At 38.4% G+C, this 57,671-nt stretch carries 54 protein-coding genes; 35 read left to right on the top strand and 19 right to left on the bottom strand.

Annotated features, from left to right (window positions below; genetic code table 11):
* Nucleotides 1–366 precede the first annotated feature (366 nt).
* The 5 genes from AB669_RS00910 (at nt 367) to AB669_RS00890 (ending at nt 10,721) form a co-directional block, all read left to right on the top strand.
* Nucleotides 367–1,584: a Pycsar system effector family protein gene (locus AB669_RS00910; protein WP_047797397.1), complete on the top strand. Its 1,218-nt coding sequence runs from the start codon at nt 367–369 to the stop codon at nt 1,582–1,584.
* A gap of 7 nt (nt 1,585–1,591) precedes the next feature.
* Complete coding sequence (ppk1, locus tag AB669_RS00905) at nt 1,592–3,619, top strand: polyphosphate kinase 1 (protein WP_047797396.1); 2,028 nt, start codon at nt 1,592–1,594, stop codon at nt 3,617–3,619.
* An 8-nt stretch (nt 3,620–3,627) separates the two neighbouring features.
* On the top strand, nt 3,628–4,527 hold the full coding sequence (locus AB669_RS00900; protein ID WP_047797395.1) for an SdiA-regulated domain-containing protein: 900 nt from the start codon (nt 3,628–3,630) through the stop codon (nt 4,525–4,527).
* Nucleotides 4,528–4,565: 38 nt separating this feature from the next.
* Nucleotides 4,566–8,171, top strand: coding sequence for a BamA/TamA family outer membrane protein (locus tag AB669_RS00895; RefSeq protein WP_082120550.1), 3,606 nt, complete (start codon nt 4,566–4,568; stop codon nt 8,169–8,171).
* A 138-nt stretch (nt 8,172–8,309) separates the two neighbouring features.
* Nucleotides 8,310–10,721: a hypothetical protein gene (locus AB669_RS00890; protein WP_053058192.1), complete on the top strand. Its 2,412-nt coding sequence runs from the start codon at nt 8,310–8,312 to the stop codon at nt 10,719–10,721.
* Between the two features lie 92 nt (nt 10,722–10,813).
* Here the strand turns inward: AB669_RS00890 and AB669_RS00885 are convergent, their stop codons facing one another.
* Nucleotides 10,814–12,865, bottom strand: a complete 2,052-nt coding sequence (locus AB669_RS00885) for an LTA synthase family protein (RefSeq protein WP_231582608.1) — start codon at nt 12,863–12,865, stop codon at nt 10,814–10,816.
* A 76-nt stretch (nt 12,866–12,941) separates the two neighbouring features.
* Here AB669_RS00885 and AB669_RS00880 point away from each other — a divergent pair, with 76 nt between their 5' ends.
* A complete protein-coding gene (locus tag AB669_RS00880) occupies nt 12,942–13,298 on the top strand; it encodes a two-component system response regulator (protein WP_047797393.1) in 357 nt (118 codons plus the stop codon).
* Here the strand turns inward: AB669_RS00880 and AB669_RS00875 are convergent, their stop codons facing one another.
* Together AB669_RS00875 and AB669_RS00870 are read right to left on the bottom strand one after the other, a co-directional pair.
* Entirely contained in the window at nt 13,299–14,603 is a 1,305-nt protein-coding gene (locus tag AB669_RS00875) for an AarF/ABC1/UbiB kinase family protein (protein ID WP_047797392.1), read from the bottom strand.
* Between the two features lie 6 nt (nt 14,604–14,609).
* Nucleotides 14,610–15,263, bottom strand: coding sequence for a TetR family transcriptional regulator C-terminal domain-containing protein (locus AB669_RS00870; RefSeq protein WP_047797689.1), 654 nt, complete (start codon nt 15,261–15,263; stop codon nt 14,610–14,612).
* A 222-nt stretch (nt 15,264–15,485) separates the two neighbouring features.
* Here AB669_RS00870 and AB669_RS00865 point away from each other — a divergent pair, with 222 nt between their 5' ends.
* From AB669_RS00865 to AB669_RS00850, 5 genes are all read left to right on the top strand, one after another.
* Entirely contained in the window at nt 15,486–16,340 is an 855-nt protein-coding gene (locus tag AB669_RS00865) for an HD domain-containing protein (protein ID WP_053058191.1), read from the top strand.
* 115 nt (nt 16,341–16,455) lie between these two features.
* A complete protein-coding gene (gene tatA, locus AB669_RS21740; RefSeq protein WP_082120549.1) occupies nt 16,456–16,596 on the top strand; it encodes a twin-arginine translocase TatA/TatE family subunit in 141 nt (46 codons plus the stop codon).
* Between the two features lie 74 nt (nt 16,597–16,670).
* A complete protein-coding gene (locus AB669_RS00860) occupies nt 16,671–16,871 on the top strand; it encodes a hypothetical protein (RefSeq protein WP_047797391.1) in 201 nt (66 codons plus the stop codon).
* 254 nt (nt 16,872–17,125) lie between these two features.
* Complete coding sequence (locus tag AB669_RS00855; RefSeq protein WP_082120548.1) at nt 17,126–20,707, top strand: PKD domain-containing protein; 3,582 nt, start codon at nt 17,126–17,128, stop codon at nt 20,705–20,707.
* A 4-nt stretch (nt 20,708–20,711) separates the two neighbouring features.
* The gene (locus AB669_RS00850; protein WP_047797389.1) at nt 20,712–21,722 is read left to right on the top strand and encodes a type IX secretion system membrane protein PorP/SprF; all 1,011 of its coding nucleotides are present in this window, start codon (nt 20,712–20,714) and stop codon (nt 21,720–21,722) included.
* Between the two features lie 78 nt (nt 21,723–21,800).
* Here the strand turns inward: AB669_RS00850 and rpoN are convergent, their stop codons facing one another.
* Entirely contained in the window at nt 21,801–23,273 is a 1,473-nt protein-coding gene (rpoN, locus tag AB669_RS00845) for an RNA polymerase factor sigma-54 (RefSeq protein ID WP_047797388.1), read from the bottom strand.
* Nucleotides 23,274–23,432: 159 nt separating this feature from the next.
* On the opposite strand from rpoN, the gene mscL reads away from it, so the two are divergent.
* On the top strand, nt 23,433–23,879 hold the full coding sequence (gene mscL / locus AB669_RS00840) for a large conductance mechanosensitive channel protein MscL (protein ID WP_047797387.1): 447 nt from the start codon (nt 23,433–23,435) through the stop codon (nt 23,877–23,879).
* A 44-nt stretch (nt 23,880–23,923) separates the two neighbouring features.
* On the opposite strand, the gene AB669_RS00835 is transcribed toward mscL, so the two are convergent.
* On the bottom strand, nt 23,924–24,796 hold the full coding sequence (locus AB669_RS00835; protein ID WP_053058190.1) for a ChaN family lipoprotein: 873 nt from the start codon (nt 24,794–24,796) through the stop codon (nt 23,924–23,926).
* Between the two features lie 131 nt (nt 24,797–24,927).
* On the opposite strand from AB669_RS00835, the gene AB669_RS00830 reads away from it, so the two are divergent.
* From AB669_RS00830 to tsaB, 7 genes are all read left to right on the top strand, one after another.
* On the top strand, nt 24,928–25,707 hold the full coding sequence (locus tag AB669_RS00830; RefSeq protein WP_047797386.1) for a LiaF domain-containing protein: 780 nt from the start codon (nt 24,928–24,930) through the stop codon (nt 25,705–25,707).
* 75 nt (nt 25,708–25,782) lie between these two features.
* Nucleotides 25,783–26,844, top strand: coding sequence for a sensor histidine kinase (locus AB669_RS00825; RefSeq protein WP_231582607.1), 1,062 nt, complete (start codon nt 25,783–25,785; stop codon nt 26,842–26,844).
* Nucleotides 26,822–27,556, top strand: coding sequence for a LytTR family DNA-binding domain-containing protein (locus tag AB669_RS00820; protein ID WP_047797385.1), 735 nt, complete (start codon nt 26,822–26,824; stop codon nt 27,554–27,556). The genes AB669_RS00825 and AB669_RS00820 overlap by 23 nt, the downstream gene beginning before the upstream one ends.
* Nucleotides 27,557–27,760: 204 nt before the next feature.
* Nucleotides 27,761–27,919 carry a 50S ribosomal protein L34 gene (gene rpmH / locus AB669_RS21735; RefSeq protein ID WP_010601723.1) on the top strand — a complete coding sequence of 53 codons (159 nt, stop codon included), beginning with the start codon at nt 27,761–27,763 and terminating at the stop codon, nt 27,917–27,919.
* 66 nt (nt 27,920–27,985) lie between these two features.
* Nucleotides 27,986–28,384 carry a ribonuclease P protein component gene (locus AB669_RS00815; RefSeq protein WP_047797685.1) on the top strand — a complete coding sequence of 133 codons (399 nt, stop codon included), beginning with the start codon at nt 27,986–27,988 and terminating at the stop codon, nt 28,382–28,384.
* Nucleotides 28,368–28,598 (top strand): membrane protein insertion efficiency factor YidD, encoded by a 231-nt coding sequence (yidD, locus tag AB669_RS00810; RefSeq protein WP_047797384.1) that lies wholly within the window; start codon nt 28,368–28,370, stop codon nt 28,596–28,598. Before AB669_RS00815 ends, yidD begins: the two co-directional genes overlap by 17 nt.
* 73 nt (nt 28,599–28,671) lie before the next feature.
* Nucleotides 28,672–29,358 (top strand): tRNA (adenosine(37)-N6)-threonylcarbamoyltransferase complex dimerization subunit type 1 TsaB, encoded by a 687-nt coding sequence (gene tsaB / locus AB669_RS00805; RefSeq protein ID WP_047797383.1) that lies wholly within the window; start codon nt 28,672–28,674, stop codon nt 29,356–29,358.
* Here tsaB and AB669_RS00800 read toward each other — a convergent pair whose 3' ends face one another.
* A complete protein-coding gene (locus AB669_RS00800) occupies nt 29,359–30,762 on the bottom strand; it encodes a DUF5723 family protein (protein WP_047797382.1) in 1,404 nt (467 codons plus the stop codon).
* Between the two features lie 29 nt (nt 30,763–30,791).
* Nucleotides 30,792–32,360 (bottom strand): hypothetical protein, encoded by a 1,569-nt coding sequence (locus AB669_RS00795; protein ID WP_047797381.1) that lies wholly within the window; start codon nt 32,358–32,360, stop codon nt 30,792–30,794.
* Between the two features lie 92 nt (nt 32,361–32,452).
* Here AB669_RS00795 and AB669_RS00790 point away from each other — a divergent pair, with 92 nt between their 5' ends.
* The 3 genes from AB669_RS00790 (at nt 32,453) to AB669_RS00780 (ending at nt 36,111) form a co-directional block, all read left to right on the top strand.
* Nucleotides 32,453–32,839, top strand: a complete 387-nt coding sequence (locus AB669_RS00790) for a DUF423 domain-containing protein (protein ID WP_047797380.1) — start codon at nt 32,453–32,455, stop codon at nt 32,837–32,839.
* The gene (priA, locus tag AB669_RS00785; protein WP_047797379.1) at nt 32,839–35,319 is read left to right on the top strand and encodes a primosomal protein N'; all 2,481 of its coding nucleotides are present in this window, start codon (nt 32,839–32,841) and stop codon (nt 35,317–35,319) included. The genes AB669_RS00790 and priA overlap by 1 nt, the downstream gene beginning before the upstream one ends.
* Nucleotides 35,320–35,454: 135 nt before the next feature.
* Complete coding sequence (locus AB669_RS00780) at nt 35,455–36,111, top strand: protein-L-isoaspartate(D-aspartate) O-methyltransferase (RefSeq protein ID WP_047797378.1); 657 nt, start codon at nt 35,455–35,457, stop codon at nt 36,109–36,111.
* Between the two features lie 51 nt (nt 36,112–36,162).
* Here AB669_RS00780 and smpB read toward each other — a convergent pair whose 3' ends face one another.
* Entirely contained in the window at nt 36,163–36,612 is a 450-nt protein-coding gene (gene smpB / locus AB669_RS00775) for an SsrA-binding protein (protein WP_047797377.1), read from the bottom strand.
* Between the two features lie 197 nt (nt 36,613–36,809).
* Between smpB and AB669_RS00770 the strand changes: the two genes are divergently transcribed.
* The gene (locus AB669_RS00770) at nt 36,810–37,292 is read left to right on the top strand and encodes a redoxin domain-containing protein (RefSeq protein ID WP_047797376.1); all 483 of its coding nucleotides are present in this window, start codon (nt 36,810–36,812) and stop codon (nt 37,290–37,292) included.
* 1 nt (nt 37,293) lies between these two features.
* Here AB669_RS00770 and AB669_RS00765 read toward each other — a convergent pair whose 3' ends face one another.
* Complete coding sequence (locus AB669_RS00765; protein ID WP_047797375.1) at nt 37,294–39,156, bottom strand: Nramp family divalent metal transporter; 1,863 nt, start codon at nt 39,154–39,156, stop codon at nt 37,294–37,296.
* Complete coding sequence (locus tag AB669_RS00760) at nt 39,143–39,805, bottom strand: metal-dependent transcriptional regulator (RefSeq protein WP_047797374.1); 663 nt, start codon at nt 39,803–39,805, stop codon at nt 39,143–39,145. Before AB669_RS00760 ends, AB669_RS00765 begins: the two co-directional genes overlap by 14 nt.
* Before the next feature lie 126 nt (nt 39,806–39,931).
* Between AB669_RS00760 and AB669_RS00755 the strand changes: the two genes are divergently transcribed.
* Complete coding sequence (locus tag AB669_RS00755; protein WP_010602066.1) at nt 39,932–40,402, top strand: Lrp/AsnC family transcriptional regulator; 471 nt, start codon at nt 39,932–39,934, stop codon at nt 40,400–40,402.
* Between the two features lie 46 nt (nt 40,403–40,448).
* Here AB669_RS00755 and AB669_RS00750 read toward each other — a convergent pair whose 3' ends face one another.
* The 3 genes from AB669_RS00750 to AB669_RS00740 all read right to left on the bottom strand — a co-directional run bounded on the left by AB669_RS00750 (nt 40,449) and on the right by AB669_RS00740 (nt 42,210).
* Nucleotides 40,449–40,856: a GxxExxY protein gene (locus AB669_RS00750; RefSeq protein ID WP_047797373.1), complete on the bottom strand. Its 408-nt coding sequence runs from the start codon at nt 40,854–40,856 to the stop codon at nt 40,449–40,451.
* A gap of 87 nt (nt 40,857–40,943) precedes the next feature.
* Entirely contained in the window at nt 40,944–41,624 is a 681-nt protein-coding gene (ung, locus tag AB669_RS00745; RefSeq protein WP_047797372.1) for a uracil-DNA glycosylase, read from the bottom strand.
* 67 nt (nt 41,625–41,691) lie between these two features.
* On the bottom strand, nt 41,692–42,210 hold the full coding sequence (locus tag AB669_RS00740) for a thioredoxin family protein (protein ID WP_047797684.1): 519 nt from the start codon (nt 42,208–42,210) through the stop codon (nt 41,692–41,694).
* A gap of 115 nt (nt 42,211–42,325) precedes the next feature.
* On the opposite strand from AB669_RS00740, the gene AB669_RS00735 reads away from it, so the two are divergent.
* Together AB669_RS00735 and AB669_RS00730 are read left to right on the top strand one after the other, a co-directional pair.
* Complete coding sequence (locus tag AB669_RS00735) at nt 42,326–42,865, top strand: DUF2892 domain-containing protein (protein ID WP_047797371.1); 540 nt, start codon at nt 42,326–42,328, stop codon at nt 42,863–42,865.
* A gap of 147 nt (nt 42,866–43,012) precedes the next feature.
* Nucleotides 43,013–43,567 (top strand): pyridoxamine 5'-phosphate oxidase family protein, encoded by a 555-nt coding sequence (locus AB669_RS00730; RefSeq protein WP_047797370.1) that lies wholly within the window; start codon nt 43,013–43,015, stop codon nt 43,565–43,567.
* Nucleotides 43,568–43,635: 68 nt separating this feature from the next.
* Here the strand turns inward: AB669_RS00730 and AB669_RS00725 are convergent, their stop codons facing one another.
* The 6 genes from AB669_RS00725 to AB669_RS00700 all read right to left on the bottom strand — a co-directional run bounded on the left by AB669_RS00725 (nt 43,636) and on the right by AB669_RS00700 (nt 50,007).
* Nucleotides 43,636–43,848, bottom strand: a complete 213-nt coding sequence (locus tag AB669_RS00725) for a hypothetical protein (protein ID WP_047797369.1) — start codon at nt 43,846–43,848, stop codon at nt 43,636–43,638.
* 174 nt (nt 43,849–44,022) lie between these two features.
* On the bottom strand, nt 44,023–45,732 hold the full coding sequence (gene lysS, locus AB669_RS00720) for a lysine--tRNA ligase (RefSeq protein WP_047797368.1): 1,710 nt from the start codon (nt 45,730–45,732) through the stop codon (nt 44,023–44,025).
* 121 nt (nt 45,733–45,853) lie between these two features.
* Nucleotides 45,854–47,770 (bottom strand): long-chain fatty acid--CoA ligase, encoded by a 1,917-nt coding sequence (locus AB669_RS00715; protein WP_047797367.1) that lies wholly within the window; start codon nt 47,768–47,770, stop codon nt 45,854–45,856.
* A 108-nt stretch (nt 47,771–47,878) separates the two neighbouring features.
* Nucleotides 47,879–48,205: an iron-sulfur cluster assembly accessory protein gene (locus AB669_RS00710; RefSeq protein ID WP_047797366.1), complete on the bottom strand. Its 327-nt coding sequence runs from the start codon at nt 48,203–48,205 to the stop codon at nt 47,879–47,881.
* A 76-nt stretch (nt 48,206–48,281) separates the two neighbouring features.
* Nucleotides 48,282–48,695 carry a Fe-S cluster assembly scaffold IscU gene (gene iscU, locus AB669_RS00705; RefSeq protein ID WP_047797365.1) on the bottom strand — a complete coding sequence of 138 codons (414 nt, stop codon included), beginning with the start codon at nt 48,693–48,695 and terminating at the stop codon, nt 48,282–48,284.
* A gap of 100 nt (nt 48,696–48,795) precedes the next feature.
* Nucleotides 48,796–50,007, bottom strand: coding sequence for an IscS subfamily cysteine desulfurase (locus AB669_RS00700; protein WP_047797364.1), 1,212 nt, complete (start codon nt 50,005–50,007; stop codon nt 48,796–48,798).
* 120 nt (nt 50,008–50,127) lie between these two features.
* Here AB669_RS00700 and mce point away from each other — a divergent pair, with 120 nt between their 5' ends.
* From mce to AB669_RS00655, 9 genes are all read left to right on the top strand, one after another.
* Nucleotides 50,128–50,535 (top strand): methylmalonyl-CoA epimerase, encoded by a 408-nt coding sequence (gene mce, locus AB669_RS00695; protein WP_047797363.1) that lies wholly within the window; start codon nt 50,128–50,130, stop codon nt 50,533–50,535.
* Between the two features lie 209 nt (nt 50,536–50,744).
* Nucleotides 50,745–50,993 (top strand): type B 50S ribosomal protein L31, encoded by a 249-nt coding sequence (locus AB669_RS00690; RefSeq protein WP_010601831.1) that lies wholly within the window; start codon nt 50,745–50,747, stop codon nt 50,991–50,993.
* A gap of 72 nt (nt 50,994–51,065) precedes the next feature.
* A complete protein-coding gene (locus AB669_RS00685; protein WP_047797362.1) occupies nt 51,066–52,232 on the top strand; it encodes a putative sugar nucleotidyl transferase in 1,167 nt (388 codons plus the stop codon).
* Between the two features lie 40 nt (nt 52,233–52,272).
* On the top strand, nt 52,273–53,034 hold the full coding sequence (gene tpiA / locus AB669_RS00680; RefSeq protein WP_047797361.1) for a triose-phosphate isomerase: 762 nt from the start codon (nt 52,273–52,275) through the stop codon (nt 53,032–53,034).
* Nucleotides 53,035–53,883 (top strand): 50S ribosomal protein L11 methyltransferase, encoded by an 849-nt coding sequence (gene prmA, locus AB669_RS00675; protein WP_047797360.1) that lies wholly within the window; start codon nt 53,035–53,037, stop codon nt 53,881–53,883.
* Between the two features lie 20 nt (nt 53,884–53,903).
* Nucleotides 53,904–55,256 carry a UDP-N-acetylmuramate--L-alanine ligase gene (murC, locus tag AB669_RS00670; RefSeq protein WP_047797359.1) on the top strand — a complete coding sequence of 451 codons (1,353 nt, stop codon included), beginning with the start codon at nt 53,904–53,906 and terminating at the stop codon, nt 55,254–55,256.
* Between the two features lie 121 nt (nt 55,257–55,377).
* Entirely contained in the window at nt 55,378–55,698 is a 321-nt protein-coding gene (locus tag AB669_RS00665) for a helix-turn-helix domain-containing protein (RefSeq protein ID WP_047797358.1), read from the top strand.
* Between the two features lie 101 nt (nt 55,699–55,799).
* Complete coding sequence (locus tag AB669_RS00660) at nt 55,800–56,378, top strand: RNA polymerase sigma factor (RefSeq protein WP_047797357.1); 579 nt, start codon at nt 55,800–55,802, stop codon at nt 56,376–56,378.
* A 109-nt stretch (nt 56,379–56,487) separates the two neighbouring features.
* Entirely contained in the window at nt 56,488–57,636 is a 1,149-nt protein-coding gene (locus AB669_RS00655; protein ID WP_053058189.1) for a FecR family protein, read from the top strand.
* Nucleotides 57,637–57,671: the final 35 nt, after the last annotated feature.

Raw genomic sequence — 57,671 nt, 5'->3', positions numbered from 1 at the left:
TATTGCCTTTTATAAACATTAAACGTTATAAATGCTATCGCTGCTACAATAAGTTCTACGTAATGTAGTAAGCAACCTACTGCTTTACTATGTTTCTCGAAACAAATGCCACTTATAGCCCTTAATTTTAAATTAAGGGTTTTTTTATTGCCTTCGTTCTGCACAATCTGCAACTGAATGATTTGCTTTTCAATTAGTTAATATCTAAAAAATGGCCTGTGCTGATCATTTGACTAATTCATCAGGATTTACTAAAAATTAGCGTATTTTTAGAAACCATAAAAAAGGAAAACAATTTTAGCTAAAAGTTATTTTAAGGAATGTGTTTTCTCTAGTTTAGAACTTTAACACCATCAAAACGACCTTATGAACTATAAACAATTGCAGCAAGATGCGGAAAATTATGTAACTGACTATTTCCATACACACAATGATCCACGGCTGGTTTATCATAATTTGGAGCACACCAAAGAGGTTGTTGCAGCTGCTCAGCAAATTGCCAATCACTATCAGCTGAATGAAAGGGATTTTTTTACAGTAACAGTAGCGGCATATTTTCATGATACAGGTTATTTTGAAGATGCCATTAACCATGAGCAGAAAGGAGCTGAACTGGCACGGCAGTTTTTAGCGGTGCATCACCTTGATGAAGAAATAGGTGCTCAGGTTAAACAGGCTATTTTATCTACCAAAATTCCTCAGTCGCCAGAAACTCAAATTGATAAAATCCTTTGTGATGCGGATTTATTTCACCTTGGTTTAATCGATTTTAGAAAGAAAGGTAAGCTTATGCACAAAGAGGCGGAGTTGCTTTACAAAAAGGATATTTCGAAGCAAGAGTGGCGCAAGCGGGATATCCAGTTTATGGAAACCCACCGTTACCATACCGACTATGCTATTTTGTTGCTCAACGATCAGAAGCAGGACAACATCAGCAAGCTGAAAAGTAAGCTTAGCGTTCAGGAAGAAATTTCGGTTGAACAGGAAGAACCTAAAAACTTCGCTCCTGCAGTGGTACAGGGTAAAAAGAATAAAAAAGAGAAAAATGGCAGGCCAGATAAAGGAATTGAAACGATGTTCAGAATTACTTCGGCGAATAATCAGCGCCTGAGTGACATGGCCGACAACAAAGCACACATCCTGATTACAGTGAACTCCATTATGCTTTCGTTGATTGTGAGTTTATTGCTCCGCCGGCTTGAAGATCATGGTAACCTGATTATACCCACTTTTATTTTGCTCATCGTGAGCTTAACATGTGTGGTGGTATCGATACTATCTACGCGCCCTTCCATTCCAAAAGGGGAATTTACCAAAGAGGATATGGATAATAAAAAGGTTAACCTGCTGTTTTTTGGTAACTTTTACAAAATGAGTTTACCCAGTTACACCGAGGGTATGATTAAGGTAATGAATGATACAGATTTTCTATACGGAACGCTGATCACCGACGTATACTCGCAAGGGGTAGTATTGGGCCGCAAATACAAGCTTATTCGCCTGGCTTATAATATTTTTATGTGGGGCTTAATTGCTGCGGTTTTTGCCTTCGTGATTGCCTATGCTGCTTACGGAAAACTTTAAAAAATAAATGGCTGTAACTACATACTTCAACAGGGACTTAAGCTGGCTAAAGTTTAACGAAAGGATATTGATGGAGGCAGAGCGGAATACAGTACCGCTTTTAGAACGAATTAAGTTTCTTTCGATCTTTTCTTCCAACCTGGATGAGTTTTACCGGGTGAGAATGCCCGTCCTGCTGGCTTTCGAAAAGCTAAGTAATCGTGAGGACAATGATATCAAGATTCAGGATGACCTTTTAAAATCCGCCAATGATTTAATTGCAGATCAGCAACAGCGGTATGGCAAAGTATTACGACAGGATATTATCCCTCAGCTTAAGGAACATCACATTCACCTGATTTATGGTACTTCTTATCCCGAAGAGATTGGAAAAAACATTACGCAGTATTTCCTGAGTCAGGTAATGGCTTTTTTACAGCCGGTTTTTTTAACGGAACAGACCGATTTTTTTCCATCCAATAACAAGCTTTATTTCATTGTTTCGCTCCAGGTTCAAGGAGAATCCAAAACAGTTGTACTAAACATCCCATCGGATGAGCTGCCCAGATTCTACAAGGTTGATCGGGAAAAAGAGATATTTGTGGTTTTTCTCGATGATATAATACGGTACCATCTGGACAGGATTTTTCCGGATGCGGAGGTAAAGGGTTGTTACAGTTTTAAAATTACCCGCGATGCGGAAATTGATCTGAAAGATGAATATTCAGGTAATTTATCCGAACAGCTGGAAAAGCAGTTACTAAAACGGGATTTAGGTCTCGCTACACGCTTTTTGCATCAGCCAGACATTCCTGATGAGGTGATGACATTAGTGAAGAAGGTTTTTAATTTAAAGAAAGCCAACAGGATAGAAGGCGGAAAATACCATAACCTCAAAGATTTCATTGCGTTCCCGGTAAAATCAAATCACCTTTCCCAGCCCTCCTGGCCTAAGATCTGCAACACAAACATTATCGATGGCACGCTTGCCGAATCGATATACAAACAGGATATTATTGTTCATACGCCCTACCAAAGCTACGACAGCATCCTTCGTTTTTTTAACGAGGCGGCAATAGATGCTACTGTTGAAGAAATCTATGTAACCCTATATCGGGTAGCCAGCGATTCAAAAATTGTGAATGCCCTGATGAGCGCTGCAAAAAATGGAAAAAAGGTTACGGTGCTGATTGAGCTGAAAGCACGGTTTGATGAAGAAAACAACATCAAATGGGCTAAAAAGATGAAAGCTACCGGCGTAAATATCATTTATAGCGTTACCGCTTTAAAGGTGCATGCTAAAGTTGCCCTGGTAAAACGTAAAGTCGAGGGAAGGATGCATTATGCCGGGCTTTTGGCTACCGGCAACTTTAATGAAAGCACGGCAGCATTTTATACCGATCACATATTGATGACAGCCGATAAGGAGATGTTGAGGGAAGTGGAGTTGCTTTTCATTTTCCTGGCCAAGCGGGTTAAACCTGGTCCTGATCACTTTATTGAATTTAAACATCTCCTGGTAGCACAGTTTAATTTACAGGAGCGCTTTTTACAGTTAATTGACCGGGAAATTGAGCAGGCTAAACTGGGAAAAGATGCCGCTATTACCATTAAGATGAATAACCTTGAAGAGAAAGTTTTGATCAGTAAACTTTATGAAGCTTCGCAGGCCGGGGTGAAGATCGAGCTGATTGTAAGGAGTATTTGCAGGCTGATAGCTGGTGTAGCGGGCATGAGCGCAAATATTAAGATCATCAGAATTGTAGACCGGTACCTGGAACATGGTAGGGTTTTTGTGTTCCATAATCAGGGTAACCCTGACGTTTTTCTCGGTTCTGCAGATTGGATGAATAGAAATATCTATAGAAGAATAGAGGTTTGCTTCCCGATTAAAAACCATAAAATTAAGCAGGAGATTCTAGACATCATCACTATCCAGAAACAAGATAATGTGCAGGCTAATGTAATTGATGCAGAAATGAACAACGTCCCTGTAAACAATAATGAGAAAAGAGTGGCTTCACAGGAGGCCATTTACGAGTACTTAAAAGATTAATTAACCCTATGAAAAAAAATAAAAACGGAATAGCCATCGCATTGGCCTTATCGGCAGTGGTTTTTGTAGCAGCATCCTGCGTGAATGAAAAACATGATGAGCAGGCATCTTCAGAAAATACAGTTAGCGCTTCAGGTAAAACTGCATTTCCTTACGACCTGGAAAATCCTGTGAAGTATAACATGCCTCAAAATTTGTTTGAGATTTCAGGTATTGTTTTCCATAAAGGTAATGTAAAAGAGGTTTTTGCCATTCAGGATGAAGACGGTGATTTGTTCCATCTAGGACTAAGCGATAAGGAGTCGAAATTTACTAAATTTGGTGGAAAAGGTGATTATGAAGATGTAACCATTATTAATGACTATGTAATTGTTTTGAAAAGTAATGGTGAGCTGCATACCTTCCCACTATCGGGAATCAATGGTCCGGAAGCAAAGGGTGTTGTAAAAACAAAAGATCTGGTACCCAAAGCTGAGTATGAAGGGCTGGCCGCTGATGAGCAAGCAGGAAAGATTTTTGTGCTGACAAAGGAAGTGAAGAAAGGTAAAGCGAATCAGACTGATGTCTTTTCATTCAGATTTGATGCCGGTAAATTTACACCCGATAAAACCTACAGCCTTCCGTTTAAAGAAATAGCTGAAGTAGCAGGCGACAGTAAGGTTAAGTTCCGTCCTTCGGCTTTAGCTAAAAATCCTTCTACCGGAGAATGGTACATTTTATCGTCAATTAATAAATTACTGTTGGTAACAGATGCTGATTTTAAGGTTAGAACGGCTTATCCGCTTAAAGGCAGCTTTTTTAATCAGCCTGAGGGGATTGCTTTTGATAAAGAAAATAACCTTTATATCTCAAATGAAGGTGGAACGCTGTCTGCCGGGAATATCCTGTTATTTAAACTGAAAAAGTAATAGGTTAAAAATACTTATCTTTATATAAACGCCTGACTATGATTAAAAGATTTACCCTATTTATTATTTTGCTGTTAACACGGTTTATTGTTTTAGCACAGGATGATGTAAAATATCGTGTTATTCTTTTTGGAGACGCCGGAGAAATGAACCCTGCACAAATGCAGGACTTAAAAAATGCTGCCAAGCAGATTATCCCAAAAAAAACAACGGTTGTATATCTTGGCGACAATATATATCCAACAGGGATGGGCTTGCCTGGCAGCGTTGAAGAGGAGGAGACAAAAAAGATTTTAAGATCGCAGTTTGAACCGATGCGCAAAATGGGCGCACCGGTTTATTTTATTCCGGGTAACCACGACTGGGATAAATCGGGACCTAAAGGACTGGCGAAAATTAAAGCACAGGATGATTATTTAAAAGCACAAAATGATCCTTTACTCAAACTCATTCCTGATGATGGCTGTCCTGATCCTGTAGAGATTAAGCTGACCGATAAACTTACCATTATTGCTTATGACAGCGAGTGGTGGTTATTTCCATACAACAAAGCAAATCCGGCAGGAGAATGTGATTGCCGAACCAAAGATGAGGTTTTGGTACGTATGGAACAACTCCTGGAGCAGAATAAAGATAAGGTGATATTACTTGCTTCTCATCATCCTTTTCAGAGTTACGGGCCGCATGGTGGTTATTTTAACCTGAGAAACCACCTGTTTCCTTTAACCTCATTAAATAAAAACTTATATATACCATTACCGGTATTGGGCTCAGTTTATCCCATGCTGAGATCGACATTGTTGAGTCCCGAAGATTTGAATCACCCGGCTTATAAGGATATGATTAAATCGATAACAGGAGTTTTCGGCGATTACCCTAATGTAACTTACGTTGCAGGACATGAACATGGTTTACAACTGATAAAGGGTAAGCAACTGCAGATCATCAGTGGTTCTGGCTCGAAAGTATCACCCAATAAGGAAGGGAAAACTTCGTTATTCCATGAAATGCAACAGGGTTATGTGGTTGCTGATCAGTTGATGAATAACGACATGCGTTATGAGTATTATGTGTATTCGGATAGCAGTGTTAAAAAGGTTTACAGCTACATTAAGAAATTCGAGTCCATCCCCGCTAAAGTGAGGAACCGGGATAAACCAATCACTGCGGATAGTGTCATTGTGCGTGTAAAGCCCGAATACGATAGCGTAGGACGTTTTCACCGGTATGTTTTTGGAGAGAACTACCGCAAAGAATGGGCTGCCAAAACCAAAGTGCCTGTGTTGCGTATTTCAGAAATGATGGGCGGTTTAAAAGCTACACAGCGTGGGGGTGGAAATCAGTCACGCTCGTTGCGGTTGGAAGATAAAAACGGGAAGGAATATGTATTGCGGAGTATTGAAAAATATCCGGAAGTGTTGTTGCCGGAAGCTTTGAGAAATACGTTTGCCAAAGATATTATCAAAGACAACATGTCTGCACAGCATCCTTTTTCTGCTTTGGTTGTGCCTGAACTGGCTAGAGCAGCTAAGATTCCGCATACTAATCCGGTTATTGGCTGGGTATCGCCCGATGATGGCTTAGGTGAATTTGAACCGGCTTTTGCAAATACACTTTGCCTTTTCGAAGAACGTGAGCCCGTTGGTGAATCGGACAGCTCGCCAAAAATGGATAAAAAGCTGACGGATGATAACGATAATAAACTGGATGGCCCGGCCTGGGTACGTGCCAGGGCTTTAGATGTATTGCTCGGCGACTGGGACAGGCATGAAGATCAATGGCGTTGGAAAGAAACCAAAACTAAAGATGGTTCGAAGTATACACCGGTTCCCAGAGATAGAGACCAGGTATTTTACCGTTCGGATGGTTTTCTTCAGCGTTATACACAATCCTCATCACTATTGCCTATGATGCAGGGATATGAAAGACCCATAAAAAACATAAACTGGTTCTTATGGGAGGGAAGGGAGTTAAGCAGTCGCTGGACCGCCAATATTGATGAGGAGGAATTTGATCAGGTTGTAAAGGAGTTCTGTGCCAGTTACAATGATGAAGTTTTTGAAAAGGCATTGCGTAAACTTCCGGAGCCAGGTTATTCGATGCATCATGACGCTTTGTTGTCCACACTAAGGGAACGTATAGCTGATTTACCTAAGATGATGAATGATTATTATCATTTCTTTAACCGTATAGTTGATATTGAACTCACCAATAAAAATGAACTCATCAAAATTACTGACGCTAAGAATAATGGTTTGAGGGTGAAGATCAATAAGATTTCGAAGGAAGGCAATATTAAAGACGAGTTGTTCGACAGAAAATTTGATCCGAAGGTAACTAGTGAGCTTCGGATTTACATGCACAATGGTAACGATAGCCTGATATTGGATAACAAAAATTCTGGCATTAAAATTCGCATCATCGGAGGCAAAGGGGATAAATACTATGACTTTGCCAAAAGCAATGGTTTTGTAAGACTTTACGGCAGAACTACAAAAGCAACCTATCAGGGAGAAGATAAGGATAAAGTGAGAAAGGTAATTTCAAACGACACCTCCAATTTCAGTTATATTCCAAAAGATATGTACCGCAGAAATTCGTACCTGGTTAACGCTGGCTACAATAATGACGATGGTATATTACTCGGACTGATCTATAACCAAACCAATCCAGGATTCCGGAAGCAGCCTTGGGGGAATTCTCAAACGCTGTCTTTTCTACATTCCTTCTCTACCCGGGCATTTCGTTTCAACTATAAAGGTGAATGGTTGAAAGCATTGGGTAAGGGTGATATTGTAGTTAAAGGCGATGCCTATGCGCCTAACAATACACAAAACTTTTTTGGCCTTGGTAATGACACGCAGTTTGATGAGCATGGTGATGAAATCCGTTACTACCGTGCCCGCTTTAACCTTTACCAGATTGATGCAGCTGTTCGGTGGCGCAGGCCCAAATCTACCTTTTCGATCGGACCATCGTACCAGTACTATAAATTCAACCGTGAGGATAATGATGGACGCTTCATCTTAAATGCCGGTGCACTACATTCATCGGATAGCTCGACGGTACGAAACGAAAAGATGTTTGCCGGTGCAATTGTTAACTTTACCAACAACACCCGTGATAACGACTTGCTTCCTACACTTGGAAGCTACGTGGATTTCAAATTACTGGGCTATAAAGGGGTAAATAAATATTCCAACTCATTTGGTCAGTTTACAGCCAGTATTTCGTTATATAAAAATCTGGATGGAAGAAAGAACTTTATTCTGGCTGACCGTTTTGGTGGGGGGGTAACGGTGGGTAAGCCTGCTTTCTATCAGTCATTATTTTTAGGCGGGCAGGGTAACCTCCTCGGGTACCGCCAGTTCAGATTTGCAGGTGAGCATGTTTTTTATAACAATCTGGAGTTAAGGGCTAAGCTTGGCGACCTGGTGAGTTATGTATTACCAGGACAAGTTGGCTTAATGGGTTTTTATGATGTAGGTAGGGTTTGGAAAAGAGACGAAGCTTCGCAAACATGGCACCACGGGATTGGTGGAGGGGTTTATTTCGCTCCCGCATCACTCACAGTTGTTCGATTTGTGATGGGACACTCAACCGATGGGTGGTACCCGTATGTTTCTTTAAATTTTAGGTACTAAATTTGTGTAACATTATTATAGGTGGTTTATCCAAGTATTACGTTAGAAAGACCATTGTTGGTTTACTATCTGTTTATCTTTGTTGCAGATTAACAAATGATTAACCACTAAAATTTACACTATAGCAGAACATATACAATGAATACCGATGTAATAAAAATACATAAAAACGAGTGTATAGGTTGCCAGGTAGAATCTTCGCTGTCTTTTCGCCCCCTTGTGCAATACCTTAAAGACAGGTTAAAAACAGAAAAATCTGTAAAATCAGAATTTTACAGATTTTTGCTTCAAAAAATTGAAAAGGATGATGTGTTGTTGAACAGCATCAGTGCGGAAGAGTTATCAAAATACAAAGATACATTAGAACTTATTTTTACCATCCTCACCCCTTTGATGGATGATGAGGAAGATTTGTTCTGGGCATTAAGTACGCCCATTCCTGATCAGATTTTTTTCAGTACTAATGCCTTCTACCAGTTTTTTAAAGATCATGATCCGAAAAATAAAGTGGTGAAAGATAGTGAGCCTGTAGAAAAAAAGCAGCTTAAATTTATTTATAATATTATTCTCGACCGGTTTTATAATTTCACTTCTGTTTTAAGAAATGAGATTATTTATGGCCATGTTAATGAAAAAACCAAGTTAACCCAATACTATAACATTCAAACGGATACCAAGTTTGTTGATATCCAGCATAAGGGTGAATTGCCGGAGATTAATTTCGAAGAATTAAGTCAGTATTTTCAGGATAATAATGAATTGGAATACCTTATCACACACCTGCCTTTACAAAACTTTCATTTCGAAGGATTCAGCATTATTTCAATTACTGATGTTACCCTGCACCATGCCATTGATGGCATTCGGGATGCGCTGGTTAACCATAATTATCAAACTGAAGCCTATGCGCATGTGATTCAGGCGCTTAAAAGCCTTAGCGGTGATGGCAACCTTGAATTTGGCTTAATGCCATTTTTAACGGTGAATAAAAAACTTGTTTTTGATAATAAGGAGTTTTCTCAAAGTATGCTGATTAACTCGGCAAAAGCATCAAATCTTGAAGAAGAGGTTTTTTATTCTTTAGTTGATAAGTATAAAGAGAATCCCAGAGCCATCTTTGTCAGTTCTATTAATGATGATCAGATAGAGAAAGATCCTTTCTTAAGGGTCTTAAAAGCGGCTGGGGTTTGTTCATATTCAGTATTACCCGTATACTATAATACCCAGCTAGCGGGTGTTTTGGAGGTTTATTCTAATCAAGAGGTTTTGGTGGACGATAAATTGCTTTCGCGTTTAAGGCCTGCCATACCGCTGATTGGTCAGTTATTTCAGTATAGTATCGAAGAATTTGATGCTAAAATGGATGAGGTATTGATGGATAAGTTTACTGCGCTGCAACCTTCTGTTCAGTGGAAATTTAATGAAGCAGTGTGGCATTTCCTTCAGCAGCAAAATAGCAACAGCAAAGTAAAAGAAATTGAAACGGTTACATTTAAGCACATGTATCCTTTGTTTGGCGCTATTGATATCAGAAATTCGACCATTGAGCGAAACAGGGCTTTAAAAGATGATTTGAACGTGCTTTTGAATAGCCTGATGGCTGCTTTGAAAGCGATTCGAAAATCTGTGTCTCTGGAGTTGACTGATAAACTTTTATTTAACTGTAAAGACTGGATCAAACGGATTGGTAGCCTGGCTTCTTCTAATGAAGAAAGCCAGTTAAATGAATTTCTGGAAGTGGAAGTTTATCCTTTTCTTTCTATTATTAAAGGGAATGATCCTGAAACAGCCAAAATTGTAGAAGGATATTTCGAGGTTATTGTACCGGAAACCGGTGCGGCTTATGCCAACCGCAGACAGCTTGAGGTATCTATGCAGCTGATCAATACTGAAGTTAGTCAGTATCTTGAAAAATCACAAGCTAATTTACAGGCAAGTTACCCTTGTTATTTCGCCAAGTTCAGGACTGACGGTGTAGAGTATGATATTTACATCGGACAGGAAATTGCGCCACATAAACCTTTTGATTTGCTGTATTTAAAAAATATCAGGTTATGGCAGCTTACTTCAATGGTAGAAATTGCCCGTTTATCAAAAAGCTTAATTGGTGAGATGCCTCGTGCGCTGGAAACCACACAACTTATTTTCATACACTCTAACGCAATAGATATCAGCTTTAGAAACGATGAACGTCGGTTTGATGTGGAAGGTGCCTACAATATCCGTTATGAAGTGGTTAAAAAACGTATTGATAAAGTTTTAGTGAAAGGTAGTGATGAACGCCTCACGCAACCTCACAAAATTGCCATGGTGTATTTCAATCCTGATGAAGCGAAAGAATACATGGAATACATTAAATACATGCAGGTGCAGGGTTACCTAAATGATGACCTTGAGCAGTTGGAACTTGATGAACTTCAAGGTGTTTCAGGATTAAAGGCTTTGCGCGTTGGTGTTAAGTACCCCGAGAAAAATAAGGACATTACCAAAAAGCTGAAACCTAAGGAGCTGAAGTCGATAGAAAAAGAAATCGCAAAAATGCTGGGTTAACCTTTAATCATAATATTAACCCTGTTAAGTTTCGATTCAACAGGGTTTTTTTATTGCTTATTATCTGCCATAGAATTTCTCTATCGCTATATCTAGTGTTGATGATTTTTAATGCTCAGCTTTCCGTCTTTAAACAAGTCGAAAGCTGTTTGATAGTTGGCAATGCCCTCATTGATTATGTTGGCTGAAAGTTTCGCGGCTTTTTGTTCATTTGTAGATTTTTGATATAAATAAGTGTCTACTTTATGTTGGGGACTTAAAAGTACCAAACTATCTCTTTTCAAATAGCCGAGCCTTTGGTATGTACCGATAAAGGCCCTCGGCTGATATTGATCTGATAAAACATTCTGGCCGAAAAAGTCACTTGTATAACTCCAGCCCAGCAAGTGCCAAAGGGTAGGAAAAAGGTCGATTTGCGAAGTCATTTTATCTATATTCATTACCGGATGATTCTTTAGATTCAGGATTATGCATGGAATCTGGTATTTTGAGACGTCTATTTCGTTTTTTCCGGCACTGCTGGCACAATGATCGGCAACAACGATGATGACTGTATTTTTGAACCATGGCTTTTTACTCGCATGATCTAGGAAGTTGCCGATAGCATAATCTGTATACCGAACGGCTGCTTCGCGCGTTCCGGAAGGCAGGCTTATTTTGTGTGCAGGAAATGTATAAGGCCTGTGGTTGGAAGTTGTCATCACAAAATTATTAAATAAGATGTTGTGCCTGTATTTTTCATCCGCATCCTTGATCACCACGTTAAATATATCTTCATCACAAATTCCCCAGGCGTTTTCAAAGGTCACTTCTTTATCTGGTATGATTGTTCTTTTACCTTCGTAGGTCTCATCAAGCAATTTTCGTCCACGGTCTGCAATGTTGTAACCGTTGTTTCCGAAAAAGTGATTCATGTTATCGAAATAGCCATCGCCACCATAAAAAAATGTATTGGTATAGCCATGTTGATTGAAAACATGACCAACAGTATATAAATCTTCGTTATCCGTTCGTCTTACAATGCTACTGCCTGGGGTGGGTGGAATAGCAAGTGTAAGGGCTTCCATTCCCCGCACAGTTCTGGTGCCTGTAGCATACATATTGCTGAAAAATATACTTTGATTAGCCAGGCTGTCCAGGTTGGGTGTTAGATTATCTTTGTTACCATAATGAGATAAGAATTCTGCACTTAAGCTTTCTACGGTAATCATAATTACATTGGGTTTGTATGCCGAATCTGTTCCGGCTATTTTCCGCAGAATGGTATTCCCGCTTTTAAATGATGCATTTGACTGCCACAACTGATTGCGGACAATTGAAAGGGCCTGCTTCTTGTTAATCAACTTATAAAACTCATTGTAGTTTAATTCATTATTTTTAAAAGCAGCAAAGAATGAATAAATACCGGCTTTGCTTAGTTCGTTTGCATATCTGTTATTTCCACATTCAGCAGTACTATTTTTAATAAAAACCGAATAAAGTAGTAATAAAGAAAGGAGAACTGAGGAAATGTAAAAGCGTGTCTTCAGACTCGTATTGCTTTCGAAACTGTTTTTGAAAGCCTTCAAACGGAAAAACAAAAACATGACGCCAGTTGAAATTACTACAATAAGGCCGGTTAAAACTGGAAGTGGATAAGACTCATTAATATTATTGATGACTTCATAAGTATAGATTAAATAATCAACGGCAATAAAATTAAACCTGCTTTGAAATTCCTGCCAAAAAGTCAATTCAGCAAAAAAAGAGAAGAATGTTAACACGATGAACATGAATAGAACTATTTTGGTAATAATAATGTTCCATTTCTGTTTATAGATCTTTTCAGGTAAAATAAGCAGATAAAGTGTGTAAAGTGAACTGATCATGATTGCCGTTCCCAGATCGAAAAATAAGCCAACACCATAAAACCGCAGTATATTAGAAAAACTGAAATCTGCATGTTGTGCCGATTCGATAAAAAGTATGGTACGGACAATGAATGAAAATAAGAGGAAGTAAAGGATAAAGCCGGTTAGTAAAGCGTAGCGGCTTTTGAATATTTTGGTCATTACGATCAGTGATTGAGTTACAAAGTAACCAACCAATTCTGAAGAAATACTGAACTTTGGGTCGGTGCTGAGTATAGTGGGTACTCTGATCACACAAATGTTTTGTGAATAGGATATTTAACAAACATTCTTTTTACTATATTTAAAGAATATTATTCCTTAGTTTTTTATGAAGAAAAAGGTTGTGCTTGTTCAGGATAATAAAGATATCCTAGATATTATGGATCAAGTATTGGAAGAGGAAGGCTTTGTAGTGACGTCGTCGTTAACAACAGAACCCATCGAAAAAATTGACGAAATAAATCCTGACGTTGTGATTGTTGACGATCATATTAAAGGAAAGAAAAAGGGATCTGAAGTGATCAAAGAATTGAAGGCTGATCCTGAAACTGAAGATGTGTCAGCAGTTTTAACTTCCACATCAAACAATATTGCGCAACAAGCCGAAGATTGCAATGCCGATGACTTTATTGAGAAGCCATTCGACATTGAACACATGGTTGAAGTAGTTAAGAAAAATGCCTGATTAACGGTTAAGCGTGGGTTCGTAGGTATCAGTGTTCACCGTAGCCTGAAGTTCGTGTAAAATCTGGTACAAGCCGAAGTTTGTGCGGTTAACATAAATAAAATGCTTAACGCCACGTGCCTGTTTAAATTCCGGCATTTTAGAAATTTTCTCTCCATAAACATACAGCTGGTCGAAGAATTCCGGCTTGCTGAAGTCAAAAATCTTACTGATGTATGGTTTCGCAAAAAGGCTGATCATTTCCCTGTAAGATTTATAGTAGAATTCGACCTGTTCATCGGTATCATCTGAATGGATCATATCGAGCTTTCTGAAAGCATCGATGGTCTTCTGTTTATCGTTAATTACGTCGGTTGATATCAATGAGAAAAACGGATAATAAAAGTCATTTGGCATTTCTTTAATACAACCAAAATCGATTACGCCAAGGTTCTGATCGGGTGTGATCATAAAATTGCCCGGGTGTGGATCTGCGTGAACAGCCCGTAATTCATGCTGCTGGAAATTATAGAAATCCCATAGTGCCTGCCCGATTTTGTTTCTTAACTCCTGTGAAGGATTGGTTTTGAGAAATTCTTTCAGATGCAAACCTTCTAACCAATCCATGGTAATGATTCGTTTGCCAGATAATTCAGGATAATATTTAGGAAATACGACGTGATCGAGGTTTTTACAATCTTCAGAAAACTGAATCGATCTTTTAACCTCTAGCTCATAATCTGTTTCTTCGAGTAAACGTTCTTCTACTTCTTTAATATAAATATTGAGTTCTCTTTCAGACATGCCCAGCAGACGGAATGCAAAAGGTTTTACCAGCTTAAGGTCTGAGGAAATACTATCGCCAACGCCAGGATATTGAATTTTTATGGCCAGTTTTTGGCCGTTAAGAGAGGCCTGGTGTACCTGGCCAATAGAAGCAGCATTGCTTGATACCAGATTAAAAGTATCAAAAATCTGATCCGGAGTTTTGCCGAAGTTTTTTGTGAATGTTCTTACAATAAGCGGTCCGGATAGGGGGGGAGCATTGTATTGCGATTGCGTAAATTTATCAACATAAGATTTCGGCAGGATATTTTTATCCATACTTAGCATTTGCGCAATTTTTAAAGCACTTCCCTTCAACTCGCTGAGCGATTTATAGATATCGGTAGCGTTATCCTCATTAAGCTGTGCGCGATCCATTTCTGGATTGAACAGCTTTTTTGAATAGTGTTTGATATAATTACCTCCGATTTGAAAACCGGTTTTAACAAATTTTGCCGAACGTTCTACCTTCGTGGTTGGAATACTCTCTTGTGCCTTCATCTAAAATTACAGTCCCATCTTTTCTTTAAACTTTCCATTGCGTGATAAAAATTTTCCATAGTCGATCAGGTTATCGATTGGAGAATGTTGAAAAAGATCAAAAGTTACATTAATTCCTTTTTCAATGGCTTCATCACTTTTTTCAAAACCATCACTATCATCATTTATCCAGAAATTGACAATAAAAGCAAACTGAATCCAAAGCGCATCTTTGTAACGTTTGCTTAGAAAGCGACGCTCTGCAAGCTCTCCATTATCTAAACCTTCATCTATAATCTCCTGCGCAAAATTTTCAAAAATCGGCTTAACACCTGCAAGGACATCCGGAGTAGAGAATTTGCCTTTAAAATTTTTAAGGCTATATATCACAAAACTTCTTTCGCGCTTCAGGTTTTCCAGGTAACTGTAAAAAAATGAAAGCATCTTTTCTCTTGACGTATATTGCTGCCAAACCTCCTGCTCTTTAATTTTACTGATGGTTTCGAAAGTCAACTCAAACCAAACCGTTTTCTCGATACTTTCAAAAGAGGAGTAAAACTGATAGAAATCAGCTTCGGTTATTTTAAGCTTTTTAGCAAATGAATAAACCGATTTCGGTTTTTCATTGTTTGTTAAAACATAATCAATATATCCGTTTCTAATTTGTTGAGCGGTTGCCATAGTTACTTTTTTACAATGATAACGCTTTAGTGAATACCTTGTTTTATCAGATAGGTATTTGTTAATCATGTAATTGTAATAATCATTTTCAAAATAAATGAAAGTTTGCTTTTGAGCTAATAAAATTAGTTAGTAATGATGCAATGTTGATATCTTAATTTCTTTTTAGCTAAATATATTAGTAATTTCGGCTTCTAATTTATTTAATAACAAAGGGAAAATATGATACAAATAAATGATTTTTTATATGGTAAAATGGATTTCCCGCAGGTGTTTGAAGATCTTTTAAATACAGACGCTTTGAAGCGATTGGGAGGTGTTCATCAAAGTGGTGCAATTTTTCTGGTTAACCCTGATATCTGCCACTCACGCTTAGAGCATGCAATTGGAGTTACCATGCTGATCAAAAAACTTGGTGGATCGGAACTAGAACAAATTGCAGGCTTGCTACATGATATTTCACATACAGCATTTTCTCACGTTGGTGATTATGTTTTCGATCATGTTGAAGAGGATTATCACGAGCAGGTTTTTGCTGAAATTATCTATCGATCCGAAATTCCTGACGTGTTGCTGAAATATGGTTATGATGTTAAAGAAATCATATACGGAACATTTGATATTCTGGAACAACCAATGCCTTTTTTATGTGCCGACCGCTTAGATTATACTTTACGTGACAGTATACACGGCGGGATTATTTCACGTCAAAGTGCCCGCAACTTCCTATTATCGGTTGTGATGAATAATGGCAGAATGGCCGTTAACGATGATCAGCAGGTGGCCTGGATTAATGAGGTATTTGAAAAACTGAATAATGAGGTATTTAAACTTCCGTTACACCTGTATGCAAACGGGAAGATGGCCGAACTGATAAAAAGGTTTCTGCATAAAGGGCTCCTTAAGGAAAGCGATATGTTTAAAACGGATACGCTGTTGTTAAATAAAATCAGAACGAACTATGAAGGATACGAAGCAATCAAGGCGATTAAGCAACTCAGGGGGTTATCTGAATACATTCGGCATGGTTCATTGCCAAAGATCAAAAACCGAACTTTAAAGGCAATGCTGGTTTAATAAAGCAGCAATCACCTATTGGATTTTTCATTTCCAGATCAAGCTTTTTTTGAAATGTTTGCTTTTAAAAAAACATTGTCCGGGCTTTTATCGTATATTGTATTAAAACATATATATGTCGGCTATAGAGATCATTTTAATTGGGGTTGTTATACTGTTAATTTTTGGTGGTAAAAAACTTCCTGAATTGATGCGTGGGATTGGAAAAAGTGTTAAGGAGTTTAAAGAAGCAAAGGAGGAACCTTTGAAAAAATAATACCAACACATTTATTATTGACCAGGTTCAAAACTTTCTATGCATGGAGTTGTTCTAACTCAAAGTTTAAACTCATGGAAAACCACGGTAAAGATCACCCGAAATCAAATGTGAATACACAGAATCAGGATGAAGCCTCTAAAGGCTTGAACGACTGGAATGATCGTTTGGATGAAAACCTGGAGCCTAAGTCGCATAATGATGAGGTAGCTGACGAAAATGCGAAAGATTTTTCCGAGCAGTTCGGTAGTGGCGATCAGTCTGATCAGGACTAACGAAATCTATATTTTATATAAGCTTCTTATCTATACTTTGAATTAGGCTATCTGTTGACTGAAGCCCATTCTTACACCTTTCTCTCCAGATGAATTGATCATGATCGTTTTAATGATCTTCAATTTATCCATTAGCACAATATAAAAAGTGTTAAATTTCCATTATTGTCTTTTTTGTTCTATTCTTTAAATGGTATATTGCATATCTATTTAGAATAAAATGTCTTTCATAAGCCGAATAAACTAATAAAATAATGTGTAAGCTTTGGCTATTGGTTGGTGTGTTTCTATTATTTCTGTTGCCAGCTACTATTTTCGGGCAAGCGACCTCCAATAAAGGAAAAGATTTTTATTTGCCATATTCAGCACACGTGGATGGTAAAACCTCGAGGATGAATCTGATTTTATCTGCAGATTACAAAACAAATTATAAGATATCTGTTGGGAATACAGTAGTTGCTTCGGGAACGATAAATGCAAACAGCTCAGCTCCGATTGTTATTGATCCTAATTCAATTAATGTTTACATCGAGAGTTCTGAGGTTGTGGAATCGAATATGGCTGTTCATGTTGAGACTGATATGCAGATATCTTTGTATTGCATTATCTATAACAATAACAGGACTGGTGGAACAATGGTGATTCCAACCACAACCTTAGGCAAAGAATATTATGTTTTTTCTCATGAAAACCTTGGAAATAAAGGGGCAAACATTTATTCTGAGTTCAGTATTTTAGGGACTGTTGATAATACCCTAATTAATATTGTTCCAAAACAGACTTCCAGAACTGGGGGCCATACTGCAGGTGTACCTTTTTCTATAACGTTAAATAAAGGGCAAATTTACCAATATCAGGCTGTTGATGACCTCTCTGGAACTTATATCAGCTCTGACGGTGATTGCAAACCCATTGCTGTTTTTTCCGGAAATAGCTGGGTTGCGTTTTGTGAGTCTGGTAACTCGAGAACTCCATCAGGTGGGGATAATTTATATCAACAATTGTTCCCTGTATCTGCCTGGGGAAAAAACTTTGTGACCTCCCCATTTTTTAACACACTACACGGAAATACTGATGCGTTTAGAATAATTGTTGCTGAGGATAATACTTATGTAACTGTAAATGGGAGTACTACATCTGCAAATGGAACTACTTTAACAAACCCGTATAAAAAAGGTTCAATCATCAATTTTTATTCTACGGGCCCAAATGTAATATCCAGTGATCGTTCAATTGCGCTGGCTCATTACCAGACTTCCCAGACCTGTAATCCAAGCAATACAGGTGCAAATGCAAATGCACCTTTTCCTGGTGATCCGGAAATAACGGTATTAAACCCAGTTGAGCAAACGCTTAATGATATTACTGTTTTCTCTGACATAAAGAGCTTTTTGGGTACAAAAACCAACATCAACAAATACTTTATTAACGTGGTGATCAAAACTGCGGAAGTTGCATCGTTTAAATTAGATGGTACTGCTTACTCATCATCGTTTGTTCCGATTGCCAATTCCGATTATAGTTATGCTGTAATTGATGTAACAGGCCTACAAGCTCAGCATAGACTGACTGCGAGTGGCGGGTTTTCAGCCATTGCCTATGGATATGGTGTTGTTGAGTCTTATGCATATCTTGCAGGTGCAAACGTTCAGAGTTATACTTTTCAGGCAACTGATCTTGCAGAGAATACCATAACATCGGGATGCGCAGGAGATGGATTTAAAGTTAAGATTAATCTTACTGGTGAGGCTACTGAACTGATTTGGAATTTAGATGGGGCGAACACAATAAAGCAAACTAATCCGGTTGCCATTCCTACTACCAAAGACGGCCTTCAGTTTTACACTTACAATTTTCCTGATGAGATAGACATACACAAAGCAGGTGATTATAATTTTAGCGTACAGGTTACCTACAAGAACGCTAACAATTGTGGTAACATGGAAACCATTAGTAGCGGGTTTATTATTTATGAAAAGCCTGATGCCACTTTTAATGTTTCCGAACGGGTATGCTTAGGGAATTCTGTAACACCAGTAATCGTAAACGGCAGTACCAACGCTCCCGTAACTAAATGGAAGTGGCAATTTGATGATGAAGTTATTGAGACAGAAAGTCCTACCTACACATTTAAAACGATTGGATCTCATATAATTAAATTATCTGTATCCAACTCGGGGGGATGCTGGTCAGATGTGATAGAAAAGAAAGTGGAAGTTTACCCGGTATCTCAAAGCAAGTTTGATGCACCTGCTATAGGCTGTGTGAATGCGCCGGTTACCTTTACTGATCAATCTACCGTTGATAATTCTGTTAACACATCTTCAATTTCTTTCTGGAAATGGGATTTCAACGATGGTACAAATCCTGAAACTAGAACCGACAGTAAGCCATTCACGCATGTTTTTACCAAAATAGGTGCATACACTGTAAAGCTTTATACCACCAGCAGTGCAGGTTGCAGTGGCACAATATATGAAAAAAGGATTGACATTACGGCAATTCCAACGGCCGACTTCACTTTGCCCGATGTATGTTCGAGTGATGGCTTAACCACATTTGTAAATATATCGGTAGATGCTTCCTATGGGGCAGGAACCTTTACTTATAAATGGGACTTCGGCGACCCGGCGAGTGGAGCAAATACATCAACCGAAAGAGATGGTAAACATCAGTATGTAAATCCAGGTCCTTATGAGGTTAAACTCACCATCATTAACTCCAATGGATGTGAAAATACCAGTACTAAATCTTTTATCGTTAACGGACGTGTAGATAAAGCTGAATTTATGGTGCTAAATATTGATAATTTATGCAGCAACAATGATGTCGTGCTCAGGAGCGGTTTTACGGCGCTGGTAGGCAAAGTTGTAAAACTCGAAATTTATAAAGATTACACCGCAACAGGAGTCAACACGATTACCAAAACGGTGATGTATCCTAATCAAACTGATGAAATTCATTTAACCTATGATGCTTTCGGAGGAAATCAGGTTCAGAAACATACCATCAGGATTGTGGGTTATACCGGTGACAATTCTGTTTGTACAAAAGAGGCGATTCAGGAAATCACTTTGAAGCCTGTGCCCCGGATTTTATTCAACGATATGGCTTCAGTTTGTGAAAATGATGGCAGTGTGATGTTTACTTATGCCAACGAAACTTCAGGAATCATTGGGAAGGGCATTTATACGAGCGATGGCAAAGGCATGGCCGAAGATGGTCTCTATAATCCGAAAGTTGCCGGTCCAGGAAGTCATATGATTACCTATACCTTTAAGGCTGATAATGGTTGCGAAAATGCAGTGACAAAAACAGTAGAAGTTTATGAGTCGCCTGTAACTGATGCGGGCGAAATCATTTACATTTTGGCAGGTGGTCAACTTCCCCTTCCTGCCACAGCCGAAGGCAAAAACTTAACCTACAGCTGGTCGCCGGCGCTGGGGCTTAACCGTACAGATGTACTAAACCCGGTAGCGGCACCGGAAAAAGATACCGAATATACCCTCACTGTAACTACCCAGCCCGATGGTTGTATGGCAACTTCATCGGTTATGGTTAAAGTATTGCAAAGTATAAATCCGCCTAATGCATTTACGCCCAACGGGGATGGGGTAAATGATGTATGGTTAATTAAATATTTAGAATCATATCCACTTGCTACTGTTGAGATCTTCAATCGTAACGGGAACAAGGTGTTTTCCAGTAATGGATATCAGACTCCATTCGACGGAAATTATCAGAATGAACCATTGCCCGTAGGTGTATATTATTACATTATCAATCCGCGCAACGGCCGGAAAACAGTGACAGGACCATTAACAATTATCAGATAGAATTTTGAAAAAGCTCATTTTTATTTTAGCAGTTTTTCTTACACTTCAGGGGTTTTCGCAGCAGAAACCACAGTATACCCAGTATATATTTAATCAATATCTGCTCAATCCTGCTTTATCGGGAATTGAAAATTATATGGATTTCAAGGCAGGGTACAGGAAACAATGGGCAGGGATTAACGACGCGCCGCAAACATCGTTTGTGTCAGCACATTGGGCACTAGGAGATAACCAGCTTTGGAGTAATGCACTGACTTCTTTTCCGGAGCAAACAGGTAACCCAATGGACCGCAATTATACGCAAAACTATACGTCATCTCCATCTCACCACGGTATGGGTGTAACGGCAGTATTGGATAAAACAGGGCCAATAAAGCGGGTGGATGCAAATGTGACTTATGCCTACCATTTACAGCTTAACAATAACTTTAATTTATCTGCAGGCGTTGCCGCCGGTGTTTCCAGTATTTCGCTTGATGTAAATGCTTTAACATTTGACACGCCGTATGATCCGGCACTAAACAGAGCGTTGATTAACCAGGTTAAACCTGACCTGAGTATCGGGTTATGGTTATATGGCTCACGATTATTTGCAGGTTTATCTGTTCAGCAGATTTTACCACAAACATTAAGTTTTACCGGAGATGAATCATACAATGTGGGTAAAGAGGTTCCGCATTATTTTGCTACTGCAGGATACAAGTTTTTCTTTGATGATGAAATCGCAGCCATTCCTTCAGTAATGATCAAATACGTGGAGCCAAGTCCGGTTTCATTTGATTTAAATATGAAAATTGCTTTTAGAGATCGTTTCTGGCTGGGCGGAAGTTACCGGAAAGATGATTCCTTTGCTGCAATGGCTGGTTTTAACATAGGCAAAATGGTTAATCTGACTTACTCGTACGATTTTACAACTTCAGATTTGAATCAGGTGAGCAATGGCAGTCATGAAATTGTGCTTGGACTGATGTTGAACAATATTTACAAGGTCCCATCATACATTAAAATCTGGTAAGGTTTTTTGAACTCCTAACTTTAGGTTGTAACACCAGTACACAAATGGCTTACAACTAACACAGCATGTAGAACAGCTCTATAATTCCTTTCTGAGGCGGGCAACGGGGATATTCATTTGCTCACGATACTTTGCAACCGTTCTGCGGGCGATGTTATAACCCCTGTCTTTCAGGATTTCAGTTAACTTTTCATCGGCAAGCGGTTTGCGTTTGTCCTCATTACCAATACAATCTTCAAGAATTTTTTTAACTTCTTTGTTGGAAACTTCTTCACCATTTTCGGTTTGAATGGCTTCAGAAAAAAAGGATTTAAGCAAAAAGGTGCCGAATTCCGTTTGAACGTACTTTGAATTGGCTACCCTGGATACTGTAGAAATATCCATATCGATTTTATCAGCAATATCTTTCAAAATCATAGGGCGCATTTTACGCTCATCTGCCGTTAAAAAATATTCATACTGATAATGCATGATGGCATTCATGGTTTTAAGCAAGGTCTGCTGTCTTTGCTTAATGGCATCTATGAACCACTTTGCTGAGTCAAGTTTTTGCTTTACAAACTGAACGGCTTCTTTTAGCTTTTTATCTTTTGAGGCAGCCTTATCATAATGCTCGAACATTTCCTGGTAGGAGCGGCTTACTTTAAGCTCGGGTGCATTTTTTGAATTGAGAGTCAGAATTAAAATGCCGTCATTGTTGCTGATGTGAAAATCCGGGATGATCTGCATTTGCTTTGTTGTAACCTGGTTCGCATCACCCGGTTTAGGATTCAAACGCAAAATCTCATTCACTACTTCTTTCAGCTCCTCGCTGTCAAGTCCGAGACTCTTTTCTAATTTATCGTAATGCTTACGTGTAAATTCATCCAGGTAGTTCTCCACAACATTCATTGCTTTAACGATGATCGGGTTGCTGGCGTCTTTCCTTTTAAGCTGAATAAGCAGGCATTCTTTTAAATCCCTGGCACCAATTCCCGGAGGGTCGAAGCTTTGAATCAGTTTCAGCATTTCCAGTACATCTTCTTCTTCCACCATTACATTCTGTGAAAATGCCAGGTCATCGATCATTGAGCTTAGGGGGCGTCGCAAGTAGCCATCATCATCTAAACTGCCTATAATCTGTTTGCCGATTATGAAATCCTGATCAGATAAGGGTACCAGGTCCAGTTGCTCCTGCAGACTTTCAAAAAAAGTACTTTCTATCGCTATAGGTGTTTCTTTTTTCTCTTCATCATCATCGCCGTTATTGTAATTGGTGCTATAGTCGTTAGCGCTATCATCTTGCAGATAATCATCAACATTAAACTCATCCATACCACTTTCCTCAGATGAGCTTTCGTAATTATCCGGGGTATCGTTCAAATCATCATACTCACCTTTCGGCTCATCCTGTGTCATTAAACTTGGATCTTCGAGTGCTGGATTTTCTTCCAGTTCTTCTTTAACACGCGTATCTAAAGCAACTGTTGGCACCTGCAACAACTTAATAAACTGAATTTGTTGTGGTGATAACTTTTGTAATAATTTTTGTTGTAGATGTTGCTTTAGCATATTTAGTAATAGAATTGGAGCAAAAATAAACAAATCATTTCAGATATTTGGGGAATTAATCAAATGCTTTTGTTATGTTTGGTTTTAAAATCATCCCTTAAACATATGCATGGGCATTATGTTTGCTAATTTGAAAATAAATATATTAAAATTTAATTTATGGGATTTGTAAAAGAATTTAAAGAGTTTGCCATTAAAGGCAATGTAGTTGATCTTGCAGTCGGTGTTATCATTGGTGGTGCTTTTGGGAAAATTGTACAATCATTGGTGAACGATTTGATAATGCCTCCAATAAGTTTGTTGATAGGAGATAAGGGATTTACTAATTTTTATTTTCCATTAAATGATAAGGTTAAAGCTGCGTTTGAAGCAAATCCTGATCTTTCACTCGAAGAAGCGAAAAAACTGGGCCCTGTTTTCGCCTGGGGTAATTTCGTAACTGAAATCATTAATTTTTTGATTTTGGCATTTATTATTTTCCTCATGGTTAAGGCTATTAATGCTTTGAAACGTAAGGAAGAAGCCACGCCAGCTGCACCTCCGGCACCAACCAAAGAAGAGGTATTGCTTACAGAAATAAGAGATTTGCTAAAAGCAAAAGCATAAATTGGAAATCCGCCTGAGAGGCGGATTTTTTATTTGGTATCAACCTAATAGCTTCTTTTTACTTTCGGATCTGTGATGATCACATAATCTGCCAGGTCGCTAAACTTATTCCAGTCTGGATTTTCAAAACTATCATCGGAAAAAGCTGAGATGTTCAGGATTCTGGCTTTAGGTGCATAACGCATTAACTGAGCAAAGGTTCCTAACTTTTCATCGCTGTGAAAGCGACCGTTGATTTGAAATATTTTGAATGATTTGTTGTTTTTCATAAACCTGCTGATTGACCAGGCCATGGTCGCATCCCAGAAGTTCTGAGTCTGATATACTTTCATCGACCCCATGCTATGTCCGCCCAGTAAATTGTTAAATTTTTCATAATATCTGCCGGATGCTGTATCAATAGGGATTGGCGGTAGAAACACGAGGGATGACTTTGGAAACGATTGCAAAATAACTAATCCACCTTTTGTTACCGCGTTACTATATCTGGCAGCAGCATTAGCCGCGATAACTGGTAATTTCCCCAATTTGGCATACTCGATTAGTGGTTTGTAATCTTTATAGTTTGACCATGCTCTGCTGTCTTTAACAAAGTTCTTTTCAGAAATGGCGTCAGCAAGATACTCGTCAACTACTGGCTGAACATCTGTGTGGAACATTTCCATGCTTAAAGCTACCTGTTTCTGGTATTTTTCGTTTAATAATCTGAATATTTCCAATTCCAGGAAATGTCCGATTGAGTCATTGTGCTCTTCGCCAAAAAATAGTACATCTGCTTTACTCATATCGGATATAATCTCGCCCAATGAAATTACCCTGTGCTTTTTAACGTCGTAGACTTTAAATCTCGTATGGATATCCTGGGCAAAACATAAAGAGGAAAGGCTTAATCCTACTACTATTAACCAATATTTCATGGTCTCAAAATACGCAAATATTTTTCACCGATGAAATGCAGCCGCTCACCGCCATTCTTCGAATCTTTAAAGCCAATCCATGGTCATTTTGATCTCTTATAAATACTTTTGATTATTAAATATTATAACACATGGAAAATCTAAATATAAACGGGCAACATTCGGCTAAAAGTTCTGGACGGATCTTAAGTGGTTTGGTTATTGTGATTATCGGGCTTGCCTTCCTGCTCGATAACATGGGACTGGATATCCCCAACTGGGTATTCAGTTTCTGGACATTCTTAATTGCATTAGGTTTGTTTTTAGGCGTTAAGCGCCATTTCAAAGGAATTGGCTGGCTGATATTAATCTTAATTGGATCATATAATACCATCGACAATATGGGCTTTGATATTGATGTATCAAAATATGCATTAGGATTTGGATTGGTGATTATCGGCGGGTTTTTAATCATCAGGCCAAAAGATTCGCTGAGGAGTAAGAAAACTTTTAAAGAGAACCTGAAATCAGACTTCGGCTTCAAGCAAGGCGCTGAAGCGGGCTATAATGAAGCAAATCAGCAACCAACAGGGCATGATTTCATCGACGTCACTGCGGTTTTCGGTGGTTCAAACCAAACAGTTTATTCCAAAGATTTCAAAGGAGGAGACATCTCAGCCGTTTTTGGCGGGGCAGACATCATTATGACGCAAGCTGATTTTAATGAAAGGGCGTCCCTTGATGTGACTGCAGTTTTTGGTGGCATCAAGCTGATTGTTCCTCCAACCTGGGCAATAAAATCGAATGTGACCGCAATTTTTGGAAGTGTAGAAGATAAGCGCGGGCACATGCTTCCGATAGATCAGATGCAAAAAACATTGTATCTTGATGGTACAGTTCTGTTCGGTGGAATTGAAATTAAAAGTTTTTAAAGTATTTGAACAAAATACCAGGCAGAACGAGTTCTGCCTGGTTTAGTAAACGAACTACCATTAACTAAACACGCTTTGACAACTAGACCTCTTTCCGTACCCCGAATACAAAAAACAGCCCTTACCATAGCCATTGCATGGTTTGTGTTGTGCACTGTCGGGTTGCATTATGTAGTTAACTTTTCATGGTTAATTTCTTTTGCCGACAGTTTTGTAAGTAACTTTTTGCTGGTGATGGCCTGCATTGCAATAAGCAATATGCTTGGGTATTATCAGCCCAAAAACGAACGTATTTTGTATGTACTGATTATTACTTTGGCATTAACTTTCGTCATTATATACGCTGCCAAGTACACCATATTATATGTGTTTTCTGATTTTAAGGAATACCTCGATTTCTATAATTTCTCATTTGCATTTCGGGGATTAATATCTTTTATGTGTTTAGGTTGGTGCGCATTGGCCAATATCCTCTGGTACAGACTTGAAGAACAGTCCGAAACGCATGAAAGATTATCGGCCGCCAAAACCCTGGCGAAGGAAGCAGAACTAAATAAGCTCCGTCATCAGCTTCAGCCGCACTTTTTGTTCAATAGCTTAAACTCTGTCTTTGCGCTTACGATGGTAAATCCTAAAGAGGCCGGAGTGATGATTACCAAGCTGGCTTCATTTCTTCGCGGAACCCTGAAACGCGATGACGAATTATGGGTATCTGTTGAGGAAGAAATGGAATATATTCAGCTTTACCTCGATATAGAAAAGGTACGGTTCAGTCACCGGTTAAATATAGAGGTAAACGTAGCAGAAGATACACTTAACTTATGTTTACCGGGAACATTGCTTCAACCAATTGTCGAGAATGCAATTAAATTTGGATTGTATAACACTTCTGCAGGGATTACCATTAAAGTTGATGTTACTGTAGATCGTAATATTCTCGAGTTGCGTGTTCAGAATCCATTTGATCCAGAAATGAAAGCTGCAGGCGGTACCGGATTTGGATTGAGCGCTATCAAAAGAAGATTATATTTGCTGTTTGCCAATCCTCATTTATTGCAAACGGAAATTGAGGCAAATAATTTATATATTACCACCCTAAAAATCCCGCAGAAAGATGATCAAAACGATTCTAATTGATGATGAACCTTTAGCCAGAGATATTGTTAAGTTTTATCTTACGGATCATCCTGAAATTGAAGTTGTTGCCGAATGTTGCGATGGGTTTGAAGGATTAAAAGCAATTTCAGCCCATAAACCAGATCTAATTTTTTTGGATATTCAGATGCCAAAAATAAGTGGGTTCGAAATGCTGGAACTTGTAGAAGATAAGCCTGCTGTAATTTTTACAACTGCTTTTGATGAATATGCAATAAAGGCCTTTGAAGTTAATGCGGTTGATTACTTGTTAAAACCAATTGACAAAGGCCGTTTCGATGCGGCGATGAAAAAATTACCATCGCGACTCAACCAGACGGAAAGTACGGAGGCAGTTTTAGATGCAGCAGCATTGAGCCCTGCACAAAACAATAGGGTAGTGGTAAAAAAGGATGGCGTAATCAAAATTATTCCAACAGGAGATATTAACTACCTCGAAGCTGATGATGACTACGTAAAGCTGAGTACAACTGATGGCACATTTTTTAAAAATAAGACCATGAGTTATTTTGAGCAGACTTTAGATCCAAGTCAGTTTATTCGTATCCACCGTTCTTATATCATCAATTTAGCCCAGGTTACCAAAATCGAACTTAAGGAAAAGGATAGTTACGTGGTGCTGCTTAAATCTGATATCTGGTTGCCTGTGAGTAAAACGGGTTATGTAAAATTGAAAGCTGCCTTAGGGTTGTAAGATCGCTTTAGGTGACTTCATAGCCATTGGAGATTCGTTTTATTCAGTTTTTCTTGATCGGAGATAGAAAGGTCAGGCTTTTAAAAAGAATTGCTACATTTGGTTTTAATTAAAAAATAAAATTAATCAGACTTGCAATTGTAGAGAAATCGCTTTATATTTGCACCTCTTAATTTTGAAATTATAATAAGATAATATACAGTCATGAAAAGAACATACCAACCTTCGCAAAGAAAGAGAAGAAACAAACACGGCTTCCGCGAAAGAATGGCAACAGCTAACGGCAGACGAGTATTAGCATCACGTCGTGCTAAAGGAAGAAAAAGATTAACAGTTTCTGACGAACGCAAGCATAAAGCATAATTTTTGATTGCTTTTCCGGACTCCCGGAAGCTGCAGATCAAATCTGCAATTATCAATCAAGAATATATGTACACATTCAATAAAGAAGAACGGTTATGCAGCAGAAAACATTTAGATCTGCTGTTTAAGAACGGTTCTTCTTTTTTATTATATCCCTTTCGTATTTCTTATCTTTTTATCGAATCGCCTGCTGAGGTTAAAGCTCAGGTGGTGATTAACGTTCCTAAAAAAAGATATAAGCGGGCAGTAGATCGTAATTTACTTAAACGCCGCATCCGCGAGGCCTATCGCCTGAATAAGCAGGAAGAATTCTACAATCAGCTGCCTTCAGATAAAGGTTTGTTACTCTTTTCCATTCAATTTGTAGGCAAAAGCAAATACGAGTTTGCTTTTATGCAAAAGAAACTAATCGCTGCGTTTAAACGTTTTAAAACACTCATTCGTCCTGATGAGCATCATCAATAAAGTATTTGGCTGGATATTTCTAGGCTTGATAAAAGTTTATCAATATGCCATTTCACCTTTACTTGGAGCTAACTGCCGGTTCACGCCAACCTGTTCGCAATACGGCATAGAAGCTATCCGGAAGTATGGTCCGTTTAAAGGCGGATGGATGGCGTTGAAACGCATAGGCCGCTGTCATCCCTGGGGTAAACACGGGCACGATCCTGTACCCTGATTTTAATCATAAGTTCCCATAATACATACCCGCTCAGCTTTTAACCTTCCTCCTTTTACCTTATATTTGCTGCATGGCTAAAATACTTTTAATAGAAACAGCTACGCAGGTTTGTTCTGTTGCTTTATCAATTAATGGGAAAATAGTTTCTGTTAAAGAGGAAAGCGGACAAAATTTACACGCAAGTAACCTCACTTTATTTATTGAAGAGGTTATGCAATCGGCAGCTTTAACTTATCCTGACCTGGATGCCGTTGCAGTAAGCAAGGGGCCAGGGTCGTACACAGGATTGAGAATTGGTGTTTCTACAGCAAAAGGATTATGCTATGCCTTGGAGAAGCCCTTGATTGGTATTGAAACACTGCGGATGATGGCAGCAGGATTTATGACCGAAAATCTGGACTATTCTGGCCTAATTTGTCCGATGATTGATGCCCGGCGAATGGAGGTATATACCAGTATTTACAACGCCAGCCTGGATGTTCTGGAACCTACGTCGGCCAAAATCATAGACGAAACCAGCTTCAGCGATACACTATCTCAGCATCAGGTTACGTTTATCGGTGATGGAGCTGCGAAATGTGCAGCAACACTGGTTTCTGCAAATGCCGAATTCAATGGCGGTAATTTTAACTCCTCCAAATATATGTGTGCTTTGGCAGACAAAGCCTACCAAAGCGGGAGTTTTGAGGATGTGGCGTACTTTGAGCCTTTTTATTTAAAAGACTTTGTCGTAACCCAGTCTAAAAGTAAAGTCTGATTACTTTCTTTTAAAAATTCCAAAAAGATTTCTGAAGAAGCTTCCCTCGTTTTTATCATTGATACCTGGCATGATATCGCTGAACTGAGGATGGTTAACAGTATTGCCAAATTTAATGCCTACACCCATATAAAAAGAGGCTCCATTCGGACCAGAACCAACAGTAGCATCGCTTTTAATAGTGCCAATGGTTTGAAAACTTGTTGCTACAAGATTGTCGGTACCTAAGAAGAGCTCAAAATTTGGGGTCTGATATTTGGCTTGTAAACCAACCATAAAAATATCGTTCAGGTTGTATAATGGCGTAATGCTACCCGAGAAATTGTTGGTGATGAATTCGTTTACAAATGCAATGTCACCACCTTTATAAAACAGGTTTTTCGACGCCACAAAAGCTGGCTTATAGAACCCATACCTTCTTGAGGCATACACATCGAGTTTGGCATTTGTAGGTGCAAGGAATTTCTGTGGAGTCTGATTCAGCAGAAATAAATCGGTAATCTGCTGATCGGTATCTGCAAATTCAAGATCGTTTATCGGTTTGAACTGGTTTATTGTAGTACGCTGCGTATTGCTTCTCCACCAGATAAATCCCAGGTCTTTAATATTGGCCATTAAAAACAAACCTTTTTTAGTTGTATAATTTGTACCGAAGGAAAGTGATACCCCCGGGTTTTTGAACGTTGGGAAAAATGTCTTTTTCTCTATTTCTTTGGTGTCACTGAAATTCGCTGAGTATGTTCCGGCTAAACCAATCAGTAATGATTCTGACTCTGGATCTACATAAAGGTAAGAATCGGTCACGTCTAATTTGTTGTATAAAATACCACTCAACAAACTTGCTTTAACGCCAAAAGCGAGTCTTTTATTCCAGTTTTCACGATAGGTAATACTGAACTGATGGTAGGTTTGCTCATATCCTTTTGAGTTAAAAATATCATTATACTCCTGCCCCTCGTTAAACCGTTTATATGAATCAAATATTGCCAGACTTTCATTGGTGTAATCTATCTGCGCATCTGATCTGATTTGCCATGACAAACCCAGTTCTTTCTGGTATTTATATGATTTAAATAACCGGAACGCAGCTACATAAATATTGCTGTTTTGATAAAAATGGTTGTATTCGCCGGTGCCAATCGGTAGCGATCGGGTATCATAAATACCTTCTTGAGTAAGTCTCCTCAATGCATACTTGGACGTTCCTTTATTAAGTGAATTTGTGCCGAAATAGGGTAGGAAAAAATTAGAGGAGAATTTTCTTGAAGAGTCTAAAGTAAAAGATTTTTGTGAAGGGTTTTCGAAAGCATCAAACATAGTTCTGCTGCCAAAAAGCGCATATTGTTGTGCATTTGCATACTTGAAGCCGGCCAAAGCCAGCAACATAAATAAAAGTTTCTTCATGTAAATTAGTTTTCTGGCTTGTTTTCTTATTAACGGTTGCTTAACGAATCTGGTATTGGTGGTTTTAAATATTTGTTTAATAGCAGGTTAGTTATGAATTTGTTCTTATCTGCACTCATTTGATAACAAAAAGTATCAAAGCTTTTTAAGCCACTATCGGCTCTTAAATGACGGTAGAACGGTAGGTTAATGTTAGCTCTGAATAGGTCTGCTGCATTTTTAGTGCTGATATAGTAAAAAACATTTGAAGTGCTTGTAATCTGATTCATGGCATCAAGATAGGCTGGCGTTTGAATCAGTAAGCGGTTGTTCTTGTAATTATTTAAAAGCACCTGCACAGTGCTTGCATTGTTTGCGACAATTAAATAATTATCAATAATGGTGTAATAGGGTCTGCCAAACTTTTTAAACGGATCTCCAAAATAACTGAATAATATATCCGGCGCTTTAAATAGCTTCACATCCTCGTTATAGTCAGCGCTGGCATCCAGTAACAATTGTTTAACCTTTTCACCATTGGTCAAAGCAATGGCGCCGAGTTTTTCGGTTGTGTTCAGCTGAAAAAGTATAAACTGGTTTTTAGTGTAAGCAGGGAAAACAGTATTCAGGTCAATCCGGTATTCATTTCTGATTTTTTGTATAGTTGCCTGTACTTTCTTATTTTCTTGATTTTTAGATTGAAGGCTGATGAGTTTTTTTAACCAGTTCTGATAGTTATCAAAAGCGTACAGTGTAAAATTAGCCGTATTTTCTGGTAGAATATTCTGAATGCTCGTGGCTTGGGCAGGCGTATTTTCAAACAAAGTGAAGTAGTTGTTACGGTCATCAATCTGGGTGCTCCCATTAAAAAGAATCTTTTCCTTACTGAAATTGTAATTTAATGACGCAAAGCTGTTCTGTCGGTTGAATACGGACAATTCTCCATTGATATTTCCTGCGATTATGTTTGTAAGTAGGAGGGGAGCTTTATTGAAATTAATATAAAGTGTTAGCAGAGCGTTCGTGCTGATTTGACTATTTGCTTTAATGTAGGCTGTGAATGGATTTTCAATGAGTCTTACTGCTGCATCTTTTACCAGGTTTATTGATGTGGATAAAGTAATCACCTCTCCATGAATTCCAAGGAATACATTTAAACTGTCATTTAATTTGAGTACATAAAGATTTTTCTCCTTTTCTGTTATCGTGCGGCGAATCTTCAGATAACTGTAGAGTTTTTCGATTTTAAAATCCGGTTTAATCTGTGCAGTCAATAAATAGTTTAGTGTTTTATTCGAATCAGGTAAAATACTGATATAAATTGGTTGATCCTGAATAAAACTGTTTAAGGTAACATCACGCACTATACTTTCTTTGAGTGTATTTAAATACATGGTTTTTTCATTGCCAAGTACTTGCTGCAGGATGTGTTGACTCCCTATGATTTCGTAGAAACTTTTATCGTTTTTGAATGAAAATACCATCGCCGCATTATTGGTAGCCGATTGTAAAGCCAGGTCTTTGGCGTTGTTTTCATTGTTTAATTTAGAAAAATAGTAATACGCCATAAAGGCAATTCCTAAAAATAAAGCGGTTACTAAAATGATGATCTTTTTCATTTGCTATGCAACAAATTTAATTTATTACATTGATTAGTGAGAAGTTCTTTGCCAATTTATTAATTTAGCGTTTGCCTTGGACGCAAACAGATATGAATAAACGAATAATACTTACTGCTTCTTTTTTTGGATTTGTGGCTGTTTTACTGGGTGCTTTCGGAGCACATGGTTTAAAAGCCCTGATTGATGGCCCTTCGCTTGAAATCTGGCAAAAAGGAGTTGATTATCAGTTTTACCATACCTTTGCGCTATTATACCTCTCTACCTTTGCACGTTACCGTAATAAGCTGATTAATATTGCTTATTTCTGTTTTACATTCGGGGTTATTTTGTTTTCGGGTTCGCTTTATTTGTTGGCTACCCGGAGTATTTTGAAACTGGATTTTGTAAATTTAATTGGACCGGTAACACCAATTGGAGGCTTGCTTTTTGTATTAGGATGGGTAATGTTGTTTTTTGCAGCATTTAAAGATAAATAATGGATAATTTCGGGACCGATATTTTTTCAGAAAGAGAAACACTTTTTGTTGAAGTTATTTTGCCTTTATCTCTGGCAAAAAACTATACCTATCGTGTGCCTTTCGACCTGAATGACCAGATAGAGATTGGCAAAAGAGTAGTTGTGCAGTTTGGTAAACACAAAATTTATACAGCACTCATTAAGGCAATTTCAAAGCAGCCACCGCTTGTTTATGAAGCCAAGTACATTATTGATGTGATAGATGCTGAGCCGGTAATTACCGCTACACAACTTAAATTTTGGGGTTGGATGACTGGTTATTACATGTGCAATGAGGGCGATGTCATGTCGGCTGCTTTACCTGCAAGTTTAAAACTGGCCAGCGAAACCATTCTGGTACTCCGCGATGATTTCAGTGATGAAATCGCACTGAGTGAAAAAGAGGAAGTGATTATTACGGCCTTAAAAAAACAGCAAAAACTTACGGTTAATGATGTTTCTAAACTTTTGGGTCAGAAAACGATATACCCCATCATTAATGGTCTGCTGGATAAAGAGCTGGTTTTGGTTGCAGAGGAAGTGGTTCAGAAATATAAACCCCTGCTTAAATCGTTCATTGTATTAAATGATTTTTATAACGACCAGGATAATTTAAAGCAGTTGTTTGCCGTTTTGGAACGTGCCCCTAAACAGCTGGATGCCTTATTAGCCTATTTAAAGCTGCAGAAATCTAATCTGCCAATAGCCAAAGAAACTTTGTTGGAAGAAAGCAATTGTGGTGCAGGTGCATTAAAAGCTTTAACCGATAAAGATGTTTTTATGGTGATGAAACGCCCCGTAAGTCGGTTAGCTTTCAATGACGATGAATTTCATTCCAGTTTTCAGCTGAATGCAGGTCAGGAAACTGCATTGAACCAAATTAATAAGGCTTTTGAAGAAAAGGATGTTGTGCTTTTGCATGGCGTTACAGCATCGGGCAAAACACAGGTTTATATCAAACTGATTGAAAAAATTATTCAGAATACCGACGGACAGGTGTTGTTTTTGCTACCAGAAATTGCATTAACTACTCAGATAGTTGACCGGATAAAGCGCTACTTTGGAAATGCAATTGGCGTTTATCACTCCAAGTTCAACAACAGCGAACGGGTAGAGATTTGGAATAAGGTAAGAACAGGTGCTTTTAAAGTAATTTTAGGCGCACGTTCCGCAGTTTTTCTTCCTTTTCAGCATTTGAAGTTGATAGTTGTCGATGAGGAACATGAGCCATCTTATAAACAGTATGATCCTGCACCACGTTATCAGGCCCGGGATGCGTCGATCTACTTAGCTTATCTGCACCAGGCAAAAGTAATACTGGGGTCGGCAACCCCATCGTTGGAAAGTTATTATAACGCTTTACAGGGAAAATATGGCCTTGTAGAAATGAGAGAAAGATTCGGAGGCGTTCAGCTTCCTAACCAGCAAGTGGTCAGCATATCCGAAGAAACTAAAAACAAATCAATGGTTTCTTATTTCTCCAGTGTTCTGATCAAAGATATTGATCTTGCACTATCCAGAAAAGAGCAAGTTGTTCTCTTTCAAAACAGGAGAGGTTATGCCACCATTTTGATCTGTGCAACTTGCGGCTATACGCCGAAATGTGTCAACTGCGATGTGAGTTTAACATATCATAAAAGTAGCGGAAAACTCCATTGCCATTATTGTGGCTACCACCAGAGTAGTGTTAATATTTGTCCGGCCTGTGGCTCAGTGCACGTTGAACAAAAAGGTTTTGGAACTGAGCGCATCGAAGAAGAGTTGAAATTGCTTTATCCGGATGTGAATATTGCCCGGCTGGATATGGACAGTACCAGAACAAAAAATGGTTTGCAGCAGATTCTAAATGATTTTCAGGACAAAAAGACGGATATACTAATCGGTACGCAAATGGTAGCCAAAGGTTTGGATTTTGATAATTTAAATTTAATCGGCGTAATTAATGCTGATACACTTTTAGGTTATCCGGATTTCAGGGCTTATGAAAGGAGTTTTCAACTACTTGCTCAGGTGGCAGGAAGGGCTGGCAGAAGGGCGGATCAGGGCAACGTTTGTATCCAGACTTATGATGCAGATAACCGGATTATTAAACAGGTAGTTGAAAATGACTATGTTGGTATGTATAACGATGAGATTGCTGAAAGGGAAAGGTTTCTATATCCTCCTTTTTCCAGAATGATCTTCCTTTATATCAAGCATAAAGATTCGCACGTCCTGGATCATGCAGCGCTTACGTTGGCAAATATTTTAAAGGCAAAGTTTGGCAAGCGGGTACTGGGACCTGAGCAGCCACTTGTGAGCAGGGTACGTAACCTGTACATCAAACAAATCATTATTAAGGCAGACAGGCATACTGCTATACAAAAGGTAAAAGACGCCTTGCGCGATACACTTACAGAGTTTAATGCAACTAAAGAATTCAAGGGTATTTTCACACAAATAGACGTTGATCCTTATTAAGAGTTGTTCACTGATTCGAGAAGTAGCTGTGTGGATAATCTATCGTTCTCAAATTCAGCTGATCGTTATTTAATCACTCAATAATTGAGACGCCACCCTTGTATCCCCGTTTAAAAAAGCTAATTTTGAGACTTCATGGCTTATAAATTTGTTGATAATTACCGGGAACGTGGAGCGAGAAAGAAGTTGGTTGAACTTCTGAAGTCTCGCGGAATTGAAGATGAAAATGTGCTGAAGGCAATCGGTAAAGTTCCACGTCATTTCTTTTTTGATGAAACCTTTTGGAATCAGGCTTACAAGGACATTGCTTTCCCTATTGGCGATGGACAAACCATTTCACAGCCTTACACTGTAGCCTACCAAAGCGAGTTGCTGCATATTAAAAAAGATGACAAAGTTTTAGAAATAGGTACAGGATCTGGATATCAAACCTGTATTCTGATGGAGCTTGGTGCTCAGGTATTTACCATTGAAAGGCAGGAAAATATTTATAAGAGAACTGTTCAGGTGCTTCCCGGTATGGGGTACAAACCAACGTTTTACTGTGGTGACGGATCAAAAGGAATTGCAAAACATGCCCCTTACGATAAGATTATCGTTACTGCAGGAGCACCACTTGTTCCCGAAATTCTTTTGAAACAATTAAAAGTCGGTGGTATCCTCGTGATCCCGGTAGGGGATGAGAAGACCCAGAAAATGGTCACTGTGATTCGTGTGAGCGAAACTGATTTTGAAAAGATTGTATTGGATACCTTTAGGTTTGTGCCATTAGTTGGCGATCAGGCATGGTAATGGTTAGGATTTATTACCTGAACATTCACTACTAAACTTCGAAGTGGGGTACTATCTTTTCATAGCCCGATCCAGTTCACGTTTTGTATCCCTGTCTTTAATACTGTCTCGTTTGTCGAATTCCTTTTTACCCTGAGCAAGTGCAATTTCCATTTTAGCAAAACCACGCTCATTTATAAAAATGCGTAAAGGAACAATAGTATAGCCTTTTTCCTCTCCTTTCAATTTTAACTTCCTGATCTCTTTTTTTTGAAGAAGCAACGCACGGTCTCTCTTGATATCATGGTGGTAAAAAGAGCTGTGCGAATATTCCGAAATGTGAAGGTTACGTACATATAAATTTCCACCAATAAACATGCAAAAAGCATCAGTCATATTAGCTTTACCTTGCCTGATGGCTTTAATTTCAGTTCCCAAAAGTGCAATGCCCGCTACGTATTTATCTAGTAAATTGTAGTCAAAATATGCTCTTTTATTTTTTATGTTAATATCGTTTTTCAAAACTTGAATGTTATAAATATAAAATCAGCTAAAAAGCCGGGTTGCAAATATCTTAAAAATTGATGTGATAATTTTGATTATCTTTTATTTCATTCGCCTACGAAACAACAAAAAGAAAACTCATCGGTTTGTAAAAGGTAAAATGATGTATCTTTTCGTTGCGAATTATAATTAAGTTTGAACATTAAGTCTTCAAAATGAAATTTAGATACCTGATCCTCGCATTATTTCTTGGGCTATGCATTCATGCCAACGCTCAACAGCCAACGCTTTTGCCTCAGTTTACTTTCTTTAAATTGGATGGAAAGCCGTTTTCCAATAAAGACTTAACACAAAGTAAACCCAACCTTTTTATTCTCTTTGACTGCACCTGCGAACATTGCCAGCGGGAAACTAAATTGCTGAATGAAAATTATGCGCAGTTTAAGAACGTAAATATTTACATGATTACGCTAGATGATGCTTATATCATTCCTCAGTTTTTTAATTCCTACGCAAGGGGGCTTAATAGTAAACCGAATGTAACTGTGCTTCAAGATAAAAAGCAAATGTTTATTCCTGCATTTTTGCCGAAAATGTATCCGGCAATGTATCTCTATTCTCCGGCAGCAAAATTACTGGCTTATAACGCCGGTGATGGTGGCATTAAAAAGATGATTAAAACGATAAACAAAAAATAAACTATCTGATAATTAATACCGGGATGTTTACTTTATGACGAACAGAGTCAACCGTTGTTCCAAAAATCAGGTCTTTCAGTCCTTTGTGGCCGTGAGCGCCCATTACCAATAGTTCGATTTCGTTTTTGTTGGTGATGTCGGCTATGGACTTCGCTGTACTCCCGAAACCAATAAACGGCGTAGCATCGTAACCAAGGTCTCCCAGATTTATCCTGTATTTCTCCAGATTATCAGCATCGCTTTGCGTTTCATGATCCATTGTATTTTTGCCATGGTATCTTGCAGCGGCGGTTTCTACAACATGGATCAAGTAATAATGGGCATCCTTTCCACCTTGGATCAACGCATGCCGGATGGTATTAACATCATTTTTGGAAAAATCGACTGCTATACCAATTCTGTTGTAGCTGATTTTCTCAATTTTGCCAATCTCCAGTGCATTGCCGTGTGGAACCATTTGCCTTTCGCGGTTTTTCTTCTCGATAAGCGGATGAAAGAAAACGTATAAAAGAAGGAATACAATTCCAATAAGGGCAGGTACTACAAATACGTAAATCCACCAGTTATTTGCACCCGTCGCCCAGCCTCCGATCTCCTCTATCACGAGCTTCACATTTAAGGCAATAATGGCTAAGGCGCTTCCCCATGCCAGTACCTTCACCCATGTTTTAATGGCAAAATCCTTCATCAGTTTTTTATCTGATGTAAAGTGTATCAGCGGGATGATTGCAAAACCTAACTGTAAACTCAAAACAACCTGACTTAAAACCAGTAAGCCCCCTAATGCGTCGTCGCCATAATGAAGAATAGTAAAAAATGCAGGTATAATTGCTAGCAAGCGGGTTATTAATCGGCGTAACCAAGGCTGAATCCGAAGGTTGATATGGCCTTCCATGATGATCTGGCCAGCTAGGGTACCAGTAACCGTGGAGCTTTGTCCTGCGGCAATCAGTGCAATTGCAAATAGTGCAGGGGCGACATTTCCGAAAATATTAGAAAGCAATTTATGGGCATCCTGAATTTCAGCTACTTCATGTAAACCATTTGTATAAAAAGCGGCTGCGGCAAGAATTAAAATGGCTGCATTGACAAAAAATGCCAGGTTCAACGCAACGGTGGTATCAATCAGATTAAATTTTAAAGCTTCCTTGATGCCTTTGTTAGTCCGTTCAATTTTCCTGGTTTGTACCAGAGATGAGTGCAAGTACAGATTATGGGGCATTACGGTCGCGCCGATAATGCCAATAGCGATATAAAGTGCATCGCCACCCAGAAGTGAGGGCTCGAAGCCCTTTGCAATTTCCTTTAATGAAGGCTCAACAATAAACATTTCTACCAGAAAGGATATACCAACAATAAAAACCATTGAGACAATAAAACCTTCCATCGCGCGCATTCCCCTATTTAATAGAAAGAGTAGTAGGATAGTGTCGAATATGGTAATGGAAATACCCCAGATTAGCGGCAGTCCGAAAAGTAGTTGCAAACCAATTGCCATTCCTATGATTTCGGCCAGGTCGCATGCAATGATAGCTGTTTGCGCAAGGCCAAATAATGGTATATTGGCCCAACGTGGATAAGCGTGTTTGGAAGCCTGCGCCAGATCCAGCCCTCTTACTATTCCCAGTCTTGCACTCAAAGATTGGAGTAAAAGGGCAATCAGATTCGACATGAGTAATACCCATATTAACTGATAGCCAAATTTGCTTCCCCCGGCTAAATCTGTAGCCCAGTTCCCAGGATCCATATAGCCAACACTGATCAAGTAGGCCGGGCCGATAAATGCCAGAATTCTACGCCAACCTTTTCTTTTATTTGTATCTACGCTTTGATGTACTTCACTTAACGATTCAGTTTTTGCCATTAGTGCTGATTAAAATATGTTTTGCAACTTCTCTGCTAATGTTAATTTGTTTATTTTCCACCAGTATTTCCACAGAACCGTCGAAATCGGTAACATCGGTAATCTGAATTTGTTTCCCAAGTGTTAAACCTAGTTTCTCCAGATGCTTTAAAAATGCTGAACTGTGTTGACTTACGCCTGTTATCGTTCCGCCGTCGCCTATTTTTAGATCAATAAGTTTGATGAACTGTGTCTTGGCAAACCGACCATTCTTATCAGGAATCGGGTCGCCATGGGGGTCAGATTTTGGAAAACCTAAAAATTCATCCAAACGTTCAATCAATGCTTCTGATTTAATGTGCTCCAATTCTTCGGCAACTTCATGAACCTCATCCCATCTAAAATTTAGTTTATCTACTAGGAATACCTCCCATAACCGGTGCTTTCGAACAATATTAATTGCCGCATTTCTGCCTCTTTCGGTTAAAGTTACACCCTGATATTTGATGTAGTCTACAAAACCTTTATCCGCAAGTTTTTTAATCATGTCAGTAACTGATGCCGGTTTAGTCTGTATTTGTTCGGCTATTGCATTTGTTTGAACAGTATTGGTCAATTCAGATAAATGATATATAATCTTAAGATAATTCTCTTCAGTAAAGCTCTGCATTTATGTTGCTCTAATTTTATTTTTAGGTAAATCTAAAAAAATTATATTAAAATATATTAGATAAATTTTGTTAAAATTTAGAATATAATTTGGTTATGTTTGTATTCTCAATTCCTTTGAATTAATATGGCATCAGAATTAGATAAAATTGATTTTAAAATCTTAAGAATCTTACAGGAAAATGGTAGAATTACCAACCTGCTTCTCTCACAAGAAATTGGTTTATCGCCAGCACCTACGTTAGAGCGGGTTCGTAAGCTTGAAATGGCGGGTTACATCAAGAGCTATCATGCCTTGGTTGATGAAGAAAAACTTGGATTAGGAATCAAAACATTTATTCAGATTCAGTTGGATTTTCATAAAAACAATACCATACAAATTTTTTTAGATGAGGTGAATCAGATCAAAGAAATCACCGAGTGTCATCACGTAACTGGTCAGGCAGATTTTCTTTTAAAAGTCTATGTGAAAGATATTAAATCGTATGAGCGTTTAATCATGGAGAAAATCAGTAAAATCTCTGTTGTTAAAACATTCCAAACGATGATGATCATGTCTACTACCAAGAAAGAGCCAATAGTGCCTTTGGAGTATTAATCTTTGGTTTAAAACACCTAAGAAATCTAAGACCATCTAAGTCCTGTCAGGGATTAAATTTGTACATGAGTTCATTAACGAAACTTTTTTTGCCATGCTGAATTATGTTAGTACAGTTAAAGTTAATCAGCAGGCCTTTTGGCACCTGCATAAGCTTCATGTAAGTTAGTACCTGAGCCTCATGTATTGGTAGAATTACTTCCACTGCTTTTAACTCTACGATAATACAGTTTTCTACCAAAAGATCAGCTTTCAGGGATGCATCCAGAAATTCACCTTTGTAGCATATGCAAATTGACTTCTCTGCAATGAAATTCACCGATTGCATCTCCAACTCCTTTATCAAACACCTTTGATAAGTTTTCTCTAACAAACCGGGTCCAAGTAATTTATGTACTTCAATACATGCTCCGGTTATTTTATATTCCAGGGTATCAAGAAAAGTTTTGTTCATATCAAAAATCAATTTAATTTATAAATATTAAAAGGATGATTGATTACTAAGGTGTACTTGGGTGCCTTAGGTGGTGTTAAATTAATATTATTTTGGCAAACTCCAGTCTATCGGTGGCAAATTATTTTGAATAAGCAGTTGATTTGTTTTGGAAAAATGACGGGATCCCAAAAAACCTGTATGCACAGAAAAAGGAGAGGGGTGGGGGGCGGTGAGTATATAATGCTTTTTCTCATCAATTAACGCTGCTTTTTGCTGTGCGGATTTACCCCATAATAAAAAAACGATGTGCTCACGTTTTTGCGACAATGATTTAATTATCTCATCTGTGAAAACCTCCCAGCCACGGTTTTGATGGGAGGCAGCCTCAGAGGCCCGTACTGTTAATGTTGCATTCAGTAGCAGAACACCCTGTTCTGCCCAGTGTGTTAAGTTTCCGTGACCAGGCGCTCTAAAGCCTTCGATATCCGACTCAAGCTCTTTGTATATGTTCTTTAATGATGGGGGCACTGCAATACCGCGCTGCACCGAGAAAGATAAACCATGTGCCTGGCCGGCGCCATGATACGGATCCTGTCCTAATATTACAACCTTTACCTGGTCGAATGGCGTTGTGTTTAATGCGTTAAATATATCTGAACCTTTTGGATAGACAGTTGCTCCAGTTTCTTTTTCTTTTTGCAGAAAAGCTTTCAGGCTTTTCATATAATCCTTTTCGAATTCATTCTCTAAAACGGCTAGCCATCCTGGCTCTAAACTTGCAGACATACTATTTTAATGTAAGTGGAAAGGTGAATGTTTAACGAAATGAGAACTCATAATAAAAATAAAAGTTTTAAGATTTTGTTTTGAAAATGTCTAACAGGTCTCCTTCAAGTGTAGTTTTAGGCCCTTCGGTAATTCTGCCGAGCTCTTTTCCTTTCTTGTCGAATACAATAAAAGTAGGTACACGGCTGATATCCAAGCCATCAATAATGCCGTTTTCGGCTTTTTTGTGACCATCTACAGCAATTAAACTCACGTTTTTTTCTTTGAAGTGAAGGTCATCAAGAATCTTATAAAAATTTGGAACATTTACCTTACTATCGCCACACCATGTGCCAAATACGATTGTAATTTTTTCATCCTTGATCAGTTTCTTCAATTCAATCAGTGTAGCAGCATCTGGAGTGTAAGCGGCATATAAAGGATCAAACATTTCCTTGAATTCCGGGAAAGAGGTGATGCCTTCTCGCGTACATTTGTTAATCAGAATATCCTTGCCTTTTGCTTCGTCGTGTATTTTTTTATTGATTTCTTGTGCAGAAACATTCATTGTAAGTATGATTAATGTTATCGAAAGTAAGTATTTCATGGTCATTCAAGTGAATTTGAGTTCTTTTAATTTTTTAATGAAATTATTGTTTTAAAATCTAATTTGTGCCATTTAAAAACGATATTTGCAAAAAAAATAATTACAATAAAAATTTATGCCAAATATTATTAGATTAATTGCGGGGTTTGCTTTACTGGGTGGCGCAGTAGCTTTATTTATTTTCGGCTTTTGGCCATGGGGCATTATTGCCATATTATTAGGCCTGATTGTATTGGTTACCTATTTCTTTAATGAGAATATGCTTTTAGCACAGTGGTTCCTGAGAAAGGATAATATGCCAAAAGCTAAACAGTTTTTAAATCGTATAACTGATTATGAGAAACAACTTATAAAAGTTCAGCATGGTTATTATAATCTGTTAGTAGGATTAATCGAAAGTAGAACAGCACCATTACAGAGTGAAAAATATTTTAAGAAGTCGCTTGCTTTAGGTATGCAAATGGACCACAATGTTGCTTTGGCAAAACTTAGCTTAGCAGGAATTGCAATGGCAAAACGTAATAAGCGGGAGGCAACAATGTATCTTGCAGAAGCAAAAAAGGCAGATAAGAATAAGTTATTGGCCGATCAGATCAAACAAATGAAGGATCAAATGGGAATGATGGACAAGCAGCAGCAAGTTCGTTACCGGTAATTAAACTGATATTTTCGTTTAAGCCATTTCTTAATTGAGATGGCTTTTTTTATGCATTGACATTTCTGCAGTCTTATGATATATGATAAAAATTCAAAACCAAACACATTTCTTAGATGTACTATATAGAAACAAATAATCACACCTATGGCAACATCACAAGAAGGAAGTACTAATAATACTCAGGAAGAAGATAACATCAAAGATTTAGGCGGCAAAGAGGCTGTTGAAAAACTCCGGGACCTGGCAGAAAAAGCAGAAAGTTGTTTCTTCTGTACAAATATAAAAACAGGAATTCCATTGTCTGTAAGGCCTATGGCCATACAACAGGTGGATGATGAAGGGAACATCTGGTTTATGAGCTTAAAAGACAGCCATAAAAATGAAGAAATTTCTGCCGACCCGTTTACGCATCTGCTCTTTCAGGCGGGCGCACATTCAGGATTTGTAAACATTTATGGTATTTCTGAAATCACCAGAGATCAGAAGAAAATAGATGAACTTTGGAGTCCGTTAATCAAAACCTGGTTTCAGGGTGGTAAAGATGATCCGAATATCACACTGATTAAAGTAATCCCATCTGAGGGATATTATTGGGATACCAAGCACGGAACCGCTGTAGCATTCTTAAAAATGGCTGCTTCAGTAGTTACCGGAAAAACAATGGACGATTCGGTTGAAGGAAGTCTGGATATTGATTAATGGATTGGATTTAAATCCCCCTTGCCGTTTATTTTTAAAATCATATTAGGCTGCTGATAAACAGCAGCCTATTTATCTCCTAAATAATCAAATCCTTCAAGCTCTTCTCTTTGAGATCTTTTGCTGAGGATATCATCCTCTTCAACCTGATTTCTCGAGAAAAACAAGGCTTCGGCCTGGATTCTTTTGATTAACTGACGAACCAATGTTAAATCGAACGCATCCTTGCTTAGCTTGATGCAGTATTCTCTTTCGTTTATTTCTAGGCTTGAAATATTCATATCACAATCTTTAAATTATTATCGATTGTTGTAAAAGTAAAAAAGGCTTGCTAATTATTTGTTAGTAAGCCTTTTAAGTTTTTGTTATGTTTGTGTTAACACAATGCTGGTCTGAACATCTTAACCCATGCCTTTACATCATTTATTTGATGAGCCCGGTTAACTTCCCGCGTTCTATTTATGCGATAAGAACAATCCTTCGTCCTTTTTGGCAACTTTTAATATTCCCTTGCCTGTTAAACCTTTTAAAGTGGTATCCCATTTTTTATTGCTCCATTCTGGTAATGACGCCTTGATGTCAGATAGCAGATGTTCTTCACCTTCTTTTACTAGCGAGTAAAGTACTGTTTCTTCGGGAGTAAGCTCAATTTTCTTTTTCTCCGGACGCATCTGCGGGAAGAATAATACTTCCTGAATCGTACTCTGGTTGGTCATTAACATTACAATACGATCGATACCAAAACCCAGACCAGATGTTGGTGGCATTCCGTACTCTAAAGCACGAACGAAATCCTCATCCATTGCCATAGCCTCCGCATCACCGCGATCTGCCAACGTTAACTGATCTTCAAAACGCTCCTTCTGGTCTATTGGATCGTTGAGCTCTGAATAAGCATTTCCAATCTCCTTCCCGTTTACAAAAATTTCGAAACGCTCTACCAATCCTTCTGCTGAACGGTGCTTTTTTGCGAGTGGCGTCATTTCTATCGGATAATCTGTAATAAAGGTAGGTTGAATCAAATTCGCTTCTACTTTGTCACTGAAAATTTCATCTACCAGTTTACCTCTACCCATCGTAGAATCTGTTTCTATACCCAGGTTTTTACAGGTTTCAAGAAGCTGCTCTTCAGTCATTGCTGAAACATCAATACCCGTATATTTTTGTATTGATTCGTACATGCTTAACTTCTCATAAGGTCCTTCGAAGTTGATTTCATGTTCACCAACTTTTACTACGGCAGATCCGTTTGTTGCAATGGCAACTTTTTCAAGACATTCTTCCACCATTGCCATCATCCAGATATAATCTTTATAGGCAACATAAATTTCCATCGAAGTATATTCAGGGTTATGCGTGCGGTCCATTCCTTCATTACGAAACATTTTACCGAATTCATAAACACCATCAAAACCTGCAACAATTAAACGCTTTAAATATAGTTCATTTGCAATACGCAAATAAAGCGGCATATCTAACGTATTATGGTGGGTTGCAAAAGGACGTGCAGCAGCACCACCGTGTATGGGCTGTAAGATTGGAGTTTCAACCTCCATCCAACCCTGGTTGTCGAAATAATTGCGCATGCTGTTAATGACCTTACTACGCTTGATGAAAATCTGTTTGTAGTCTGGATTTACCGTTAAATCTACATATCGCATACGGTAACGCAATTCAGGATTGGTAAACCCATCATAAACGTTTCCTTCGTCATCGCGTTTTACGATAGGAAGCGGGCGCAGTGATTTGGCTAAGACTTTAAATTCCGTAACGTGGATAGAGATTTCACCCGTTTGAGTAGTGAATACAAATCCTTTTACACCGATAAAATCGCCAATGTCTAATAACTTTTTAAATACTGTATTATATAAGGTTTTATCGTCGCCGGGACAAAGCTCATCTCTTTTAAGATATACTTGTATACGACCCGTAGAATCCTGTAACTCGGCAAATGATGCCGCGCCCATGATGTTACGGCCCATGATACGGCCCGCCAGGCTAACGGTTTTATAAGCTGTTTTATCTTTCTCGTAATTAGCCAGAATATCGGCAGCGGTCACATTAATATCGTATGCCTCTGCTGGATAAGGTTCAATGCCTAATTGGCGCAACTGTTTTAGCGACTCACGTCGTAATATTTCTTGGTCTGATAATCCTATACTCATTTCGGGTATTTTTTGCAAAAGTAATGATTTCATTCGTCATTGCGAGGAATGAAGCAGTCTTAAAGCATTAGAAATTCATTTTTTTTGTTAGAAGTGTTTCGCTTTTACAGCTGCAGTTATATTAAGAATCGGCCACAACACCCTCCTCATACATGTCATTGATAGCACCGGCATATTTCTTTTCTACGATTCTACGCTTTATCTTCATCGTTGGTGTAATCTCACCCTCATCAATATTAAATGGATTTCGTTTAATTTTGAAATTCTTAATCCTTTCGAATTTGGCTAATTCATTTGAAATCTTTTTAATGTCCTGCTCTACCCATTCTATAATTTCCTTATCCTGTATAAATGGATCTGCTTCCTCAAAGAATGATGGCTTTAAATTAAAGGTTTCTTCCAGGGTTTCCCTGTTCGGGATAATAATCGCTGTGATGAATTCACGTTTATCGCCGATTAAAAATAACTGATCAATTTTTGGACTTTTTAGATAAATATTTTCCACAGGAGTAGGATAAACATTTTTCCCGTAAGCATTAACAATCATGTTTTTCAACCGATCTGTGATTTGCAGGTTTCCTTTGTAAAAACGTCCTATATCACCGGTATGAAACCACCTGTCGCGGTCAATCGCCTCCGCCGTTTCTGCTGGCTTGTTAAAATAGCCTTTCATAACGCAATGCCCACGTACGATTACTTCGCCCTCTGCACATTCGAAAGATTCGTCGAAAGTGTGATGCGTTTGAATGTTAATGATCTTTTTAGTATCCACGTCCTGAATTCCAACCTCAATTCCTGGAATAACCCGGCCAACAGTTCCATATACCTGTCTGTGGTATTCCGTTACCGACATTACGGGAGAGGTCTCTGTTAAACCAAAACCTTCTAAAATTTTGATGCCAAGGTCGCCAAAAAACTCGCCTACGTTTTTAGGCAAAGCCGCTCCCCCTGAAATCATAAATTTCAGTCGGCCACCCGTTTTTACTTTGATCTTGCTGAAAACCAATTTCTCGGCTATAGCTTTTTTAGCCGACAGGATTAAACCGGGGTTTTCTCCGGCTTCTTTAGCAATACGGTACTTATTTCCGGTTTCCAATGCCCAGGTAAATATTTTGGCTTTTGTACCGCCGGCTGCAGTTCCTGATTTGATGGCTTTATCATGAATTCGCTCTAAAAGTCTTGGCACGCAACTCATTACCGTTGGACGAACTTCACCCATGTTTTTTGCCAGTAGCTCTAAGCTCTGTGCAAAGGCAATTTTACAACCCTGAGCACAGCAAACATGGTAGGTGGCTGTCCGTTCGAATACGTGAGATAATGGCAGAAACGACAGAAATGTTTCGGTTTGATCAATAACTGGAATCTGTTGTAGGCAAACCTCAACGTTTTTAACAAAATTATGGTGCGTAAGCATTACACCCTTAGGTGTTCCGGTTGTTCCGGATGTATAGATTAATGATGAAACATCTTCCGGCAGGACCATGCTTCTGCATTGCTCAATTTCTGCCTTTTCGGCCGCAGTAATCTGATGTTTAAGTGCCAGTATATCTGAAAAAGCAATCACGTCCACGTTAACATCTGCGGGGACAGTTACTTTTTCAAAATCTTTAAAAGTTGGGATAATATATTTCAGGTCTTTGCAGTTAGCAGCAACTTTAAGCACCTTGCGGTAGAGGAAATTGTTTCCCACAAGAATCGATTTGATCCCCGAATCGTTAATGATGTACGCCACTTCCTGCTCAGATAGCGTAGGGTAGATGGACACATTAATCGCACCAATCTGTTGTATACCCTGATCGTAGTAAACATATTCTGGCGAATTTTCGATCATTAAACCTAAGCGATCCCCTTTCCTAATGCCCCTTTCAAGAAAATAAGCAGAAACGGCATCAGCCCTTTTGAGTGTATCTTCATAAGAAATTTCAGTCCATTCAGCACCCTGCTTGTGAATCAAAAAGGTATCCTCGGGCTTGTGAATGTTTTTAATCACATTCCTCAAGAGTGTAGGTATTGTAGAAAACTCGTTAATTAATGGCATCGCTGTTATTTGGTGTTCGTTATTTTAACAATTATAATGCTTTTTGGTTTAAAAATGCAAAAGGGCCCCGAAAATATCGGGGCCCTTTAAAATATGTATTAAGTTGTACTAAACGGAAAAACTCTCGCCGCAACCGCAAGTACGACTGGCATTAGGATTTACGAAATTGAAACCTTTACCATTCAGACCATCAGTAAAGTCTAATTCAGTACCAGCCAGATAAAGGAAAGATTTCATATCCAATGCAATTTTAATCCCCCTGTCTTCGAAAAACTGATCGCCGGTCTTTTCTTCATTATCGAAATCTAAATTATAAGATAATCCTGAACAACCACCGCCTTTTACTGAAACCCTTAAGAAGTAATCAGAACCCATTTCGGAATCCTGCATTAGGTTATCAATCTTGTCTTTTGCCTTATCTGTTATTGTTATCATAGTATCGAGTATTTAGTATAAAGTATCAAGATTGGAATTCAAGACTTGATACCTGACACTGATTTCTTGTTACTTATTAGTGATGTGATTTTTCCAATACGATAGCTTCTAGACCATTTTTAACACGGTAATCGTTAATGGCAGATTTAATCGCATCTTCTGCTAACACCGAGCAGTGAATTTTTACAGGAGGTAAAGCCAGTTCTTCAACAATATCCATATTGTCGATTGTTAATGCCTCATCGATAGTTTTTCCTTTTAACCATTCTGTAGCTAAAGAAGAAGAAGCAATTGCCGAACCACAACCAAATGTCTTAAATTTTGCATCTGTGATTACGTTGTCTTCACTTACCTCAATTTGTAAACGCATTACGTCACCGCACTCAGGTGCACCAACTAATCCTGTACCTACAAATTTACTATCTTTATTTAATGTACCTACGTTACGTGGGTTATTGTAATGGTCAATTACTTTTTCTGAATATGCCATGATTTTATGTTTTTAATCTCCTTACCGGAGCAATTTTCTTTTAATTTTTTAATGTTAAGCGTTTAACCTTTTACCTTAAACCTTAACACCTTCAACCTTCTTAGTGTTCTGCCCACTCAATTTTACTCAAATCAATTCCTTCTTTAAACATTTCCCATAGTGGAGAAAGTTCTCTTAAGTGGTTCACCGCTTTTTGAGTAATTTCAATTGCATGATCAATATCTTCTTCAGTAGTAAAGCGACCTAAACCATAACGGATAGAAGAGTGTGCTAAATCATCCGACAGACCTAAGCTTTTCAATACGTAAGATGGTTCTAAAGAAGCCGAAGTACAAGCCGAACCTGAAGACACTGCTAAATCGCTCATCGCCATCATTAATCCTTCACCCTCGACATATTTGAAAGAGATGTTAGCTACGTGTGGTAAGCGGTGTTCAACATTACCATTTACATAACTTTCTTCCATTTGATTCAATGTAGATTCTAAACGGTCGCGTAAGCCAGATAAACGAATCGCTTCACTTTCCATTTCTAAACGGCAAAGTTCGCAAGCTTTACCTAAACCCACAATACCTGGAACGTTTAGCGTACCAGAACGCATTCCGCGCTCGTGGCCACCGCCATCCATTTGAGAAGTTACTTTAACCCTTGGGTTTTTCCTGCGTACATAAAGCGCACCAACACCTTTCGGGCCGTACATTTTGTGTGCAGAGAAAGCCATTAAATCGATACCGTCTGCATTAACATCAACAGGGATTTTACCAACAGCCTGCGTAGCATCTGTCATAAATAAAGCACCATATTTGTGCGCAATAGCAGAGATTTCTTTTACCGGCTGAATAACACCGATTTCATTATTTCCGTACATAATGGAAACTAAAATGGTTTCAGGAGTCATGGCAGCTTCAAGCTCCGCAAGATCAACTAAACCATCCTCTTTAACGCCAAGATAGGTTACCCGTGCACCATTTTTTTCAAGGTGCTTGCAAGTATCCAGTACGGCTTTATGTTCAGTAACCGCAGTAATGATGTGGTTACCTTTTTCTTTATACATTTCAAATACACCTTTAATGGCTAAGTTATCAGCCTCAGTAGCACCTGATGTGAAAATCACTTCTTTTTCAGTACAGCCGATTAATTTGGCCACCTGTTCACGAGCATAATCTACGCCCTCTTCTGCAACCCAACCAAAAGCATGGTTACGACTTGCGGCATTTCCAAATTTCTCAGTAAAGTAAGGTAGCATCGCTTCCAACACACGCGGGTCTAAAGGTGTTGTTGCGTTATTATCTAAATATATCGGCTGTTTCATCTCTATTCTGTTAATTATGACTACAAAGATACGAAAAAACTTTTTGAAGAATTATAATTAATAGCTATGAGCTTATAGAGAAAAGCTGCATTTTTACATTCAACCAACCGTTTTAAAATCATGAACAAGATAGACCATATCGGAATCGCTGTGAACAGCCTGAGTAAGTCGGTACCACTCTACGAACTTTTACTGAATACGTCATGCTATAAAACTGAAATAGTGGCCACCGAGCATGCAAACACTGCTTTTTTAAAAACAGGTGAAAATAAGATTGAGCTTTTGGAAGCAACGTCTGATGAAAGTATAATCGCTAACTTCCTCCATAAAAAAGGAGAAGGGGTACATCACATTGCCTTCGCAGTAGATGATATTCTTGCTGAAATGGAACGACTTAAAGCCAATGGTTTTACCCTGCTGAATGAAATCCCAAAAAAAGGTGCCGATAATAAAATGGTATGCTTCGTACATCCAAAAAATACCAATGGTGTGCTGATCGAACTTTGCCAGGAAATTAAATGGATTTGAGGATATTGATTGAAATTATATGTTGTGTTCGTTTATGGTTCCAGAAAAAATATAAAATAGGTTTGTAAATCAAAAATAAAATTAGGATATTTGCATCCTCTAAAATAGAGGTAAGAAAAGACTAATAGAAACTGTCATAAGCGTTGTTGCCAGCAAATTGCAAAAATGTTCTTGATGCTTTCACACAAATAACTAAAAATAATATTCAAATGAAAAAAGATTTGCACCCATCAAGCTACAGACCAGTTGTTTTCAAAGACATGTCTAACGAATATGCTTTCTTAACAAAATCTTGCGTAGATACTAAAGAAACAATTAAATGGGAAGATGGTAATGAGTATCCTCTTTACAAATTAGAGATTTCTCATACTTCACACCCTTTCTATACTGGTAAAATGAAATTGGTTGATACAGCAGGACGTATCGATAAATTCAAAAACCGTTACGCTAAGAAATAATTTTAGCACTGAAAAGCATTTTTTAAAGTCCCTTTGCCAAAAGCATCGGGACTTTTTTTATTTTTGCTGCTTATGACAATCAATCTTTTTGATGATTCCAGCTGGGCATCCCTTCGTCCATTAACATTTACAAGGCCAGTAGCCGATTTACGTGTCGGTATTTTAACCATCGCAGAAAAATGGGCTAAATACTTAAATGCCGACTTTGGTTTTGTCACCCAAGATTATCTTTCGGTAAAATACCCTGAAAAGGCTAATCCCTCTTTATATATAAACGGTTCCATTTGTCCCGATGAAGGTTTGCTTGAAGCTATAATTTCTTTAAAGGCCGGGGAAGTGCTCTGCAAGGGAGATGTTTTAATTGCTCATCACCACGATATAGACAACCGTGATTTGGTAACATTTAATAATGAATTTCAATATAACAGAGATTTTGTACAAATCATTTATCCCGAACATATCTTCGCCAATAACCCAGCCGAAATAAGAAAAGATTTTGAACTGTTAACCAAAGGGCGTACTTCGGCTAAAATCAGCAGTACAAATCAATTACTGGGCGAAGATATTTTTTTTGAAGAGGGTGCAAAAGCAGAATGCAGTGTATTAAATAGTGGCTATGGCCCCATCTACGTTGGTAAAAACGCAGAAATCTGGGAGGGAAGTCTGATCCGCGGATCTTTTGCACTTTGCGACAATTCGTCAATAAAAATGGGCGCCAAAATCTATTCCGGTACAACAATTGGCCCCAATAGCCGTGCAGGAGGGGAAATCAATAACTCCGTAATCTGGGGTAACTCAGCCAAAGGTCACGACGGGTACCTGGGCAATTCAGTATTGGGCGAATGGTGTAATATTGGTGCTGATACCAATAACTCTAACCTGAAGAATAACTATGCTGAAGTGAAGCTATATGATTATGAAAGCAAAAACATGCGGAATACGAATTTGCAGTTTTGCGGTTTAATTATGGCCGATCATTCGAAATCGGGTATCAATACCATGTTTAATACGGGAAGCATTGTTGGCGTAAGTGCGAATGTTTTCGGTGGAGGCTTGCCCCCAACTCATATTCCCGACTTTAGCTGGGGCGGGGCCAATGGATTCGAAAACTACAAACTGGATAAGATGTTCGAAACTACAGAAAAAGTCTTCGCCAGAAAAAATATAGCTTTCGATCAAACCGAAAAAGAAATTTTGACTAATGTTTATGAGTTAACGACAGCTCACAGACAGTTTTAATATAACCACGATCTTTTCGAGATCATTAATCAATAATATAATGAGAAAAAAAATTGTAGCCGGAAACTGGAAAATGAATTTAGATTATAACGAAGGTGTTTCGTTATTCAGTGAAATCGTAAACATGGTAAAAGATGAACGCAAAGGCGATCAGCTTGCTGTAATTTGCGCTCCGTTTATTCATTTAAACAGTTTAGCGAAATTAGGTGGTAGCGATGTAAAAATCGGTGCTCAGAATATTCATGATAAAGAGAGTGGTGCTTACACAGGCGAAATTTCTGCCAAAATGGTGAAGTCAGTAGGTGTTGAATATGTGATTTTAGGTCACTCGGAACGCAGACAATATCAGGCTGAAAGCAATGAACTTTTGGTAGCAAAAACCAAAATAGCCCTGACAAATGATTTAAAGCCTATCTTTTGTATCGGTGAAACTTTAGATGAACGTAATAACGGAAGTTATTATGAAGTAATTAAAAAACAACTGGTTGAAGGATTGTTCAGTCTTTCCGAAGAAGATTTTAGAAAAGTAGTGATCGCTTATGAGCCGGTTTGGGCCATAGGTACAGGTTTAACCGCAACACCAGAGCAAGCTCAGGATATCCATGCCTTTATCCGTTCCGAAATTGAAGCAAACTATGGCTTTAATGTTGCAGATGATACATCTATTCTTTATGGCGGAAGCTGTAACCCTGGTAATGCAGCAAGCCTGTTTTCACAAAAAGATATCGATGGTGGTTTAATTGGTGGCGCATCATTAAAATCACGTGACTTTACAGATATTATTAAAGCATTCAACAGCTAAATGCAGTACACAAAAGCAATATTTACATTCGAAAATATCGAAGACTATCAACAGGATTTGCTCATTAGCGATCTTGCAGAATTAGGCTTCGATACTTTCGAGGATAGTGAGGGAGGATTTACTGCCTTTGTCATTAAAGATAACTTTTCAGAAACCACCCTGCAAGACCTTTTAGATACTTATGCTGATGATTTTTCAGCTGAATACAGCCTGGAAGATGTAGCAGATGAAAACTGGAATGCAGAGTGGGAAAAAAATTTTAGCCCGCTCATCATTGATGATGTTTGCTATGTTAGGGCAACTTTTCATGAGCCCCAGCCTTCTTATCCATACGAGATTGTAATTGACCCCAAAATGTCATTTGGGACCGGACATCACCAAACTACCACCATGATGATGCAGTATATCTTGTCAGCCGATCTTAAAGATAAAGAAGTGCTGGATATGGGTTGCGGAACAGCTATTCTGGCTATTCTGGCAGGTAAACTTGGTGCAAAAATTTTAGTCGCAATTGATTATGATGATATATGTTATGAGAGCACAATAGAAAATGCGGCACTTAACCACATCAGTAACCTTAAAGCCATATGTGGAAGTAAGGAAGTGATTCCTGACGAAGAATACGATGTGATTTTTGCCAATATCAACAGAAACATTTTGCTCGATCAGATTCAGCGTTACGCCGAAGTATTAAAAAACGACGGTAGAATATTTTTTAGCGGATTTTATTTAGAGCCTGATTTAAGCATGATCACTGCTGAATGTGCAAAATATGGCATTAAATATATTGATCATAAGCAAAATGGCGATTGGGTTGCCGCTCAGTTTGAGAAAAGGGCAGAAGGATAGTATATAAAAATAACAGCATCATGCGTATACATTTTATTGCAATTGGTGGAAGTGCTATGCACAACCTGGCCATTGCACTTCATAAAAAGGGGTATCAAATCACTGGTTCAGATGATGTCATTTTTGAGCCTGCAAAATCACGCCTGGATAAATATGGGTTACTGCCTGCAGAAATGGGCTGGGATGAAAGCCGCATCACTATAGATCTTGATGCGGTTATTTTAGGGATGCATGCCAGAATTGATAACCCCGAATTACTAAAAGCACAGGAACAGGGGATTAAGATATATTCTTATCCTGAATATATTTACGAGCAAAGTAAAAATAAAATTCGTGTAGTCATTGGCGGAAGTCACGGTAAAACTACCATTACCAGCATGATTTTGCATGTGCTCAACCACTATAACCGCGATTTCGATTATCTGGTAGGGGCACAGCTTGCCGGTTTCGAAACCATGGTTAAAGTTACAGAAGAAGCACCTGTAATGATTATTGAAGGGGATGAGTATCTGTCATCACCAATTGACAGAAGGCCCAAATTTCACCTGTATAAGGCAAATGTGGCTGTTATCAGTGGTATTGCATGGGATCACATTAATGTTTTTCCAACCTATGCCGACTATACCGCGCAGTTTGATAAATTTATAGATACCATTGAAGAAAACGGAACGCTGATTTATTGCAAAGCAGACATGGATTTAAATACCATTGTTGAGCAATCAAATGCAAAGATTAATAAAATTGGTTACGCCATTCCGGATCATGAAATTGAAAATGGAATCACTTATTTATTACCAGAAAAAACGCCTCTTAAAATTTTTGGTGATCATAACCTGATGAACCTGAATGCGGCAAAACTGGTATGTGAGCAGCTTGAAATTAGTCAGAGACAGTTTGATCTGGCTATATCTACATTTACAGGTGCAGCCAAACGCCTTGAAGTGATATCTGCCGATGAGTCGACAAATGTTTATAAAGACTTCGCTCACTCTCCTTCCAAGCTTAAAGCAACGATAGATGCAGTCAAAACTCAGTTCACTACCCGTAAATTGGTTGCCTGCATCGAATTGCACACTTTCAGCAGTTTAAATAAAGATTTTTTAAAGGAATATAGCGGCGCAATGGATAAAGCCGACGAGGCCATTGTGTTTATTGATTTAAAGAGTTTTGAACAAAAACAGATGAAACCCTTTTCAGAAGAAGATGTGCAAAAGGCCTTCGCAAATCCAAAACTGAAGTTTTTTAATAGTGCTGCTGATCTGAAAGTATACCTGCTTAGCTTAAATTATAAAGATACCAATCTTTTGATGATGAGCTCCGGCAATTATGCAGGTTTTGATCTACCGGAACTGGCCGCTGAATTATCCAGGTAGGAAGATAGTGGGTATAAGATACTAGACTTGAGAAACGAGATTGGGGACCTGAGAATACGCCAGCCGGATTGGACATTTTTCAACTTATATCTCAAGTCTCATATATCAATCTATAAGCAGAATGAAAAGCATAGGAAACCATATTAAGGAGTGCAGGGTAGGGCTTGGGTTAAGTCAGGCAGGTGCCGCAAAACTACTCAATATTTCTACCCCTGCTTTTTGCAAGATCGAAACAGGGCAAACTGATCTGAACCTTTCGCGGCTCTATCAGATTGCAAAGGTTTTCGATGTAGATGTCATTACCCTGATTTCAGGTAAGCCCGTCCACTCCACAAATAATGAAGATATCGTATCCCTAAAGCAAAAGCTCGAACAAAAAGAAGAAGAAATCCATAAACTGCGTAAAAAGGTAATTGATCTTTACGATAAACTTGGGATATAGTCAGCAGGCAGTTCCACAAAATTTTCCAATATCCAGCTCATATTGCTTAAACAAAAGATTTTTCATTTATATTTGGATTAAGAAACTAACCAAATATTTAAATGTCTGCCCCTTTTGACCTGGACAATGATGTAGATTTATTGATCAAACTCAAAAAGGGTGATCAATCTGCTTTCAATATTTTGTACAAAAAGTATTGGTCTTACGTATTTGATACTAGCTACAAACGCGTAAGAGACAATGCATTAGCGGAGGATATTACGCATGATGTATTTATACAACTATGGAATATTCCTAAAACAACTCTTATTTCAAATTTCAAAGGCTATTTGTATGTATCAGTGCGCAATCGTGTATTTCGTATACTTCAGCAGCAATCCAGGTTTGTCCCAATCGAAGATGTCATTAATGAACTCGACAAGCGCTGTTCCCAAAGCTCAGATGCTGAATTGCTTTTCAAAGAACTTACCCAGGCATACGCCGCATTGATACTCGATTTAACGGAACAACAACAAATGATCTACGACTTGAAATACGCACAGGACTTTTCGCCTGATGAAATTGCCGAACACCTTAATTTATCACCGAAAACTGTCCGTAACCAAATTGGAAAAATTAATTTCAAGCTGCGCTCCAGCCTGCTCGCGATCAATGTAATAATTTATTGCTTTTTACAATAAAATTAATATCGCTGTAAATCAATAGCTTAACGTATATCTATTATCTTTTCATTCGCTTTCACGGGCAAAATTTCAGTTATTGTATCTATAGTATATAACCAAATAGATTATGAAACTGGATAAGGCCGATTTCGACCAGATATTGCAAAAGTATTTGAATGGTCAGGCGGGTAAAAAGGAAACAGATTTCCTTCATGCTTATTATAACGCCTTTGAGCAATCTCAGGATTTTACCAGTCAGCTATCCGATGAAAAGCGTTTAGCACTGGAAAAGCATCTGCAATCCAGAATTTTGAAAAACCTCGGTAATAAAAAGCGTTCACGTACCCTTAATCCTTTTTTCTTAAAATATGCAGCCGCGGTGATATTGATTTCAGGTATAGCACTTGCTTATTTTATATTTTCAGGCCGGCTAACCCGTCAAAACAAATTTCCACAACTTGTAGAAAAGCAGCATCAAAAAAGTAAGGAAATTGTACTTACCCTTGCGAATGGAAGCCAGATTAATTTAAAAAATGGTGTTCTTGCCAGCGCTGTACAAGAACTTGGTGCAACGGTTAAAAGCAAAGAGAATGGTGATTTAGATTACCAGGCGCTTTCTGGAAAACCTGCACAAGAATCATATAATCAGGTAGATGTGCCTGCCGGAAAACAATTTAAGATCACATTATCAGATGGTACAAAGGTTTGGCTAAATGCGGTATCTTCTGTGAAATATCCGGTAGCATTTCAAGATGCTCAAAGAGTCGTTTACCTTACTGGTGAGGCCTACTTCGAAGTAAGCAAAGATAAGACCCGGCCATTCATTGTCAAAACCAAGCAAAGTTCAGTAGAGGTAACCGGTACCGAATTCAACATCATGTCACTACCGGAAGAAAACGATGTGAGAACTACCCTGTTAGAGGGAAGCGTGAATGTAGCCTATGCGAACAGCTCAGTCAAACTTATCCCCGGTGAAGAGGCAATCAGTAACATTCCCAATCATACAATAATAAAATCAAAAGCTGATATCGAAAATGCAATTGCCTGGAAGTCGGGATATTTCATATTTAATCATCCATTGAAGGATGTGATGGCAACACTTTCCCGATGGTATGGGGTCAAAATTACCCTAGATCAAAAGCTGGAGAAATCAACCATTGCCGGTAAATTTTCAAACAAAAGGAGCCTCCTGCAAATTCTCACCTATATGGGGAAACTTAAAGGTTTCAGCATTCAGGTTCAGGGAAATGTTTTCGAGCTTACTTCCAGAAGATAGTCCAGCTATCATTGGCACAATAAAATAAAACGTTT

The organism is Pedobacter sp. BMA (assembly GCF_001027745.1).
Taxonomy (GTDB): domain Bacteria; phylum Bacteroidota; class Bacteroidia; order Sphingobacteriales; family Sphingobacteriaceae; genus Pedobacter.
The sequence above is the reverse complement of the archived record's forward strand: the minus strand, read 5'-3'. Positions and strand labels throughout refer to the sequence as shown.

Excerpts from the sequence above, each read along its gene's own strand:
- AB669_RS00910 (WP_047797397.1), top strand. The coding sequence starts at position 367 with ATGAACTATAAACAATTGCAGCAAGATGCGGAAAATTATGTAACTGAC.
- ppk1 (WP_047797396.1), top strand. The coding sequence starts at position 1,592 with ATGGCTGTAACTACATACTTCAACAGGGACTTAAGCTGGCTAAAGTTT.
- AB669_RS00900 (WP_047797395.1), top strand. The coding sequence starts at position 3,628 with ATGAAAAAAAATAAAAACGGAATAGCCATCGCATTGGCCTTATCGGCA.
- AB669_RS00895 (WP_082120550.1), top strand. The coding sequence starts at position 4,566 with ATGATTAAAAGATTTACCCTATTTATTATTTTGCTGTTAACACGGTTT.
- AB669_RS00890 (WP_053058192.1), top strand. The coding sequence starts at position 8,310 with ATGAATACCGATGTAATAAAAATACATAAAAACGAGTGTATAGGTTGC.
- AB669_RS00880 (WP_047797393.1), top strand. The coding sequence starts at position 12,942 with ATGAAGAAAAAGGTTGTGCTTGTTCAGGATAATAAAGATATCCTAGAT.
- AB669_RS00875 (WP_047797392.1), bottom strand. The coding sequence starts at position 14,603 with ATGAAGGCACAAGAGAGTATTCCAACCACGAAGGTAGAACGTTCGGCA.
- AB669_RS00870 (WP_047797689.1), bottom strand. The coding sequence starts at position 15,263 with ATGGCAACCGCTCAACAAATTAGAAACGGATATATTGATTATGTTTTA.
- AB669_RS00865 (WP_053058191.1), top strand. The coding sequence starts at position 15,486 with ATGATACAAATAAATGATTTTTTATATGGTAAAATGGATTTCCCGCAG.
- tatA (WP_082120549.1), top strand. The coding sequence starts at position 16,456 with ATGTCGGCTATAGAGATCATTTTAATTGGGGTTGTTATACTGTTAATT.
- AB669_RS00860 (WP_047797391.1), top strand. The coding sequence starts at position 16,671 with ATGGAAAACCACGGTAAAGATCACCCGAAATCAAATGTGAATACACAG.
- AB669_RS00855 (WP_082120548.1), top strand. The coding sequence starts at position 17,126 with ATGTGTAAGCTTTGGCTATTGGTTGGTGTGTTTCTATTATTTCTGTTG.
- rpoN (WP_047797388.1), bottom strand. The coding sequence starts at position 23,273 with ATGCTAAAGCAACATCTACAACAAAAATTATTACAAAAGTTATCACCA.
- mscL (WP_047797387.1), top strand. The coding sequence starts at position 23,433 with ATGGGATTTGTAAAAGAATTTAAAGAGTTTGCCATTAAAGGCAATGTA.
- AB669_RS00835 (WP_053058190.1), bottom strand. The coding sequence starts at position 24,796 with ATGAAATATTGGTTAATAGTAGTAGGATTAAGCCTTTCCTCTTTATGT.
- AB669_RS00830 (WP_047797386.1), top strand. The coding sequence starts at position 24,928 with ATGGAAAATCTAAATATAAACGGGCAACATTCGGCTAAAAGTTCTGGA.
- AB669_RS00820 (WP_047797385.1), top strand. The coding sequence starts at position 26,822 with ATGATCAAAACGATTCTAATTGATGATGAACCTTTAGCCAGAGATATT.
- rpmH (WP_010601723.1), top strand. The coding sequence starts at position 27,761 with ATGAAAAGAACATACCAACCTTCGCAAAGAAAGAGAAGAAACAAACAC.
- AB669_RS00815 (WP_047797685.1), top strand. The coding sequence starts at position 27,986 with ATGTACACATTCAATAAAGAAGAACGGTTATGCAGCAGAAAACATTTA.
- yidD (WP_047797384.1), top strand. The coding sequence starts at position 28,368 with ATGAGCATCATCAATAAAGTATTTGGCTGGATATTTCTAGGCTTGATA.
- tsaB (WP_047797383.1), top strand. The coding sequence starts at position 28,672 with ATGGCTAAAATACTTTTAATAGAAACAGCTACGCAGGTTTGTTCTGTT.
- AB669_RS00800 (WP_047797382.1), bottom strand. The coding sequence starts at position 30,762 with ATGAAGAAACTTTTATTTATGTTGCTGGCTTTGGCCGGCTTCAAGTAT.
- AB669_RS00795 (WP_047797381.1), bottom strand. The coding sequence starts at position 32,360 with ATGAAAAAGATCATCATTTTAGTAACCGCTTTATTTTTAGGAATTGCC.
- AB669_RS00790 (WP_047797380.1), top strand. The coding sequence starts at position 32,453 with ATGAATAAACGAATAATACTTACTGCTTCTTTTTTTGGATTTGTGGCT.
- priA (WP_047797379.1), top strand. The coding sequence starts at position 32,839 with ATGGATAATTTCGGGACCGATATTTTTTCAGAAAGAGAAACACTTTTT.
- AB669_RS00780 (WP_047797378.1), top strand. The coding sequence starts at position 35,455 with ATGGCTTATAAATTTGTTGATAATTACCGGGAACGTGGAGCGAGAAAG.
- AB669_RS00770 (WP_047797376.1), top strand. The coding sequence starts at position 36,810 with ATGAAATTTAGATACCTGATCCTCGCATTATTTCTTGGGCTATGCATT.
- AB669_RS00765 (WP_047797375.1), bottom strand. The coding sequence starts at position 39,156 with ATGGCAAAAACTGAATCGTTAAGTGAAGTACATCAAAGCGTAGATACA.
- AB669_RS00760 (WP_047797374.1), bottom strand. The coding sequence starts at position 39,805 with ATGCAGAGCTTTACTGAAGAGAATTATCTTAAGATTATATATCATTTA.
- AB669_RS00755 (WP_010602066.1), top strand. The coding sequence starts at position 39,932 with ATGGCATCAGAATTAGATAAAATTGATTTTAAAATCTTAAGAATCTTA.
- AB669_RS00750 (WP_047797373.1), bottom strand. The coding sequence starts at position 40,856 with ATGAACAAAACTTTTCTTGATACCCTGGAATATAAAATAACCGGAGCA.
- ung (WP_047797372.1), bottom strand. The coding sequence starts at position 41,624 with ATGTCTGCAAGTTTAGAGCCAGGATGGCTAGCCGTTTTAGAGAATGAA.
- AB669_RS00740 (WP_047797684.1), bottom strand. The coding sequence starts at position 42,210 with ATGAAATACTTACTTTCGATAACATTAATCATACTTACAATGAATGTT.
- AB669_RS00735 (WP_047797371.1), top strand. The coding sequence starts at position 42,326 with ATGCCAAATATTATTAGATTAATTGCGGGGTTTGCTTTACTGGGTGGC.
- AB669_RS00730 (WP_047797370.1), top strand. The coding sequence starts at position 43,013 with ATGGCAACATCACAAGAAGGAAGTACTAATAATACTCAGGAAGAAGAT.
- AB669_RS00725 (WP_047797369.1), bottom strand. The coding sequence starts at position 43,848 with ATGAATATTTCAAGCCTAGAAATAAACGAAAGAGAATACTGCATCAAG.
- lysS (WP_047797368.1), bottom strand. The coding sequence starts at position 45,732 with ATGAGTATAGGATTATCAGACCAAGAAATATTACGACGTGAGTCGCTA.
- AB669_RS00715 (WP_047797367.1), bottom strand. The coding sequence starts at position 47,770 with ATGCCATTAATTAACGAGTTTTCTACAATACCTACACTCTTGAGGAAT.
- AB669_RS00710 (WP_047797366.1), bottom strand. The coding sequence starts at position 48,205 with ATGATAACAATAACAGATAAGGCAAAAGACAAGATTGATAACCTAATG.
- iscU (WP_047797365.1), bottom strand. The coding sequence starts at position 48,695 with ATGGCATATTCAGAAAAAGTAATTGACCATTACAATAACCCACGTAAC.
- AB669_RS00700 (WP_047797364.1), bottom strand. The coding sequence starts at position 50,007 with ATGAAACAGCCGATATATTTAGATAATAACGCAACAACACCTTTAGAC.
- mce (WP_047797363.1), top strand. The coding sequence starts at position 50,128 with ATGAACAAGATAGACCATATCGGAATCGCTGTGAACAGCCTGAGTAAG.
- AB669_RS00690 (WP_010601831.1), top strand. The coding sequence starts at position 50,745 with ATGAAAAAAGATTTGCACCCATCAAGCTACAGACCAGTTGTTTTCAAA.
- AB669_RS00685 (WP_047797362.1), top strand. The coding sequence starts at position 51,066 with ATGACAATCAATCTTTTTGATGATTCCAGCTGGGCATCCCTTCGTCCA.
- tpiA (WP_047797361.1), top strand. The coding sequence starts at position 52,273 with ATGAGAAAAAAAATTGTAGCCGGAAACTGGAAAATGAATTTAGATTAT.
- prmA (WP_047797360.1), top strand. The coding sequence starts at position 53,035 with ATGCAGTACACAAAAGCAATATTTACATTCGAAAATATCGAAGACTAT.
- murC (WP_047797359.1), top strand. The coding sequence starts at position 53,904 with ATGCGTATACATTTTATTGCAATTGGTGGAAGTGCTATGCACAACCTG.
- AB669_RS00665 (WP_047797358.1), top strand. The coding sequence starts at position 55,378 with ATGAAAAGCATAGGAAACCATATTAAGGAGTGCAGGGTAGGGCTTGGG.
- AB669_RS00660 (WP_047797357.1), top strand. The coding sequence starts at position 55,800 with ATGTCTGCCCCTTTTGACCTGGACAATGATGTAGATTTATTGATCAAA.
- AB669_RS00655 (WP_053058189.1), top strand. The coding sequence starts at position 56,488 with ATGAAACTGGATAAGGCCGATTTCGACCAGATATTGCAAAAGTATTTG.